We start from the raw sequence: 57,378 nt of genomic DNA, 5'->3' as shown, positions 1-57,378 counted from the left end.
TCAGGCCAGCCTCGAAGACGCCTTCGTCGCCCTGACCGGGCGGCGCATCGAAGAGAACCCCGTCGCAGCAGGGAGCAAGTGACATGTCTCAACTGACCAGGCTCTTCGTCCACGAGTGGAAGCTCTTCTTCCGCGACCCGACCGCAGCGATCCTCGGCTTCGCCTTCCCGCCCGCACTCTTGGTGATCTTCGGCATGATCCCGATGTTCCGGGACGTGATACCCGAGGCCGGGGGTGTGCGGCTGCTTGATCTGTACGTGCCGATCATGATCGCCATTGCGCTCGCCACCGTCGCCATCAACACGCTGCCCGCCGTGATGGCCACCTACCGGGAGAAGGGCATCCTGCGCAGGCTGTCCACGACACCGGTGTCCCCGCTGTCGATGCTGCTCGCCCAGCTGCTGGTGAACATGGCCGTCGCGCTCGCCTCGATCGCCGTGGTGATCGTGGTGGCACGGTTCGCCTTCGACTCGCCGCTGCCGGCGAACCCCCTCGGTCTAGTGCTGGTCGTCGTGCTGTTGGCGGTCTCGTTGTTCGGTATCGGGCTGCTCGTCTGTGCGCTGGCACCGAACTCCCGGATGGCCTCGGGAGTGGCGACGTTCATCTACTTCCCGGTCATGTTCTTCGCCGGAGTGTGGGCGCCCCGCGACACGATGTCCGACCTGTTGCGCACGATCAGCGACCTCACGCCCATCGGTGCCGGGGTGCAACTCCTGCAGGACACCTACCAGGGCGGCTGGCCCGTGCTCGGTGCCGTCGCCGTGGTCGTCGCCTACGGCGTCGTGCTCATCGGGATCGCGGCCAAGACCTTCCGGTGGGACTGACCCGGATGTGATCGGGAGCGTCGGTGCGTTCCGGTCGCTGACGGTCTGATCGACATCGTCCGTGAGCCGCGTGACGGCCGGACGTCGGCACCGATCACGCAGCCCGATGACGATCGCAGCAGAGCCGAGCCGCCCCTTGCGGGCGAGCCGGTGAAAGAGGGAGCTGCTGCGGCGTCGGCTCAGAGCTGCCGACCACACTTCGGCCAGAGCCGCCGACCCGCCTGCCGGGTCGGCGGCTCCGGTGTCTCCTACGTCCTGCCGAAGCAGGCCGAGCGATCTCCGACCGGCCGCCGGCCGGTCCCGACACGCCGTCGGGCAGGATGACCGTGTTTGTCCAGCGTCGCAGGGGGAGACCATGAGGAGGTCAGTCGTCTGATGCTGCGTCGGTTCCGGAGCGGGCGAGACCAGTACACGCCCCGCCCGCCTGACCCGCACCCGTCCGGGGCACGTCCCCCCGCCATTCCGCCAGCGTTGGTGCCCAACCACGTTGCGCTGGTGATGGACGGCAACGGGCGATGGGCGAAAGCCAGAGGGCTGCCCCGCACCGACGGTCACAGACGGGGCGAGGAGGTGCTCAGCGACGTCGTCAGCGGAGCCATCGAACTCGGCGTCAAGTGGTTGTCGGTCTACGTCTTCTCCACGGAGAACTGGAAGCGAAGCCCGGATGAGGTGCGCTTCCTGATGGGCTACAACCGCGACGTGCTGCGCAAGCGCACCGACTTCATGGTCGAGCACGGGGTGCGGGTGCGCTGGGCGGGCCGCCGTCCCAAGCTGTGGCGCAGCGTCATCGACCAGCTGGAGGACGCCGAGGAGCGCACCAAGGACAACGATGTCCTCACCCTCACGCTGTGCGTCAACTATGGCGGCCGGGCCGAGATCGCCGACGCCGCCAAGGAGATCGCGCAGCGGGTGGCCGCAGGCGAGATCAACCCGGACAAGGTCGACGAGAAGCTCATCGCGAAGTACCTGTACAACCCGGAGATGCCGGACGTCGATCTCTTCCTCCGGCCCTCCGGCGAGCTGCGTACCTCGAACTTCCTGGTCTGGCAGTCGGCCTACGCCGAGCTGGTCTTCATGGAGACGCTGTTCCCCGACTTCGACCGGATGGCGTTGTGGCGGGCCTGCGAGGCCTACGCCCAGCGGGACCGGCGCTTCGGCGGCGTGAAGAACCAGCAGGCCGGACCCACCCCGCCCGCCGAGGGCGACGACGTCGTCATCGAAGAACCGAACGGAGGCGCCAGCTAAGTGACGGACTCGGAGATTCCCTCGGACCAGAGAGCGGGCGAGGCGGCCAAGACCGCGGAACTCCTCGTCGCCGCCCGTGAAGCGCTGGAGCGCTATCACGAGGTGCACACCGACGACGACGGCGCGTTGACCTTCCGCCACGGTGAGGTGCCGTGTGCCGTGCAGGCCATGCAGCTGGCCGAGGGGCTCACCGTGCTCAGCCTCACCTGCGTCGTCGCCTGGGACCTGCCGGACGACGGCACGCTGGCGAGATCGGCCGCCGAACGGGCCGGGCAGGGCCTGTTCGGCACCCTCGGCGTCGTGCGCACGGAGCGGGGCATGGACGTCACCCTTCGGTATGCCTTCCCGGCCGAAGGCATGGGCGCCACCCCGCTGAGCACCATGCTGATGCTGGTGGTGTCCACCGCGTCGCAGCTGCGGACCGAGCTGTTGGACACGGTGGGCGGTCAGGACAGGCCGTGATCCGTGGTGCGCCGTCGGAGTCCGCGGCGGTTCGCGGGCGAGCGGCCTCGGGCGCGGATGGGAGACCGGTACGACGATGAGCGGTGGTCAGGAGGCGACGCGCTCGCCGGAGCCTGCATCGAACGGGCCAGACGTCCGGGAATCGCCGACCTCGGCAACCGGGCTCGAGCCGCCCGTCGCGGGCGAGCCGAGAACTCGGCGGGTCACCTCGCTCGAACTGCTCTGCGTCCTGCTGCTCGCCGCGATGCTCTTCCAGGACCGGCTGGTCGGCCTGCTCGACGCGCCTGCCCTGCGCACCGGGGCGACCGTCTTCGTCGCCATCTGCGTGCAGGCGTTGCCGTTCCTGGTCCTCGGCGTTCTCATCAGCGGGCTGATCGCGGCGTTCCTGCCGCCGAAGGTGCTCCGGCGGCTGCTGCCGGGCAACGAGGCGGCGGGCGTCCCGGTCGCCGGGCTGGCCGGGCTGGCCCTGCCGGGCTGTGAATGTGCGTCCGTGCCGGTGGCACGGCGCATGATGCAGCAGGGCATCGCCCCGTCCGCCGCCCTGGTGTTCCTGCTCGCCGCGCCTGCGATCAACCCGATCGTGCTGGTCTCCACGGCCGTCGCGTTCCCCGGTGAGCCGCTGATGGTGCTCGCGAGGTTCCTCGCCTCCCTGCTCACCGCGATGGTGATGGGGTGGCTCTGGATCAAGTGGGGGCGGACGGAGTGGATCGCCGAGCGGGCCCTGCGCAGGCTGCCCGACCAGCAGGCGGGTTCCCGCTGGGTGAGCTTCGTCGAGACGGTGCGCCACGACCTGGTCGAGGCGGGCGGCTACCTGGTGCTGGGCGGGCTGGCCGCCGCCGTGCTCAATGTCGCGGTCCCGGCCTCCTGGCTGGACAGCCTCGGCGGACAGGTCCTGCTCGCGGTGATCGTGATGGCGCTCGCCGCCGTCCTGCTGGCCCTGTGCAGCGAGGCCGATGCCTTCGTGGTGGCCTCCCTGCCGGGGCTGCCGCTGCCTGCGCGGCTGGCCTTCCTGGTGGTCGGCCCCGCCGTGGACATCAAGCTGATCGCCATGCAGGCAGGCACCTTCGGCCGGTCCTTCGCCGCTCGGTTCGCTCCCGCGACCTTCCTGGTCGCGGTGCTCAGCGCGGTGCTGGTCAGCGCGCTGCTGCTCGAGTGGTGAAATCCGGGCGCGACCCGGTCGGCTCGGCCTGCCGGGGCGCGATCGGGGACACTCGACGTCTATCGAGGTGCCCGCCGCCGGTCCGGCGTCGTCGTGGGCGTGGCAGCTGCGGTGGGCTGCGTCGGGTGGCGGCCGCCGTCGAACGACGGGGTCGACTCCGGTGCGGTGTCGTCGAGTAGGCCGGGCTCGTCGAGACCGCCGGGCCTGACACACGAGAGAGGGCGGTGACATGCGACGCGAGACGCAGAACGTGCTGCTGGTGCTGTTGGGCGGCGCGTTGGTGAAGATCTCGTTGGACGGCACCTATCTGCGTTATGTCCGTCCTTCGCTGCTTCCGCTGCTGCTCGGTGCGGGTGTGGTCATCGTCGCCGTCGGCGTGGCGGCCATCGTCTTCGACATCTGGGGACATCGGGGCGCTGCCGCGCAGGCGGCTGGAGCAGGCGGCGAGGGTCGCGACCGGGAGCCGGGCCACTCGCCCGGCCGAGCCGATCCGACCCCGGACGGGCTGCCCGGAATCGGGTCCGTCACCACGGTCGACGCCGCGTCCACGTCCCGGTCACGGGCGGTCGACCTCGTGGGTGCGGCCGGGCGGGCGACGGCCGCTGCCGACGAGGCTCCCGGCCCTGCCTCGGGCCCGGCCGGTGCGGCGCAGGCCTCGGGGGAGGCCCGCCGGGCTGCTCCGGAGAGAGCCGATGCCGCCCTGGTCCACAGCGGGGCGGACGGCCATGGCCACGGTCACGGCCGGTCCTCGTGGATGCTCATCCTGCCGGTCCTCGCCATCCTCATGGTCGCGCCGCCCGCGTTGGGCTCCGACTCGGTGCAGCGGGCCGGAGATCGCTCGGTGATCACCGAGCGACCGCCGTCGGGCGGCGGTCTGTTCGGCCCGCTTCCCGAGGGCGACGTGCCCGAGATGCCGATCACCGACGTGGTGATGCGATCGGTCTGGGACGCGAGCGGCGCGCTGACGGGCAGGCAGATCTCGGTCACCGGGTTCCTGGTTCGCGACGAGGTCGACACCCAGGACGCCACAGCCTCCGCGGGCACACAGGCGGAACCCGGTGCGGTCCACGTCGCGCGCATCCGCATCATGTGCTGCGCCGCCGATGCCCTGCCCGTCAAGCTTCGGCTGGACGCCGACGGCGCCGAGGCAGCCACACTCGCCGCCCTGCCGGTGGACGGCTGGCTGGAGGTCACCGGCGAGGTGCGCACCGGCTCGGCGACCGAGGCCAACGGGAATGTCCCGGAGTTCGTCGTCTCGGGCGTCACGCCCGTCGAGGCACCGGCCGATCCGTACGAGTACTAGACCCGTCGACGCCGCGCCTCGGGTGCCGCCCTCCGGAGCGTGATCGCAGTCCGGACCGGTCGGGAGCGGGCCGGGCACCCTGCGGATGGCGAGCCCTGCGGCGGGCCGCTGTCCGGTGTCGACGCTCTCGAATCACGGGAGCCGTGCTTCGGCCTGGTGAGCGGGCCGCTGCCCGGGCCGGACGTCGTCGAAGGGCCGCTTCCGCCGTCGGCGGCGGTCAGACGCAGTCGGCGCAGTCGCCGAAGATCTCCAGGGTGTGACTGACGCGGTGGAAGCCGTGCTCCTCGGCGATGCGGGTCGTCCAGCGCTCCACCGCGGGCCCCTCCACCTCCACGGTCCGACCGCAATGCCTGCACACGAGGTGGTGATGGTGGTGGCTCGAACACCGCCGGTAGACGGCCTCGCCGGTGTCGGTGCGCAGCATGTCCACCTCGCCTGCCTCAGCGAGGGTCTGGAGGGTGCGATAGACCGTGGTCAGGCCGATGCCCTCCCCGTTCCTGCGCAGCTCCTCATGGATCTCCTGAGCGGAGCGGAACTCGGGCTGATTGTCCAGCAGTCGAGACACCGCCGTGCGCTGTCTGGTCGTGCGTACTCCGGGAACCGTCGTCGACGGTCTCTCACTGGTGGTCACGCGTCCTCCGCTCCGCTGCTCGGCTGGGGTTCCTCGACGTGCGTCACCGCGTCGACCACGATGTGGGCCAGATGCTCGTCCACCAGCCGGTACACCACTTCGCGGCCCTGCCTGGTGCCCTGCACCACGCCTGCGGACTTCAGCACCCGCAGATGCTGGCTGATCAGGGGCTGTGTGACGCCGAGCGACTCGACCAGCTCGTGCACGCAGCGTTCCGCCTGCCGGAGCTGGAGGACGATGGAGATGCGGACGGGAGCCGCGAGGGCCCGGAGCAGGTCGCCCGCCGCGATCAGCGTCTTGGGATCGGGCGTGGGCAGGTCTCCGGCGGCCGCCCGCTCGTCGCAGGGGGAGCCGGGCGCCTCGTCATGGGGGGCCAACGCCACGCCTCGGGCGGTGTGCTCGAGGCCGGGCACGTGCCTCATGGCGTCTGCGGTGGGCATCTCGGTCTCCAGGACTCGGGTGTCGTGACGCGGGGTCGGGCGTCGCCCGCCTGCTGCCGTCCATACTAGTTGCGGGCCGTCGCCTGCCTGGGGCGTCCGATCGGCCGCCCGCCCCTCGGCGCCGTCTCTCGGCTCAGCTCGCCAGACTGTTGTAGCCGACAGTAGCGGTAATCACAATCAGCATCAGCAGGGTGATCACCCGGAGGGCGCGCTCCCCCGGCGTGAGCGTCCGCCAGGTGACGAGCAGCAGGCCCAGGACGAGCAGGATGAGGGCGCTCAACAGCGTGACGCCGATCCAGCCGCCCAGCCACGCTCCGAGCAGGAACAACGCGATGACGACCAGGAAGGCCAGCGGGGGAGGCACCCGCGACAGCGGCCCCTCGCCCGGTGTCAGCCGTGTGCGCCGATCTCCTCTGCCTGGCACCGACAGGTCTCCTTCCGCGTGCTCCCCGTCCGATCCGAGAGCGGTTATCCTCGCACCCCGCGTCCTGGAGAGCCCGTCCTTGATCCCTGCCTTCTGAAGTCGCGCGGGGGCGGCGCGGCAATCTGCGGCGTCGTCGTCGGTCACCATGACTCCGCCATGGCTCCCTCCTGTCGCCTGGCAGCTCAGCCACGCACGGCGGAGAGGGACCGAAGACAGACTCTAAGGAGCCTGCCCGATGCTGCTCATCTGTCGCTATGCCGTGCCTGAGACGGGCATCGAGGACTTCCTGGCCCAGGCCAGGACGGCGATGCGGCTGCTCGGCGCGCAGCCCGGCTGTCGGGGCGTACAGCTCGCGCGGACCGTCGAGCACGATGCCGAGGGCGTCGACTGGACGCTGATCGCCCGCTTCGACTCGGTGGTGGCCTACCGCCGGGCGCTGTCGCCCTTCGACGTGCGAGAACACGTCGTCCCGTTCCTCTCCAGAGCCGAGGTCGGCGGCTCGGCCGTGCACGAGGTCCTGGTGGAGTCGGTTTCCGGGGAGGAGTCGCTCCGAGAGCAGGACAGCCTGTTGGCCGAGGACCGCGACAGCGTCCGACTCGGCGAGGTCGCGGGCCCGGACGTTCCCCGGCGCTGACGTCCGTCGCCGGATCGTCCCGCCGTGTCGGCACGCTCCGCCGGTCGAGTGCCTGCCGGTCGCCAGGGTGCTCGCAGGCCGGGTGCCTGGCCCGGCGGGCCCACACCGGGCGGCGGCAGGCCGTGACGACGAATCTGCCGCCTGCCTCGTGGCCGGGGCCGATCGGCGGCGGCTGGGCTGATCGAGTGAGCTTCGATGTCATCTTCGTCGACTTCCTGCCTGCCTGCTCCGTCGCTCTGCCATCATCCGGAACCGGCATGGTCGGCAGCGTGACTACACGGAGTGAGAGGCTGATGACCGGTGGGACGACCCCTTTCGGAGGATGGACCGCACGGTTCGGCTGCGGCTGAGCAGACTCGTCAGCGGTTCTGGACTCGGGGGCGGACGACGTCGCTGATCGCCGTCCTCGCCGCCGTGACGATCGGCATCACCGTCGGTGGACTGGTGGGCAACCCGAGCGTCGTGCCCGGCTCCGCGAGTGCGGCGGGTGACACACCCTCCGCCGAGGCCGAGCCGACGGCGGAGGAGACGCCCGAGGCTCAGCCTGCCCCGCCGCCTGCCGAGCACGCCAGGCAGCCGGGGACGATCTACCTGGCCGACGGCGGCTCCGCGCGCCTGGTACGCGAAGAGGTCGACGCCACCGGCACGCTGCCGGTGCCGGACAGCCTCGGCGAGGCCACCTGGTGGGGAGCCGGGCTTGGCGCCGCAGCCGGCGCGTCGGTGATGGCGGGCCATGTGAACTGGCAGGGTGCCCTCGGCCCCTTCGATCAGCTCCACCGCGCCGAGGTCGGCGAGCGCATCGAGATCGTCGACGTCGACGGCGGCGAGTGGACCTATCAGACCAGCGAGGTGCTGACCCTGCACAAGGACGAACTGCCCGGCCGGGCCGCCGACCTGTTCGGTCAGGACGGCGATCACCGACTGGTCCTGGTGACCTGTGGCGGGCGTTATGTCGGCGGCCCGTCGGGCTACGAGGACAACCGCATCGTGGTCGCCACCCTGGTGGGCACACCCGACGTCGCCTGAGCAGCGCAGACGATCTTCGATCGCGGTCGGTCACCTGCCCCGACCTGCACTTCACGCTCATGGTCGTCATCGCCGCCCCGGCCGCTACGCTCGACTCCGACCGCCTGCCACGCAGTTCACCAGGCCTTGGGGAGCGTCCGTGCCTGCCGATGCCGATCGGATCGACACCATCGTCAGACTCTGCCGGGCCCGAGGCCTGGTCTACCCGAGCGGGGAGATCTACGGCGGGGTCCGGGCGGCCTGGGACTACGGGCCGCTGGGCGTCGAGCTGAAGGAGAACGTCAAGCGGCAGTGGTGGAAGGCCGTCGTCCACGGCAGGGACGACGTCGTCGGCCTGGACACCTCGGTGATCCTGCCGCGCGAGGTGTGGGCCGCCTCCGGTCACGTCGAGGAGTTCGTGGCCCTTCTCGTCCAGTGCACCGCATGCCATCACCGGTTCCCGGCGGCGGAGCTCGTCGAGGAGTACCGGGCCCGCACGGGCGAGGAACTGGACGAACGCGCGCTGCTGGCGCTCACCTGCCCGGACTGCGGAAGTCGCGGACGGTTCACCCAGCCGAGCCTGTCCAGCGGGATGCTGGCCACCCGGCTGGGGCCGGACGAGGCGGATGACAGCCCGTATCACCTTCGGCCGGAGACGGCCCAGGGTGCCTTCGTGAACTTCCACTCCGTGCAGGCCACCGGGCGTCGCCGTCCGCCCTTCGGCGTCGGCCAGATCGGCAAGGTCTTCCGCAACGAGGTCACCCCCGGCGACTTCCTGTTCCGCTCCCGCGAGTTCGAGCTGATGGAGCTGGCCTACTTCGTGCCGCCGGATCAGGACGAGCACTGGCACCGGTACTGGATCGACGCGCGCACCGACTGGTACACCGGCCTGGGCGTCGACCGGCAGAACCTCCGGCACTACCCGCATCCGGCGGACCACCTGGCGCACTACTCGCGTCGCACGGTCGACGTCGAGTACCGGTTCGGGTTCCCCGGCCGGGAGTGGGACGAGCTGGAGGGGATCGCCAATCGGGGCGACTTCGACCTCGACGCCCACGCGGAGCGCACCGGCGTCGATCTGTCCTACTACGACCGCGCGGCGGGCAGCCGGTATCGGCCCTTCGTCATCGGGCCCTCGGTCGGGGTCGGTCGGGCGGTGCTGGCCTTTCTGTTGGACGCCTACACCGAGGAGGAGACGCCCAACCCGATCGGCGGCGTCGACCGGCGGGTGGTGCTGCGGCTGGACCGCAGGCTCGCCCCGGTGAAGGTCGGAGTGCTGCCGGTGTCGCGCAGCCCCGACCTCGCGCCGCAGGCGGCGGCCGTGACGGCGGAGCTGCGACGCAGCTGGAACGTCGAGTTCGACGACTCCGGGGCCATCGGGCGGCGCTACCGGCGGCAGGACGAGATCGGCACCCCGTTCTGCGTCACGGTGGACTTCGACGGCCTTCTCGACCACGCGGTCACCGTCCGGGACCGGGACAGCCTCGTCCAGGAGCGGGTGTCGCTGGACAAGCTCAACGACTACCTGGCCTTCCGGCTGCGCGGCTGCTGAGCGGGCTCCCGGCCTCGGACGTCGCAGGGGCGGCGGAGGGTGCGGGCGGAGGCCGCCTGCCCGGCAGGGCTCGGCTGCGGTCGTTCGACGCGGCGCCGCGCGGGCCGCTGCGCCGGGCGATTCAGGGCAGGCGACGGACGTCCAGCCGCTGTTCGACCGCGCCCGTCTCGGCGGAGGCGTCCCGCTCCACCAGATAGGCACCCGCCTGCCCGTTCTCCGCCACGGCCTCGACCAGCGTCGTGCCGTGGTAGAGCAGGCCCGCGCCGTCGTCCGTGCAGTGGGCGGGCGGCAGCGCCCCCGAGGCGACGGCGGCATGGACGGCGGGCCTGCGGGCGGCCTCCGAGTCGTAATGCACGCCGTTGCCATAGGGCAGCAGCGCCAGCCCGTCGGTGACCAGCCGCAGGTCCGGGCCGAAGGAGTCGGTCGGGCCGCCGACGAACCAGCACAGCGAGCCTGCGGACACACCGCCGAGCACCACACCGGCCTCCCAGGCCTGTCGCAGCACCTCGGGCAGGCCGTGCACCCGCCACACGGCGAGCAGGTTCGCCACCGAACCGCCGTTGACCCACACGACGTCGTGCGCCAGCACCAGTCCCGTGAGATCCGTGGTGGGCGGCATCGGGAACAGGTTCAGTGCGGTGACCTCGATGTCTGCCTGGCGACCCGCCTCGGTGACCGCGGCGCTCTGCCAGCGTTGATCGCCGCTTGCCGTGCCCACGTGACAGAGTCGTGGCCTGCGTCCCGTCACGCCGGAGAGCTCGACGGCGAAGTGGATCAGCGGCGCGAACTCGATCTCGGTGCTGGCGCCCCGGCGCATTCCACCGGACGTGGCGAGGATCGTGGGCTGGTCGGCTGGCATCGGCCCATCCTGGCGGTCGGTCGTCGATCCGCTGAGCCGGGGCCTGCACGGCGCCGCCAGCGCGGGTCCGGGCGCCCCGCGACCTCGGGCCGTCGCGCGGTTCGGGGGCGACCGACGCCCGAGCCGGCCGCACCGACGGCGGCGGGCCCGGTCCGGCGGTCGTCGACCCGCACCGTCCCGGCCGGGCCGGACGACGCGCGGGAGACGGTCGAAAAATCCAGACCACCGTCGCCAGGACACCCGCCGCTCTGCGACGATCTCCGACATGACCGCCCCTGAGGACCGGCTGCGGGGTCTCCACCTCGGCAGGCTGCTGACTCGCACCGTCGTCGGCACCATGTTGATCATGGCGCTCGTGGTCGGCGGCACGCTGTTCCGGGTGTGGTTCGTGGCCCGTCAGGACGACCGCAGTCGCGCCGACGTCGTTGTGGTGCTCGGTGCGGCCCAGTACGACGGGAGACCGTCCGCCGTGCTGGAGGCGCGACTGGAGCACGCCGTGACGCTCTACGAGTCGGGCGTCGCCGACCACATCCTGACGGTGGGCGGCAGACAGGCAGGGGACAACTACACCGAGGCGGAGGCAGGCGAGTTCTGGCTGGTCGAACACGGCATCCCGCAGGACCGGGTGGTCGCCGTCGGCGAAGGCGTCGACACCCTGGGCAGCTTCCGGGTCGCCGCGCGCGCCATCTCCGAACGAGGGTGGGACTCGGCCGTGATCGTCAGCGACCCGTGGCACTCGCTGCGGGCCAGGACCATGGCTCGTGACGCAGGCATCGACGCCTGGGTGTCACCGACCCGACGTGGTCCGATCGTGCAGACCAGGGAGACCCAGGCCCGCTACATCCTGCGAGAGACGGCCGCCCTGCTCCATTACCGCTTCACCCACGCTCCCGCCGAGGGCGAGGACAACGGGCTCAAGTGATCCGGGACGATCACCGGTCCCGGCTGTGCTGCCGCAGGATCGCGATCACGTGGTTCTTCAGGAGTCGGGTGGTTCCGCCCGCTCGAACGGCGGCATCCCGGCAGGCACCCTGTCGAGACCCGCACCCTGCCCTTAGGCTGCCCCGGTGTCGTCCGACTACCGCGACCATGACGCGGCTCGTCTGCTGAGCGAACCGCCCAAGCACGCCGTCCTCGACGCAGGCCGGGCCGAACAGCGCAGTGCCTTCGCGCGCGACCGGGCCAGGGTGCTGCACTCCGCGGCCCTGCGCAGGCTTGCGGGCAAGACCCAGGTGGTCGGGCCCGACGAGGGCGATGTGCCGCGCACTCGGCTCACTCACTCGCTGGAGGTGGCCCAGATCGGCCGAGGCATCGGCGCCGAGCTGGGCTGTGATCCCGACATCGTCGACACCGCCGGGCTGGCACACGACATCGGCCATCCGCCGTTCGGCCACAACGGGGAGCGGGCGCTGGACGCCGCCGCCGGTCCGTGCGGCGGCTTCGAGGCCAACGCCCAGACGCTGCGCATCCTCACCCGCCTCGAACCCAAGGCGTTGGCCGAGGACGGCAGTCCGCACGGGCTCAACCTGACCAGGGCCTCGCTGGACGCGTCGACGAAGTATCCGTGGCCGCGCGTCGCAGGCACGCGGAAGTTCGGTGTCTACGAGGACGACCTCCCGGTCTTCGGCTGGATGCGTGCGGGCGCCCCCGACCGGCGTCGTTGCCTGGAGGCGCAGGTCATGGACTGGGCGGACGACGTCGCCTACTCCGTCCACGACGTGGAGGACGGGGTGTTGTCCGGCCGGATCTCCCTGCGACTGCTGGCCGATCCGGCGGAACGGGCCGCCGTGGCGCGGCTGGCGGCCGAGAGCTTCTCCGACGACTCCTCGGCCGCGCTGGAGGCCGCCGCCGAGGGGCTGCTGCGGCTGCCCGTGGTCGTCGACGTCCTGGATCACGCGGGCAGCCTGTCCGACCAGGTGGCATTGAAGCGTCTCACCAGCGAACTGGTCGGCCGGTTCGCCGCCGCCGCGGTGTCCGGGACCAGGGCGAAGTTCGGCGACGGTCCACTGTGTCGCTACCGGGCCGATCTGGTGGTCCCCGCCGAGGTCGCCGCCGAGGTCGCCCTGCTCAAGGCGGTCGCCCTGCGGTATGTGATGAGCGATCCGAAGCGGCTTCAGGTGCAGACCATCCAGCGCGAGCTGCTGGCCGAACTGGTCGAGGCACTGGCCGACCGAGCACCCGACGAGCTGGACCCGGCGTTGCGGCCCGCCTGGGAGGTCGCGGGCGACGACGCGGCGCGGCTGCGGGTGGTCCTGGACCAGGTGGCCGCGCTGACCGACGGCCAGGCGGTGCGGTGGCACGCCAGACTGACCGGCCGGGACGGCCCCGGCATCGAGTGAGCGATCTCCCCGGCCGACCCGCTTCGGCCGGCAGACTGGGCCCATGGCGCGCGGATCGCTCTCGCACCTGACGACCTCGTCAGGGGGCGCGGCGCCGGGCCGAGGCTCCGATGTTCGCTCGGCGGGCAGCGGGGCTGCCTGTTGATCACGAGCGGCGGCGCTGCCGAGCCGGGGTCGCCGGGGCCGAGTTGCGCTGATCGGAGGTCGCGGCCGGGAGGTCGCGGTGGGAAGGTCCCGCCAGGAGATTCGGTGGGATGTCCCGCCGAGAGAGCCGGCGGGAAGGTCCCGCAGGGGATCGCGACGGCGGAGGAAGGCCGTCGGACGGCGACTCCGACCAGCCGTCGGAACCCGATGGACGTCACCGCCGATGTCTGCCGCAGCGTGTTGGGCCTGCCGCTCGGTCACGCGTCCGTGCGCCTTTCGCCGATCGAGCCGACGACAGACAGGGGTTGTTGATCACCGTGGACGACCGTGCACACCTCTCCTTCGCACTGAACCTGCACCGGGCGCTCGCTCCGAGCGACGGCGGTGACTTCTGCTGGTCACCGCTGTCCGTCGCCAGCGCGCTCGGCCTGGCCGCGGCGGGCGCGCGGGGCAGCACCCGAGACGAACTGAGCCGCGTGCTCACCGACGGCTCGCCGGACGACCTGCATCGGGTCGCGGGGCCGCTGATCGCGTCGGCGGAGCTGAGCACCTCGGGCGGTGGCGAGGACCCGCCGATCCTCTCGGTGGCGAACACGTTGTGGACCAGGGACGATCTCGTCGTCCACCCCTCGTTCCGGCGCAACCTCGAACAGTGGCCGGGCGGCGCGGTCAAGGGTGCGCCGTTCGAGGCGGACCCGGAGGGCGCGCGCACGTTGATCAACGAGGACGTCGCCGACCTCACCAGGGGGCTCATTCCGGAGCTGCTGCCCGCAGGAACCGTCGAGAAGCGAACGATGGCGGCGCTGGTCAACGCCCTGTACCTCAAGACGGCGTGGGTCAATCGGTTCACCGAGGGCGCCACCAGCCCGCTGCCGTTCCACGCGAGGGCGGGCGTCCGCGAGGTGCCGACGATGACGCTGACGGAGCGGATGCCCTACGCCGTCCGCTCGGGCTGGCAGGTCGTCGGGCTGCCTGCGAAGGGCGGAGTCGAGGCGGTGATCCTGCTGCCAGACGGCGAACTGGCCGAGGCCGAGGCGGGCCTGGACGGCGCGACGCTGGGCGCCCTGCTCGACGCGATTCGGGCCACCCGGGTCGAGTTGTTCCTGCCTCGGCTGCGCGTCACGGGCCGTGCCGACCTGAAGGCCTCGCTCAGCGGGCTCGGGGTGCGCTCGATGTTCCGCGACGATGCGGACTTCAGCGGGCTGAGCGAGTCGCATCCGGTGCAGATCTCCTCGGTGCTGCACGAGTCGGTGCTGCAGATCGACGAGGAGGGGCTGGAGGGCGCCGCCGCGACGGCTGCGATGTTCGTGCTGGCGGGCGCGATGGTCCCGCAGCGGCCGATCACGGTGCGGGTCGACCGTCCGTTCCTGCTGTTGATCCGCCATCGTCGGAGCGGCTCGGTCTACTTCCTGGCCCGCGTCACCGACCCGAGCTGAGTCGCCGCGCGCGGCGTCGTCCGCGCGTGCCGGGCCCACTCGACCTCGGCGGCGCCGACCCGGACCCGTGCCGGGCGGGCGCCGCCGCGTGGTCTCGGGGTCGTGGTCCGAGGAAGCCGCCTGCTCCTCGGCTCGGGCACGGGCGACCGTCGCGGTGATCCTGGTCGAGGGGCTCGCATGCGACCCCCTCGTGAGCGCCGCCGGTCGGCTCATCGCCTGCGTCACGTCCGTCGCTGCGTCGTCGGGTCGGACGTGACGAACCGAGGCCGGTGCGACGGCGTCGGATCGAGTCCGCCGGGCGGCCGTGGATCAGGAGGGCGACACGAGCACCATTGCCGCCACAATTACTTCAGTATTAAACGAACTTGATGCCGTCGAGGCGATGAGGACGGTGGCCTGCGATGCCACGGCGGCACTCATCGCCGACCGACGTCGCGTAGGCCGCCGACATCGGCGGGCGGATTCCTCGGCGCCCTGGAGCGGGCGGGGTGCGACTGAGCGAGGCGTTCTGCATGGCCGTCGCCTCGCGGCCGCGCCCCGCGTCGCCGCAGGCCCAGCACGCGGGATGCCGCCGCTGCCGTCGGCGTTGCCGCTCTCGCGGGTCAGACGTCCACGCGAGTCAGCTTGTCCGGATTGACCAGATCGAAGACGGCCTCGATGCGGCCGTCCCGGATCGCGATCCAGGCGACGCGGCGTTCGATGGGCACACCGTCGGCCTCGACCGCGACATCCACTGCCGACCCGCCCGTACTCGACCCGGCTGCGCTCGGCCCTTCTGCGCTCGGCCTGTCGCCGCCGATCAACACCCCGAGATCCCCGTTCACCAGCACCGGTACGCCGCCTAGCGCGAGCCGAGTGCCGTACCGGTTGACCAGACCGAGCAGGAAGCGGATGACCTTCTCCGCGCCGATAACCGGCCGGACGGCGGTCTTGGCCCGGCCGCCGCCGTCGCCGTGGACGACCACGTCGGGATGCAGTACGCGCGTCAGCGCCTCGGTGTCCCTGGCGGCCAGCGCGGTCAGGAACTCCTCGAGCAGCCGTCGTTGCTCGGCGGGATCGGCGCGCGGCGGCGGATCGGCGGCGGCCACCAGCCGCCGGGCCCGCGAGGCGTGCTGGCGGGCAGCGACGACCGAACAGCCGAGGATGTCGGCGATCTCGGCGAAGGGCACCGCGAAGCCGTCATGCAGGACGAAGGCCAGTCGCTGGTCCGGGGTGAGCCGCTCCAACACCAGCAGCGCGACGATCCGCATCCCGTCGGCCTGCACGATCTGCTCCAGCGGATCGGGCGTCGACGCCCGACCGTCGTCCGGGCGAGCGACGAACGGCTCCGGCAGCCAGGGCCCGACGTACCGTTCGCGTCGCGCACTCGCCGAGCGCAGCCGGTCGACGCAGATCCGGCCGACCACGGTCGTCAGCCAGGCACGGAGGTCCCGGATGCCTGCTCGATCCGGCGCCCCCAGCGCGGCCAGCCGCAGCCACGCCTCCTGCACGGCGTCCTCGGCGTCGGCACGCGTGCCGTGCAGCCGGTAGGCGACTCCCGTCAGGTGCGGACGGTGCTCCTCGAAGCGTTCGGCCAGTTCCACGAGATCCGCGGTCCCCGCAGCTTCCGCGGTCTCCTTCTCGACACGGCTCACCCCGGCATTCTCCGCCCGCTCGCCGACTCGGCGACGCCAGGTCGGCCCCCTCCCATAGACTCGCCGACCGTGGCAGGACGCATCCGGGAAAGCGACATCGCCGAGGTACGCGACCGGAACCGGATCGACGAGGTGATCGGCGAGTACCTCGAACTGCGTCGTGCGGGCGCGGGCGCGTTGAAGGGGCTGTGTCCCTTCCACGATGAGAAGAGTCCGTCGTTCAACGTCCGGCCCACGCACGGCACCTTCCACTGCTTCGGCTGCGGCGAGGGCGGCGACGTCATCGCCTTCCTGATGAAGCGCGAGCACCTCAGCTTCGTCGAGTCCGTGGAGCGCCTCGCGGATCGGGTCGGCATCCGGCTCAACTACGTCGGCGGCAGCGCCGTCGTGCAGCGCGACCGGGGCACCCGGCTGCGGCTGGTCGAGGCGCACAAGGCCGCCGCCGAGTTCTATGCGGAGGCGCTGCGCAGCGCGGAGGCGGCCGAGGCCAGGGAGTTCCTCAAGACCCGAGGTTTCGACGAGGCCGCCGCGACTCGCTTCGGCTGCGGATTCGCGCCCTCGGGATGGGACCGGCTGACCAAGCACCTGCTGGGCCGAGGTTTCGAGGCGGCGGAGCTGTACAAGGCGGGCCTGGCCAAGGAGGGCAGGCTGGGGCCGATCGACCGGTTCCACCGCAGGCTGCTGTGGCCGATCAAGGACCTGAGCGGCGACGTCGTCGGCTTCGGCGCGCGGCGCATCTTCGACGAGGACCCGATCCAGGCCAAGTACGTCAACACCGCCGAGAGCCCGATCTACCGCAAGTCCCAGGTGCTGTTCGGTCTCGACATGGCCAAGCGGGAGATCGCCAGGCGGCATCAGGTCGTCGTCGTCGAGGGCTACACCGACGTGATGGCCATGCACCTGGCCGGGGTGCCGACAGCGGTCGCCTCCTGCGGAACGGCCTTCGGTGACGAGCACATCAAGGTGCTGTCGCGACTGCTCATGGACGCCTCCTTCAACCAGGCCTCCCTCGGCTCCGAGGTGATCTTCACCTTCGACGGCGACGCGGCGGGCCAGTCGGCGGCCCGAAAGGCCTTCGACAGCGACCAGAACTGGTCGGGGAACACCTTCATCGCCGTGGCGCCGGACGGCATGGACCCCTGCGAGCTGCGGCAGGAGAAGGGCGACCCCGCCGTGCGCGACCTGGTCGCCCGCCGCCGCCCGCTGTACGAGTTCGCCATCCGGGGCGTGGTCAAGAGCCATGATCTTGACACGGCAGAGGGCCAGCTCGCCGCGCTGCGCTCGTCGACGCCGCTGGTGGCGCAGATCCGCGACGTCGCCCTGCGCGACGAGTACGCCCGTCGACTGTCGGGCTGGGTGGGCTGGGACGACACGCCCTCGGTGGTGCGCGAGGTCCGTGAACTGGCAGGCGGCGGCCGTCGTGAACCGGCGCGGCCGACGCGGCAGGCCCGGCAGCCCGCGCCGGGGCGGGGAGCCGGGGACGACAGCGGCCCGCCGAGGCCCGCGCCGGACGACCCGCAGCTCTGGCTGCAACGGGAGGCGCTGAAGGTCGCGCTCCAGTGGCCCGCGCTGGCGGGGCCCGTCTACGACTCGATCTCCGAGCAGGCCTACACGCATCCCGCCTACCTGGCGGTGCATCGGGCGCTGATCGCGGCGGGCGGAGCCTCGGGCGGGCTCTCGGGCTCCGGACTGGTCGCGGCCATGGCGGAGCACTGCCCGCACGCCTCGGTCCGGTCGCTGCTCACCGAGCTGTCGGTGGAGTCGCTGCGGTCCCGATCGGAGGAGGACGCGCTGTACGTGGCGAGCCTGCTGGCCAGGCTCAAGGAGTCCGTGGTGGCCAGGGAGATCGCCGAGCTGAAGTCTCGGTTGCAGCGGATGTCGGCCACGGAGGAGCCTGAGGAGTATCACGCCCTGTTCGGAGACCTGGTCGGGCTGGAGCAGTATCGGAAGGCGCTTCAGGACCAGGCGGTGGGAGGACTGTCGTGAGGGATCTCATCCGTCGACTGCGGCTGTGGGTGGTCGGTTCGCCGAAGCTGCCCGCGAGCTTCACCGGAACCCTGGAGACCGATGAGCGGGTGCTCGCGGTGGCCACCACGAAGGGCGGCGGCGCGGTCGTCGCGACCCGGCTCGGGCTGTGGCTGCCCGAGGTGTCGGGCTCTCGGCGAGTGGGCTGGCACCTGATCTCCAAGGCGACCTGGAAGGACGGCAGCCTGACGGTGGTCGAGGCGGAGTCGGCGGGTGCTGCGGGCGAGGCCGAGCTGCTCACGGACCTGCCGCCTCGTCGGTATGCCATCGCCGAGGCGGGTCGCGTCCCCGAGGCCGTCCTGAAACGGGTGAACGCCTCGATCACCTCTCGGCATCATCGTGAGCTGCCCGGCGGCGGGGCGTGGTTCGTGCAGCGGCGGGTGCCCGGCCGCGACGGCGTGCTGCTTCAGGTACGGATCGACCCCGGCACGGACCGGGCCGTGGTGGCCGACATCGCGTCCGAGGTGGCCGCGAAGCTCGCCCAGGCCAGACCGCCCGTCGAGTAGCGACTCGGTTCTCCCGATTCATTCGTTCCGCCGTGCTCCTTCTGCCGCCTCGCGGGTCCGCAGGGTCCGGTCGAGGCGGCGTCACGGCGCGGTCGACAGGCGGTGACGATGTGGGACTTCTCCCGTCGATCCCGGCTGTTCCGGCCCCATCGACACCACGAAGGGAATAAAGTACGTACGTACGTTTTTCAAGAGGAGGCGCGATGGCCACGACGAAGTGGAATCCGGAGACCTACCTGACCTTCGCCGACCAGCGGGGCAGGCCCTTTCACGAGCTGGTCGCTCGAATCGGTGCCGAAGATCCCCGGCGGGTGGTCGACCTCGGCTGTGGGCCGGGCAACCTCACCGCCACGCTGTCCCAACGCTGGCCGGACGCCGACATCGAGGCGGTCGACTCCTCGCAGGAGATGGTGGACGCGGCGAAGGCGGCAGGTGTGCATGCGCGCCTGTGCGACGTCACGGCCTGGCAGCCCGACGAGGACGTCGACGTCGTGCTCAGCAACGCGGTGCTCCAGTGGGTTCCCGGCCATCGCGAGCTGCTGCGGAGCTGGCTGACCCGGCTGCGGCCCGGCGCGTGGCTGGCCTTTCAGGTGCCCGGCAACTTCGATGCGCCCTCGCATCACGAGATCCGCACGTTGGCGGGGTCGCCCGCCTGGCGAGACCGCCTCGACGGGCTGGCCATGCGCGCACCGGGTGCCGTCCTCGACGCGGTGGGCTACGCGACTCCGCTGGCGGCGCTGGGTGCCGAGGTCGACGCCTGGGAGACCACCTACCTCCAGCGGCTGACCGGGGAGGACCCGGTCCTCGACTGGGTGAGCGGAACGGCGTTGCGCCCGATCAGGAGCGTGTTGACCCAGGCGGGCTGGGCCGAGTTCCGGGCCGAACTCGGGCCGAGGCTTCGGTCGGCGTATCCGAGACAGGCCGACGGCGTGACCTGGTTCCCGTTCCGGCGGATCTTCGTCGTCGCCCGGCGGCTCGGCTGAGGTCGGCGGTGCTCGGGCCGTCCTGACCGGTCCCGTCGCGCAACCCGTCCTGCGCTGTCGAGGCGGGGGCGGGCTCGGTCCGGCCGCGGAACTGGTGAACCGGGACGACGGCCTGGCCGCGGACGCTGCCGGCGCGGCCCGGCGGCCGCGGGTCCAGGGGTCCGGGGGTGGCACTCGACGAAGCGGACGGCCGAGGTTCGACCCCCGGCCGTCCGTGTTCTCTCGTGCGAACCGGTGTCAGACCAGCAGGTCGTCCGGCTGCGGGTGCTTCGGGCGGGTCTGCTGCTCCACTCTGCCCCGCACCTTCGCGGTGACGTCTCGCACGATCGGGTGATCAAGGGCTCGGCGATAGGCCTGCACGATCTGCTCGTACCGAGCCCGGCCAGCCTTGGCCCCCAATACGTAACCAATGGCCGCGCCCAGCAACAGCTTGGTCATGGTGCCCTCCTCGGTCGATGCTCGTGTGGACCATGTTCCCGCATCGCGAGGTGTTCAACCGAGGGGTGGTGAAAACCGGTTCCGATGGTGCGCTAGAGTATGTCTCGTCGGACTTGAAGTCCGGCGAGAGAACTGAATAACCTTCCTCCGTAGCTCAATTGGCAGAGCATTCGGCTGTTAACCGAAGGGTTGTTGGTTCGAGTCCAACCGGAGGAGCCTCACTCACCCCAGGCCGCCGGCCTGGGGTTTTTCGTCGTTGCGGCCGGGGCCGAGACGATCACGGCGCGTCGACGGCCCGGAGACAGCGCAGACCCTGTGCCCGCAGCGCGTCGGGCAGCTCGGCGGGGCCGGTGACGAGGGTGAAGTCGACCCGTACCGAGGTGATCATCCACACGAGGTCCGCCACCGTCTCGCCGCCGACGTGGAAGAGGCAGCTGCGTTCGTCGACCGCCTCCACGACGCCCATTCCCGGCCAGATCCGGTCCGCGACGGCCTCGGCCGCGTGGTGCAGCGTGAACGTCGCCTGACAGGGCCAGGTCCGCGCGGACAGCCGGTGCGTCAGATATGTCGCGGCGTCGCCGTGCGGCGGGGTCCGGCGGGGGAACGAGGGCCCGGTCGGCGTGCGCGGCGTCAGCCGGTCGACGCGGAAGGCACGCCAGTCGTCCCGATCGACGTCGAAGGCCACCAGGTACCAGCGCCGGCTGAAGCTGACGAGGTTGTGCGGCTCGACCGTCCGGATCGTCACCCCGCCACGCGGGCCTGCGTAATCGAAGCGCAGCCGCTCGCGTCGGTGGCAGGCGTCGGCCACGGCCATCAGAGTCTGCGAGGAGACCTGCGGGCCGGAAGTATCGCCCACCCGCATGGTCGTCGAGTGCAGCACCGCGACGCGGTGGCGCAGCCGGGACGGCAGGACCTGTTCCAGTTTCGCCAGTGCCCCCAGGGCACTCTCCTCGATGCCGGCCACCGAGTTCTCCGCCGAGGTGCGCAGTCCGACGGTCACCGCGACCGCCTCGTCGTCGTCCAGCAGCAGCGGCGGCAGCGCGGCGCCTGCACCCAGCCGATAGCCCGAGATGCCCTGGCTGGCGTGCACGGGATAGCCGAGGTCCCGCAGCCGCTCGACGTCGCGGCGAACCGTGCGGCGGCTGACCCCCAGCCGCTCGGCCAGCTCGGCACCGGAGAAGTCGCGGCGTGCCTGCAGCAGGGACAGCAGCTTGAGCAGGCGGGCGGAGGTCTCCAACATGCCGTCGATCCTCGCAGGAACATAGGAGCGATCCGGTCCTCAGAGCCTGTCTTTGATCCCCACTTTCCTGTTGCGCGGGGCCAGCGCGGCGATCTGCGGCGTTGTCGTCAGTCAACATAACTCCGTTATGTCTCCTTCCTCCGCCTTGCAGCTCATCCACGCTGATCCCCGCTCACGACGGAGGGGGATCAAAGACAGGCTCTAACGCCGTTCTACCGTCGCCGCCATGACGACTCCTACCCCCGAGATCCGCCCGTTTCGCATCGACGTTCCGCAGGATCGACTCGACGACCTGTCCGCCCGCCTGGCCGCCACCCGCTGGCCGGACGAACTGCCGGGCATGGGGTGGGACCACGGGATGCCGGTCTCCTATCTGCGAGGGCTCGTGGAGTACTGGCGGACGGGGTACGACTGGCGGGCGCAGGAGACGGCGCTGAACGAGATCCCGCAGTACATCACCGAGATCGACGGGCAGCAGGTCCACTTCCTGCACATTCGTTCTCCCGAGCCTGCCGCGCTGCCGTTGGTGATGATGCACGGCTGGCCGGCGTCCTTCGTCGAGTTCCTCGACGTGATCGGCCCGCTGACCGACCCCCGGTCGCACGGCGGCGATCCCGCCGACGCCTTCCATCTGGTCATCCCCTCGCCGCCGGGCTTCGCCTTCTCGGGGCCCACCCGTGAGGCGGGGCAGAGCGGCAGTGAACGCCACGCGGAGGTCGTCGCCGCGCTGATGGCTCGGCTGGGCTACACCTCCTACGGCACGCAGGGCGGCGACTTCGGTTCGCTCGTCGGCCCGCAGATCGGCCGAATCGCCACCGAGCACGTCGTCGGCGTCCACGTCAACGGCCTGCTCACCATCGGCGGCTGGGACCAGGACACCAGCGGATGGGACGAGGCCGATCAGCGAAGGCTGGCGGAGCAGGGCGGCTTCGAGGAGGTCGGGGGCTACGCGGCGATCCAGTCCACGCGTCCGCAGACGCTGGCCTTCGGCCTGCACGACTCGCCGGTCGGGCTGCTGGGCTGGATCGTCGACCTGTTCAAGACCTTCTCGAACCCGGCGAAGGAACTGCCGGAGGACGCGGTGGACCGGGACGCGCTGCTCACCAACGTGATGATCTACTGGTTCACCGAGACCTTCGCGTCCTCGACTCGGATCTACAAGGAGTCCACGCACTGGGGTGCCGAGCTGGCCGACTCCGGCGTCCCGACCGCCTGTGCGCTCTTCCCCGGCGACGTCACCATCCGGGCCGTCGCCGAGCAGCAGCACACCGTCGTGCGCTGGACCGAGTACGACCGGGGCGGCCACTTCGCGGCGATGGAGGCTCCTGATCTGCTCGTCGAGGACGTCCGGGCGTTCTTCCGCACCCTGCGTGCTGCCTGAGGCGGGGCCGACCGGCAGACCCCGGCATCGCGATGCCTGCGCCTGCCGGACCCTCGAATCCCGCAGGCCTTCGACGCCGGTGCCTGCGGTCGCGCGTCGGACTCGATTCCCCACCTGATGCTGTTGAGCTTCGTCCCGATCCGGGCCGGTCCGCGCGCGACGTGGGCGGCCTCGATCGGTGTCCGAAGGTCACGGCGAGCGGTGCGGCAAGCGGACTGCCATGGCAGCCGGCCGGTCGCGAACGGGTGCGGCCGTCGGCGTCTCGACGGCCGCGTGCGCACCGAGGCGCGCACCCGTCAGCGTGGTCGCAGGTCAGCGCGGTCCCATGCCGTCGTGACCGCTGCCGGGCCGTGCGTGCCGCCGCAACGCGTCGATGGTGTTCTCCGGCGAGGTGTTGAAGCAGAACACGATGCCGGGAACGAGTTCGTTGAGCAGATTCACGACCCGTTCGAACAGCAGCGTGTGCTCCGGTGCAACGCGCAGGCCCGCACCGATCATCACGACGTGGACTGCTCGTCGGGCGACGCACTGCCGGATCGTGCGCTCGGCCTCGGCCTCGTCGGCCGCTACCAGGCACTGCACGAGGTCGAACCCCGCTGCTCGGATCGCCGCCTCGCCTGCGGCGAGCCGGGCCGTCAGCGTCTCCTCGGTGATCTCCGGGTGGAGACTGAAATCGACCGCACTCGGATGCAGCCCGAGCGACAGGACGACATCACCGGTGTGCTCTTCCTGCGTCGTCACCACGGAACGACTCCCTCGCGGTTGAAGAAGCCGCCGGTCGGCTCATTCGAGCCGAGGCCGGCCAGCCGGACGATCGCGTCGGTCCCCTCGGACACGGTCTGGGTGCCCGTGTGGCCGTTGAGGTCGGTCGCGGTGTAGCCGGGGTCCACGGCGTTGATCCGGACTCCGTCCAGCGCACGGGCATACTGGCTGGTGATCATGTTCAACGCCGCTTTCGACGCCGGATAGCCGAGTGTCGGCGGCACCAGCCCGAACCAACGCGGGTCGTTCGAGACCGCGAAGGACCCCATCCCGCTGGACACCATGACGATCCGGGGTTTCTCGGCGGCCCGCAGCAGCGGCAGGAAGGCGTTCGTGACTCGGACCGGGCCGAACACGTTGACCTCGAACAGCTGCCGCAGATCGTCGGCTCGCACCTCGGCGGGCGGGTTCGGCGGCCCGCCGACGCCCGCGTTGTTCACCAGCACGTCCAGCCGCCCGGCATGGGCCTGCACCGTGTCCACGGCCGCGGCGACGGACTCGTCGGAGGTCACGTCGAGCGGGACGAACCGCACCGTCACGCCGTCGTCGGCCAGTTCCGCCGCCGCCTTCCTGCCGCGTGCCTCGTCACGCGCACCGAGGAACACGTCCCAGCCCGCGGCCGCGAGTCTGCGCACGGTCTCGCGTCCCAGTCCCTTGTTCGCCCCGGTCACCAGGGCGGTCGTCATCTTGTTCGTCGACACGCTGCCAGCGTCGCCGATGATGAGGCGCCGACGCCAGGACCGAGGTGGCCTGGGACCGCCGGTACCACCCCGAACGGGCCGCTCCGCCGGCACGATGGGTGCGTGGACAGAGCCGAACTGGCCGCGGTGCTGCGCACTGCGCGATCACGAGTCAGACCCGCCGACGTCGGCCTGCCCACCGGCCTGCGCAGGCAGGTCCCCGGGCTCCGTCGGGAGGAGGTCGCCCAGCTGGCGGGTCTGGGCGTCGACTATGTGATCCGGCTCGAGCAGGGCCGGGGGCCGAGACCGTCGACGCAGGTACTCGGCGCGCTGGCGAGGGCGCTGCGGCTCGGCGACGATGACCGCGACATGATGTTCCGGCTCGCGGGCGCGGAACCGCCGCAGGCAGGCCGGATTCCGATGCTGGTCCGGCCGAGCGTGCTGCGCCTGCTCGACCGGATGTCCGACCTGCCCGCCCTCGTGCTGTCGGCCAAGTCCGATGTGCTCGCCTGGAACCCGCTCGGCGCCGCCCTGCTCGGCGACTTCTCCGAGTTGCCCACCGCGCGACGCAATCTCATCTGGCAGCGGTTTCTCGGCCCGAATCCCGATACGGAGACCTCGGCGGCCGCCGACTGCGTCGGCTGCCTGCGGACGGCGCAGGCCCGCTACCCCGATGATCCCGACCTCGCGAGACTCGTGGCCGACCTGCGTGGCGGGAGCGCCCGCTTCGACAGTCTGTGGCGAGCGGGCCGCTCCGGGCGGCTGCGCGCCGCCTGCGTGACCCGCGTGCATCCAGAAGTCGGCATGCTGACCCTGGACGTCGACGTGCTCCGGGAGCCCGAGGGTGATCAGACCGTCCTCATCTACTCGGCTGCACCCGGCACGGCGACGGCATCGGCGCTGGAACTTCTCCGCGTCACCGGGCTTCAACGATTCGCCTTGTGATTCGTGATTTGTGGTTCGCGGGCGGACTCGCCGCCGAGCCTGCACCTGACGGCGGTGCTGACCTCTCCGCGTCGATGCCGGTGATCCCGGCGGGGTGCGGTTCGTGAACTCGGTGCCGACCCGCGACGACCAGCCTGCGGTGCGGGGCGGACTCGGAAGCAGGTCCGGCACCGAACCGCGCCACGACCGGCGAGGCATCCGACGGCGACGCCTGCGCAGTATCGCGGGGCAGCCGAGCGGCTCGGGCAGTTCGGGCTGTCGGGCGGTTCGGGCAGGCTGCTGACGTCCGGTCCGGTGAGACCTGACGCGCCCGGTGACGTCCGGCGGCGCGGAAGAAGCGCCCGCCGGCAGGCGGCTGACGCGGCGTGATCCCCGAGGTGATCGGCGCCGAGCCTGCCGCGCGGCTGACGAGCCGGCTGCGCTCGGCGAGCATCGCCGCGGGGCGGATCTCGCGGGTGGCGACCTAGCTGCGAAAGGTGCGGCGGTAGGCGTCCGGCGGCACGCCCACCGTGCGGTGGAAATGCCTGCGCAAGGTGGCCGCCGTGCCCATGCCCACCGCCGCTGCGACGGCGTCGATGCCGTCGTCGGTGGTTTCCAGCAGTTCCTGGGCGCGGCGGATTCGTTGCGTCGACAGCCAGTGCAGCGGGGTGGTGCCGGTCGCGGATCGGAAATGGCGACCGAGGTTGCGTGAGCTCATGTTCGCCTGGCGGGCGAGATCCGCGACGGTCAGCGGATGCTCCAGCCGTTGTGCCGCCCAGGGGAGGAGCCGGGCGAGCGGGTGCGTGTCTCGGGCCGGCACCGGGGCGGTGACGAACTGGGCCTGGCCGCCGGTCCGGTGCGGCGGCACGACCAGGCTGCGGGCGATCGTGTTGGCGACCGCCGAGCCGTGGTCGGAGCGGACCAGATGCAGGCACAGGTCCACCGCTGCGGCCTTGCCCGCCGAGGTGAGGACGCTGCCGTCGTCGACGTAGAGCACGTCCGGGTCGACTGTCACGCGGGGATGGCGGGCGGCGAGCGCCCCGGCGTGGGCCCAGTGCGTGGTGGCGCGCCTGCCGTCCAGCAGGCCTGCGGCGGCCAGCACGAACGCCCCCGTGCACAGCGAGACCGTTCGCGCGCCCGCCTCGTGGGCCGTGCGCACCGCGTCGACGAGGTCGGCGGGCGGCGGCTCGTCGGCGTCGGCCAGTGCGGGAACGATCACCGTGTCCGCGCAGGCCAACCGGTCGAGCCCGCCGTCCGGCTCCAGCCGGAACCGGCCGAGCCGCACTGGGCCCGAGCCGCAGATCACGAGGTCGTACCAGGCGTCGGCCTGCCCTGTCCGGTCGGCGCCGAAGATCTCGTACGCCACCGACAGCTCGAAGTGCCGCATCCCGTCGGCAACGGCCACCGCGATCGTGCTCATGTCCGAAACTGTACGCATGACGGCGTTCAAGACACTCGTGGCGCCTGCTCCCCTCGGCCACGATTCTCACCGTGGATCACATGAGCATGACCGCGGAACAGCGGGAATCGGGTCACACGGTCGCGGTGTTCGGCGCCTACGGGCACACCGGACGGTTCGTGGTGGCCGAGCTGCGCGAGCGAGGGTTCGTCCCGCTCCTGGCGGGACGTGACGCGGAGCGGCTGCATGCGCTGGCAGCGGAACACCCCGGACTCGACGCTCGGCAGGCGTCCGTCGACGACTCGGCCGCGCTCGATCGCGCGCTCGCCGGAGCGGCAGCGGTGATCAACGCTGCCGGGCCCTTCGCCGCCACCGCTGCCCAGGTGATCGAGGCCGCCCTGCGCGCGGGCATCCCGTATGTGGACGTGTCGGCCGAGATCGAGGCCAACATCGACGCGTTCGCGCACTTCGGAGACCGGGCCCGCGAGGCGGGCACCGTCGTGCTCCCCGCGATGGCCTTCTACGGCGGTCTCGGCGATCTGTTGGCCACCACGGCGATGGGCGACTGGACGGCCGCCGACGAGGTGCACGTCGCCTACGGCCTGAGCAGCTGGCATCCCACTGCCGGGACCCTCGCGGCAGGCAGGGTCTCGCGGGAGCGGCGCAACGGCAGGGGCGTCCGCTACACCGCAGGCGAACTGGCCTACCACGACGACGCGTCGCCGGTCCTGGACTGGGACTTCCCCGCTCCGCTCGGGGTGCGGCCCGTTCTCGGCGGGTTCACGATGACCGACGTCGTCACCATCCCCAGCCATCTGTCGGTCCCCGAGGTGCGCACGTACATGGCCGTCGACGCGGCGAAGGACCTGTCGGTGCCAGACCCGGCCGGCCCGGTCCCCGTCGACGAGCGGGGTCGATCCGCCCAGACCTTCCTCGTCGACGTGATCGTCCGCTCCGGCGACACCCGGCGACGGGCGGCCGCGCGGGGGCAGGACATCTACGCCGTCACTGCCCCGCTGGCGGTGGAGGCGGTCGACCGCATCCTCTCCGGGCGGACTCGCACGACGGGCGTCGCCTCGGCGGGCAGGCTCTTCGACGCACCCGACTTCCTGCGCGCGCTGGCCGCGCACGTCACGGTCGACCTGCCCCGAGGCTGAGCACGGCGAGTGACGCGGCATGGCGCGCGGTGCGTGCAGGCGGCGCTCGCCTGCACGCGCATCGACATCGGTCGGGGCAGGCCGCGACGTCTCGAGCAGGCAGACGGCCCCCGGCGCGACCTCGACCCCTGCCCGCCTTGCCGACCCCGGCACCAACCGATCGGTGGATGGCGGCATCCACCGAACCCGGCATCGGCCTGACCGCGCAGTCGATGTGACGCATCGCGGGCAGGCGGCACGCTTCGACGTATGGCAATCATCGAGGTGACCGACCTCGTCAAGCGCTACGGCGATCACACCACGGTCAAGGGCGTCAGCTTCACCGTCGAGCAGAGCGAGATATTCGGGATTCTGGGGCCCAACGGGGCGGGCAAGACCACCACGGTCGAGTGCATCGAGGGCCTGCGCACCCCCGACGGCGGGGGCGTCCGGGTCTGCGGCATCGACCCGAGACGGGACACCGGTGAGCTGCGGCAGCTGCTCGGCGTGCAGCTCCAGGAGAGCGAGCTGCCCGCCAAGCTCAAGGTGGGCGAGGCGATGGAGCTGTACAGCTCCTTCTACCGCGCCCCCGTCGACTGGCGCGAACTGATCGAGGCGCTGCGGCTCACCGACCGACTGGACACGCAGTTCCGTCGGCTCTCCGGCGGGCAGAAGCAGCGGCTGTCGATCGCGCTCGCGATGATCGGCGGTCCGAAGGTGACGGTGCTCGACGAGCTCACCACCGGTCTCGACCCGCAGGCCCGCCGCGACACGTGGGACCTCATCGAGGGCATCCGCGACCGGGGCGTGACGGTCCTGCTGGTCACACACTTCATGGAGGAGGCGGAGCGGCTCTGCGACCGGCTGGCCGTGATCGACGCGGGCCGTCTCGTCGCGCTCGACACCCCGGCCGGACTGGTCTCCAGGGTCAACGACCGGCAGCGGATTCGCTTCCGACCGTCCGTGCCGCTGGATCACGCCGTGCTGACCGCGTTGCCGGAGGTCGCGTCGGTCGAGCGGGCGGGCGGGCAGCTCGTCGTGACCGGCAGCGGGAACCTGCTGCACGCCGTGACCACCGTGCTCGCCCGGCACCAGGTCATCGCCGCCGACCTCCGCGTCGAGCAGGCCTCGCTGGACGACGCGTTCGTCGCGCTCACCGGCCACCCCGTCGATGTCTGAGGAGACCGCAATGCCGCCCCTGCTCCGACTCACCGCCACCGAGACCAGACTGTTCTTCCGGGAGCCGATCAGCATGATCTTCGTGCTCGGCTTCCCCCCGATCCTGCTCGTCATCCTCGGCTCGATCCCGTCGCTTCGCGAGGCCTCCGCCGATCTCGGCGGGGCGCGGCCGATCGACGTGTACACGCCCATCCTCGTCGCGTTGGCGATCGCCACCCTGGCACTCGTCAGCCTGCCCCAGCAGCTCGCCGCGTACCGGGAGAAGGGCGTCCTGCGGCGCATGCGGACCACCCCGGTCAAGCCCGCGCTGATGCTCGGCGCGCACCTGCTGATGTGCACGATCATGTCCGTGGTGACGATGCTGGTCGTGGTCGCCGTCGGCAGGGTGGCTTTCGAGGTGAACCTGCCGAGGCAACTGCTCGCCTACCCGGTGGTCTATCTGCTGGCGGCGCTGGCGATGCTCGCGGTGGGGCTGCTCGTGGCCGCGCTGGCGCCGAGCAGCACGAGCGCCAGCGCGATCGGGCTGGTGCTGTTCTTCCCGATCGCCTTCTTCGCAGGCCTGTGGGTGCCACGCGACTCGATGAACGACCTCCTGCGGACGATCAGCGACTTCAGCCCGTTGGGGGCGGGCGTGCAGTCATTGCAGGACGCCGCGGCAGGGCACTGGCCGCAACTGTTGCACGTGGTCGTCATGCTGGGGTGGACGATCGTGGCAGGCGGACTGGCCGCGCGGTATTTCCGTTGGGAGTAGGTCGTTGAGCATCGAGGCCGAGCTGCGTGCGGAGTTCGACCGGGAGGAACGCCGGGAGATCGTGGTCATCAGCGTCCTTCCGTACCTCCTCTTGGCGGCCAGCACCGTCGTCACGTTGCTGCAACCGGTCTGGGGTGAGCCGGTACCCGGGCCGCTCGTGCTCGGCCTCGCGCTGCTCACCGCGCTCTGGCTGGTCTGGTTCGACGTGGTGCAGGCGAGGGGGCGGCGGAACGGCCCGTCGACGGTCCTGTACTACGCCGGGTTGACGGTCCTCGCGGGCAGCCTGACGGCGATCGCGCCGTGGTACGGCATCTTCGCCTTCGTCGGCTACGTTCATGCGTTCCTCTTCCTGCACGGCCGCTGGCGGTACCTCGGCGTCACCGTCACGGCGATGATCGCGGCCGTGTCGTACGTGGGCGGCATCGCCGAGATCGACGGCAACGGCTGGTGGGAGTGGGCGGCGCTCTTCGGCATCACGCTGGTGCTGGCCTCGTCGTTCTTCCACTTCGCCGAGCTGGGGTATCGCCGTAACGACCAGCAGCAGCGCGCGCTCGCCGAGCTGCACGAGGCCAACGTCAAGCTGGCGGCGGCGCTGGAGGAGAACGCGGGCCTGCAGGCTCAGCTGCTGGTCCAGGCCCGGGAGGCAGGCGTGCTCGACGAACGGCAGCGGATGGCACGGGAGATCCACGACACGCTGGCGCAGAGTCTCGCGGGCATCCTCACTCAGCTCCAGGCCGCCGAGCAGACGACGGACGAGCCGTCGACGCTGAACCGTCACATGACGAACGCGATGAATCTCGCTCGCGAGAGTCTCACCGAGGCCCGCCGGACCGTCCACGCGGTGGGGCCGGAGCTGCTCGCCGACGCCCGGCTCGCGGACGCGATCAGCGACGTGACCCGCCGCTGGTCGGAGGCCAACGACATCGACGCGATGCTGACCACCACCGGCGACCCTCGGCCGATGCATGCCGACGTCGAGGTGACGCTGCTGCGTGCCGCGCAGGAGGCGCTCGCCAACGTGGCCAAGCATGCGAACGCGGGCCGCGTCGGCCTGACCCTGTCTTACATGGAGGACCTGGTGACCCTGGACGTGCGCGACGACGGGAGGGGATTCGATCCCGACGCCAGGCCTGCGGGCGGTTCGGCGAGCGGTGGGTTCGGGCTCGCGGGCATGCGGCAGCGGGTGCAACGCCTCGCGGGCAGGCTCGACATCGAGTCGGAACCCGGCGGCGGCACCGCAATCTCGGCGTCGGTGCCTGCGATCCCGGCCGGGTGCGGCTCGTGATCTCTTTGTTGATCGTCGACGACCACCCGGTGGTGCGGGACGGCCTGCGCGGCATGTTCGGCGCCGATCCGCGTTTCGGCGTCCTCGGCGAGGCCTGCGACGGCGCGGAGGCCGTCACCGCAGGCGAACGACTCCAGCCCGACGTGATCCTGATGGACCTGCGGATGCCGAGGGTCGACGGCGTCGCCGCCATCAAGGAGCTGGCCCGGCGCGGTGTGCCCGCCCGCGTGCTCGTGCTCACCACCTACGACACCGACAGCGACGTCCTGCCCGCCATCGAGGCGGGCGCCACCGGCTACCTGCTGAAGGACGCGCCGAGGGAGGAGCTGTTCCGTGCGGTGGAGGCGGCCGCGCGGGGACAGGCGGCGCTGGCCCCCGCAGTCGCGACCCGGCTGATGGGTCAGATGCGCAGGCCCGCCACCGAGCTGCTGTCGCAGCGCGAACTGGCGGTGTTGGAGCTGATTGCCAAGGGCTCGACGAACCGCGAGGCGGCACGGCAGCTCTTCATCAGCGAGGCGACCGTGAAGACACACCTGCTGCACGTGTACGCGAAACTCGGTGTCAAGGACCGGGCTGCTGCGGTGGCGACCGCGTTCTCCCGCGGCTACCTGACCGTGCGGGGCGACGGGTGATCGGGACGCCCGATCACCCGAGCCGTGCGCCGTGATCGCCCGGTCCGCCGCAGCTCACCGGCGAGGCATTGCTGCGCAGCCAGCGGCTACTCGTCCGAGACGGCTGCGGCGACGACCGGCTGGCGGAGGATGGTGCGCAGCTTCTCGGGTGCGACCCTGCGGGCGTCGCTGAGGTAGATCTCGTGATGCTTGGCGACCATGCGCAGCCCGTTGGCCGGGATGAACTCGTCATGCATCCTGGTGAGCAGCTCGGTCTCGTCGTCGAACGAACCCACGTGCAGCGTCTGCACGCACCGGCCCTCGGACAGGGTCTCCAGTCGGATCTCGCCGAGCCGGGCCGGTCGTTTCTTCTTGTCGACCTGCGCCACGGCGGCGGCGAACATGTCCTGGTCGATCCAGTCCGGCGTCATGATCATCAAGGTCCAGTCCCAGCGGGACTTGTCCCGCGTCGTCGTGAACGAGTCCATGTCCGTCGCCCACCACAGGCCTTCCAGCGGGGTGACGACGTAGTCCCGTCCATGGTCGCGCTTACTGGCGAACTTCAGCTTGTAGGCCACCGGGTAGAGCGCCTCGACCGCTTCGGCGAACGCCGGTGCGGTGTTCGGGTCGCCGTGCCCGTCGATCATGAGGTACTGCAGGTCTGGTACCGCCACGATCCGGAACTCGCCGCGTTTCGCCTGGTAGGAGTCGAGACTCTTCGTGAAGTCAGTCTTGTTCGTCATCGGGTTCCTCCGACTCGGCTGGCGAGCCACGACCTCTCTGCCTCGAGAAGGCTCAGTGCGTAGGAGAAGACCTCGCGTGCCGGGGACGCGAGGGGGACCGGCGCCTGCTCGGCCTGCCGAACGGCGGTGATGCGGGCGTCGACCTGGGCGAGACGCGCCCGCAACGCCTGGGCGTACTCCGGCGCGGAGAGCAGCGGCAGGTTGGCGACGCCGACCAGGAACGGGCTCGGGACGGGATGCAGCTCGGTGACGAGGGCGAGCGCGGTGCGTGCCGCCGCCTCTCGACCTGCGCCGGTGGCGTGGAAGACGCGGCGAGACCTCGCCGCGACGGGAGCCGCCGGTACGTGGACCAGCCCTCGGCCCTCCAGCTTGGTGAGCAGGTAGTAGATCGACGAGAACCCGATGTCCGTCCACTGCCGGACACCGCGCCGCTCGATGACCCGTTCCAGGTCGTAGCCGTGCTGCGGGCGTTCGATGATCAGGCCGAGCACGGTCAGCTCGGACGGGGTCAGCTCCACACCCGTTATTCTAGCGCTAGAATAGATGTCGGCGGGTCGGGGTGCCCTCGTGATCGTTCCCGGGGTGTTCTGGCAGCTCAGGACGCCGACGGCCTCCGGAGGCGGCCGTGGGTGCGACTGGAGACGCGAGACGAGGGCTCGACCCGAGCGGGGCCACCGGGTCCGCGCCGTGGCGGCGAGAGCCGCAGGTCGGATATGCGGAATCCTGCCCACGACGACGGTCGGTGCCGTGCGCCGGGCCGCAGAGATCACTTCCGTCGACCACGACGACCGCAGAATCAGTACTCTTGACCGTCGACGGGCTTCTCGTCGGACGAGCGGGCCTGCCTGCTGTGCGCTGTGCTGTGGAGATCGACGATCAGGTGAAGGCGGTCACGAATTCTCGCCTGCGGCCGATGGCGGATGGTCGCGGGGGACGGGCCGCCGAAGCGGACGAGCGTCAGCGCCAGCCCGACCTCGCCACGTGGGTTCCGGCAGATCAGCGAGTGCGGCAAGCCCGATCGCGGCCGCGGAGTTCACCGCCGATGCGCTCGTCCCTCGACTCGCCCGCGATCCCCGAACGCCGCGCACCGGCCTCCCGTCGGCGACGGCCGATCATCCGGGCCGCCCGCGACGAACTCGCCCGGCCGGGATACCCCGGACCCCATACGCCGCAGGTAGAACAGCTTCGTTCAGACGAGAAGGACCACGATGACGACGACGCACGACCATCCGACTCCGCCACTGAGCCGGGCCATCGCACCGGACCTCGCCCGCGGACTCATGCTCCTGTTCATCGCGCTGGCCAATGTTCCCTGGTTCCTCTACGGGGAGCCCACCGCGCTCGGCAGCGTCCACCGGCCTGATGCGACCGGCCTCGACGTGGTGTGGCAGACCATCGCGATCGTCGCGATCGACGGGCGAAGCTATCCGCTCTTCGCCTTTCTCTTCGGATACGGCATCTGGCAGCTCTACCTGAGGCAGGCGGCGGCAGGCGTCGAGGAGAAGTCCGCGCGGCGGCTGCTCCAGCTCCGTCACTTCTGGATGATCGTCTTCGGCGCGGTGCACGCGGCGCTGCTCTGGCAGGGCGACGTCGTCGGCGCCTACGGTCTCATCGGCCTCATCGTGGTCTGGCTGTTCCTGCGGCGCACCGACCGGACTCTGCGCAGGTGGATCATCGCGCTCGGCAGCCTCCTCGCGATCGTCACGGCACTGGTGTCGCTGGCCGGGATGACCGCCCCGGATGATCTCGACATGGCCGAGGCCGCGCTGCCGCAGTTAGCCGCGATGACCTCGTACGTCGACTCGATCACGTCTCGATTCCTGTTCTGGCTCACCCTGGCGGTCGCGCAGGGCGTGCTGAGCCTCGTGGTGCCGATCGCCGTGCTCCTGGCGATCGTCTGCGCGCGTCGTCGGGTGCTCGAATCACCGGAGACCCACCGACCGCTGCTCCGACGCACCGCGATCGTCGGCATCTCCGTCGGCTGGCTCGGCGCGGTGCCCTCCGTGCTCGTGCACCACGGAGTCTGGGACCTGCCAGAGTGGTCCCCAATCCTGCTCCATGCGCTGACCGGGCTGTTCGCCGCACTCGGCTATGCGGCGCTGTTCGCTCTCATCGCCGCACGCTTCGCGACGACACGCACGCCCGGCCTGCTGGTCCGTGGCCTGACGGCCGTCGGCAAGCGGTCCCTCTCCTGCTACCTCCTACAGTCGGTGATCTTCGCGCCGCTGTTGTCCGCCTGGGGCCTCGGGCTGGGCGGCGTCCTCGACGAGTGGCAGGCCGCGCTGGTGGCGGTGGCGGCGTGGCTCGTCTCGATGGCCTTCGCCGTCCTGCTCGAACGCGCAGGCAGGCGCGGACCCGCCGAGTGGCTGCTGCGCGCCCTCGCCTATCGCGGACGTCGGTCCATCGCGACGCCCGTCTCGTCCTGACCAGGCCGGACACCTGGCATGCACCGTCGCCGTCGGGCTCCGACGGCGGCGCCGCATCGATGACCTTCCGGCGTGATCTGTGAACCGAATCACCACGGCGACGTTTGACTGTGCCGTTACGGCCGGGTGTCTGCTGACCTCCGAAGCGGTTTCCGCCGACCATCACGCCGCTATGGAGGAACTTGTGAACAGATCCCGACATCCGGTGGCTGTCTCGGCCGCGGCCGCTGTCGTACTCGCCGCGACCGGTGCGATGGCAGGCTCCGCCGTCGCCGAGCCTGCGACCGGTGCGGTCGCCACGGCCGACAAGTCGGTCACCCACGAGGAGAACGACCGCGTCCCCGAGGGTGCGGCCTGGACGCAGCACTACTTTCCGTCCTCGGACGGCTCGGAGGTGGAACTGCACGCCGACGTCCTGCTGCCCGCAGACCTGGCCGAGGGCGAGCAGGTGCCGGTCATCCTGTCGGCAGGCGCGTACTTCGGACACTCCGGGCAGACCGACGTCGAAGACTGGACGCACACCGGCCCCTCGGACCGCTTCAACGACTTCATCGAAGGCACCGACCTGTTCGACCGGGGCTACGCCTTCGTCATGGTGGACACGCGCGGCTTCGGCGGCTCCACCGGCTGCCTCGACTTCGCGGGCCCCGGCGACGAGGCCGACGTCAAGGCGGCGATCGACTGGGCCGCGGACCAGTCCTGGTCCACCGGCGCCGTGGGAATGTACGGCAAGTCCTGGGACGCCATCACCGGCCTGATGGGCAACAACCTGGATCAGGACGCCCTCAAGGCCGTCGTCGCCCAGGAACCCATCTGGGACCTGCAACGCAACATCCGCTCGAACGGGGTGCCCCGCACCACCATCGTCAACACGGCCAACGCGTACAACAAGATCGCCGAGCTGCCCCAGATGCCGGACGACGATCCCCGCTATCTGGCGAACGCCGCGTACGAGGACGACAACCCGATGTGCATCGTGGAGAACCTGCTCGGATACCAGAACGCCGACCCGGAGTCGGAGTACTGGCGGGCCCGCGACTTCGCGGAACACGCCAAGGGCACCGACACACCGCTGTTCGTGACCCAGGGCTTCCTCGAGTGGAACACCGAGCCGGAGGCGATGCAGGAGTTCCTGGAGAATCACGAGGGACCCCAGCGCGGCTGGCTCGGCCAGTGGGACCACGTGCGCGGCAACGACCGTGTCGAGGACGGCAGACTGGCCATGGGCCGCGAGGGCTGGTTCGAGGAGACGATCTCCTTCTACGACCAGTACCTCAAGGACGTCGAACCGTCCGTCGAGTACCCGAACTTCGCCGTTCAGGACAGCAACGGCACCTGGCGCGCCCAGGACTCCTGGCCCGTCACGGACAGCGCCGCCACCCTCCCGATCGGCGGCGGCTCCTACCTGGACGACGGCGCCGAGGCCGGCCCCACGGACGAGAACACGTTCGTCCAGTGGTCCGAGCCGCTTGAGCAGGACACCCGGATCACCGGCACGCCGCGCATCTCCCTGGCCGCCGGGGGATACGGCGACCTCATGGTCAAGCTGTACGACGTCGCCCCGGACGGCAACGCGGTCATGTTCGACGAGCAGGTCTCCCGGGTGAAGCCGGGCGCGATGGGCTTCGATCTCAAGTCGACCGACTGGACCATGGCCGCAGGCCACTCCCTGGCCGTCGAGATCGGCACCATCCAGCCCGGCGGCGACTGGCTCAAGACCCCGGCCCACGAGACGATCCAGGTCGACGACGTCGAACTCGAGCTGGCCCTGGACGACCCGGCCGATGACAACGGCGTCCCCGGCGAGCGGGCACCGTACCTGGACACCTATCTGGCGGCGTGGAGCAAGGAGCTGCCCATCGGCACCCCGTCCTTCACGGTGCCGCCCGCCAGGGGCTGATCCGACCCTCCGCACGGGGGTGCGCAAGCCAGGCCCCGCCGCTTCGACCCCAGCGGCGGGGCCTGCATCCGTGGCGTGGACGCACTCCGAGGTCGGCCGGTCATGCCCGCCAGATGCCCAGCGCCCGCGCCATGAGGCTGAAGGGGACGGCCTGCCCCTTGACCTGGTTGACGGTGCCGGTCAGATGCAGCTGGAGTTCCGGGCAGTGAAAGAGCCACGTTCCGGTGGCTCCCGAGTGGCCGATGAGGGTGACAGGGCGGCGCCCCCCGGACACGAGACGACCGACCTTGTAGAACATGGTGCCCAGTCCGTAACGCAGGATGGGAATGTTGCGCAGGCGGTTGCGTCGCTCGGTGAGCAGCCCTCGGGAGTGCGGGTCGCGGAAGAGGTCGCCGCGAAGCAGTGCCCGTTGGAAGGCGAGCAGGTCGCCGGTGGTGCTGAACAGGTCGTTGCTGGACTCCAGCAACGAGGTCAGTTCCACGGGGGTTCGGCCCGAATAGAGCGGGAGCAGTGCAGTGGTCGTCGCGCCTGCCGGGCGGTGACCGGGTAACCAGGTGCTGGTCAGGCCGAGCGGCTCGGTGATCCGTTCGGCGAGCAGATCGGCGAACGGCCGACCGGTCACCGTCTCCAGGATTCGAATGAGCAGCTGGAAGCCGGTGTCGGAGTAGCGCGCCTTCTGTCGCGGGGCAGCGAGATCCTGCGGTGCGAAGTGCGGACGTTGCCGGTCGCGGGTGGTCCTGATCACGTCCTCGAAGGTCCAGGCCGTATCCCGACCGGCGAGCAGGTGCTCGTTCAGACTGGGGCCGTCGCGACGCCTCTCGAAATGGTCCGGCAGCCCGGAGGTGTGGCTCGCGAGGTGCCGCACGGTGATCGAGGACGTGCGGTCGACTCCGCCGAAGACGTGCAGACCCGTGATCGTGTTCGCGGGCAGATAGTCGGTGATCGGCGCAGCGAGGTCGATCTCCCCGCGCTCCTGAGCCTGGAGCACCAGCGTGATGACGAACCGCTTGGTGATGCTCGCGATGAAGAACGGAGTATCGGGACGCAGCGGATGCGCGATGGTGTCGGCCGGACCGGCGGCGGCCGACCAGCGCTGCGTGCCGTCGTCGCTTGCGACGGCGACGGCAGCCTGGCGAATCCCGCCGCGAGAAGCGAGCTCCGCGAGCAGGTCGGTCAGTCGCGTGTCCACGTCGGCGGGCACGTGGTTGTCGGGTGCCTGCGTCATGGCGAGCGGCGCTGTCACGGGGTGGTCCTCCTCGGCGGATAGACATCTCTCATAGACATGTCTATGAGAGACTATAGGCTAGATTCGACGCATGGCACACGTGATCCTCGGCCTGCTCCTGATCGCGCCGCAGAGCCTCTACGACCTCATCAAGGCATTCGAGGCAGGCGTCGCGCTCCTCTACAGCGCCAGCTCGGGCAGCATCAAGCGCGCCCTGGACTCCCTGCTCGAGCGTGGTCTCATCGAGGTCGCCAGCGTCGAACCCGTCGGCCGAGGCAGGAAGGTGTACCGCGTGACCGAGGCCGGTCGGCGGGAGTTCCACACGTGGATGACGAGCGAGCTGTCCGGATCGGATCTGGAGGGCGCAGCGCTCTCCCGGCTCTACTTCCTCGGCCTGCTGGACCAGCCAGAACGCGCGCCGGTACTGCACCGCATCGAGACGCGCATCGTGGCCGACCTGGCGAAGCTCTCGGAGCTCGACGAACGCGTCAACGCCGCCGACGTCCCCGAGGAGCTTCGCGAGGTCGCCACCTACCAGCGTGCGACCCTCGACTACGGCCTCGCCTCGCTGCGGTTCATGCTCGGCCGGTTCCGCGACCACATCGATCGCGACGAAGCGCAGCGTCGTTCGTGACGGTGATCACGACAGCCGGGCAGGGTCGATCGCCGTCCGCCGTAGTGGCCGGGAGGTCGGTGTGGCCGGGAGGTCGGTGCGGCGGGGACCGAACAGGGGACAGGCGTCGGGGATCGGCGGCGAACCGCGGTCGGATACCGTGGTTCCAGCGTCGCGTGTCGGTGGCAGGCAGTGCCAGGCATGGAGGCGTCGAAGCACGAAGGAGCGCGACGATGACCACGTCGTTCCCTTCGCCCTCGTATGGCTGAGGGCGAGAAGGCCAGGCTGACCGCCTGGAGTCATGAACTGCGCGCCGTTCATCAGCGACTGCGCGAAACTCTGCGAATCACCCGGGACGCGGTGCGCGACGGCGAGACCGCCGGGTCCGCCACCCGCGATCTGCTGCTGTTCTGCCACGGCTTCTGCGCTGCGCTGACCGATCACCACGAAGGCGAAGATCGCAGCCTGTTCCCCGCCATCGAGGCGGCGCATCCAGAGCTGCGCGAGACCCTGCGACTGCTGGAGCAGGATCACTCGATGATCGCCTATCTCCTCGCCGAGCTGCAGACGGCCGTCGAGCGAGCCGCCTCCCCGGCCGAACTCGACCAACACCTCGAGGGGATCGCCGCGATCATGGAGAACCACTTCCGCTACGAGGAACGCAGCCTCCTGTCCGTGCTCGACACACTCGGACTCGACGCGAACCCCCGTGACGTGCTGAGGCCGCTGTGAGCCGTTGGTGACTGGTTGGCCGTCGCCGTGACCGTCTTCGGCTGCGGGCGCGGCGGCGGTCGCAGGATCGAGGCCGTCGAAGATTGATGCTCGGCGAGGTCTTTGCTCACTGGTGATGACCAGTGACGCCCGCCATGCCTGATTGGCTGGGGTGTTGGGCGAAACGCAAGCCGAGCGGCCCATGCAAGCGGCCGTGGGCCGCTCTGCTCCGCGTGGCGTGATCTTGTGGGGCGGGTGGGGCTCGAACCCACGGCCAAGGGATTATGAGTCCCCTGCTCTAACCGACTGAGCTACCGCCCCCGGCGCCGTCGACCTGCGCGTTCGGAGGGGGAACCTCGTCGCGCGGATCGGGCGATCGTGATCCTAGCGAGTCTCGGGAGGCGCGGGTTCGGTGACCGGTCGGAGTCGGTCAACGGCTCGGCGGGCCGGGTTGCGGTGGTTGAATTCTGAACGATTCCGCAGCTGTGGTTGATCGGATGCGGGCGACCGCGCCGACCCGGCCGACCGCACCACACATCGACAGGAGAAGAACCGACACCTGCGAAGCAACCCAGAATCCACCCTCGTGGGGCGACCGACCGTCGCATGGCGAGGACGGCTGCCGCGGTCGGAAGCCGGCGAGGCCGCCGGTAGTGCCGCGTGTTCCTCGACCGGCCCCCGCTGATGTGCCTGGTAACCGGGGTCTCTGACGGGCTCTCTCACGCAGTCCCGGAGAATCCGCGACCTCGCCCGACCGAAAATCACCGACAGCGGGCCTGAGCCGAAGTATTGCGGCCGCGCACGGAATGTCGCGAGACTTGCACGATGCGTCTTCGCCGCGCTCATCGGGTCCTGGCCGTCGCCGCCGCTACGGTACTGCTCGGTCCCGCTATCCCGCTGACTCTGCCGCACGCGGTCGGAGATACGCCGCCGACCGCGAAACAGCCGGTGGCCGTTGGCGACTTCGGTGCGGTGTCCAGCGTGGACGCGGACGCCACGGCGATCGGGATCGACGTGCTGCGGCGCGGGGGCAACGCGGTGGACGCCGCCGTGGCCACCGCCGCCGCGCTGGGCGTCACCGATCCGTTCTCCGCGGGCATCGGGGGCGGCGGCTTCATCATGTATTTCGACGCAGCCTCCGGGCGGGTGCACACCCTGGACGGCCGGGAGACGGCGCCCGCCGCCGTCGACGAGAACCTGTTCCTTGAGGACGGTGCTCCGTTGCCGTTCTCCGAGGCTGTCACCAGCGGGTTGTCGGTCGGGGTCCCGGGCACTCCTGCGACCTGGCGGGACGCCGTCGAGCGGTGGGGCACGCGTTCGCTCGCCGCCCTGCTGCGGCCCGCGACGCGGCTCGCCGAGCACGGGTTCGTCGTGGACTCGACGTTCCACGGGCAGATCGCCAACAACGCGGACCGGTTCTCCGTCTTCCCGGCCACTCGCGACCTGTTCCTGCCCGACGGCCACGCTCCCGCAGTCGGCTCGGTCTTCCGCAACCCCGATCTCGCCGACACCTATCGGCTGCTCGCCCGCTCCGGAGTGGACGCGTTGTATCGCGGGGAGATCGGCGCGGACGTCGCCGCGACGGTGCAAGAACCGCGGGTCGACCCGGCTTCGGACCGCAACGTCCGCCCTGGCGCGATGACGGTGGACGACCTTGCCGGGTATCGCGTCGTGCCGCGTGATCCCACGCATGTCGACTACCGGGGGCTGGACGTCTACGGCATGCCTGCCCCCTCCTCCGGCGGGCTCACCGTGGGGCTGGCGCTGAACATGCTGGAGCGCTTCGACCTTGCGAACGCCTCGGAGACCGACTACCTGCACGGCTATCTGGAGGCCAGTCGGATCTCCTTCGCCGATCGGAACCGGTGGATCGGCGACCCGGACTTCGCCGACGTGCCCGCCGTCGAGTTCGCCGGACAGGAGTTCGCCGACAGCCGGAGCTGCCTGATCGACCTCGAGGCCGGGCAGGCGTTGACCAGTCCCGTCGCCCCCGGCGATCCGCGCAGTCCGGAGGCCTGTGGCAGCCACGGCCCGCCTGCGCCGACGCCTTACGAGGGGGAGAGCACCACCCACCTGACCGTGGCCGATCGCTGGGGCAACGTGGTGGCCTACACACTGACTATCGAGCAGGAGGGCGGCAGCGGCATGGTGGTGCCCGGTCGCGGCTTCCTGTTGAACAACGAGCTGACCGATTTCTCGTTCACGCCGGTCACGCCCGGCGTTCCGGACCCGAACCTTCCCGATGCGGGCAAGCGGCCGCGCTCCTCGATGACACCGACCATCGTGCTCCGCGACGGCGAGCCGCTGCTGGCCGTCGGGTCTCCGGGTGGCACCACGATCATCACCACGATCCTCGGGGTGCTGCTCCAGCGGTTGGACCGAGGCCTCTCGCTGCCTGCGGCCGTCGCCGCGCCACGCGTCTCGCAGCGCAATGCCGCCACGGCCGGGGTCGAGCAGGCGTTCCTCGACCTGCCCGCCGTCGCCGAGCTGCGGGACCGAGGCCAGGGGTTCGCCACGCAACCCTCGTCGATCGGTGCGGTCACCGGGGTGGAGCGGCTGCCGGACGGACGGTGGCTGGCCGCCGCCGAACCGGTGCGCCGGGGCGGTGGCGCGGCTGCGGTCGTGCGGCCAACGCCTGCGGATCAGACCGGTTGAGGACCGGTGCGGACGGGCTGTGCCTGCGGGCAGGCGGAGCCGGCGGGTAGGCGACGGCGGCGGGCAGGCGACGGCCGGGATGCCGTCGGAAGCAGGGCACTGCGGACCGATGTGCTTCGGCACCGCCGGGCAGACCGGCCTGCGGCGGCCCTGCGGTGGTAACGGTGTCCCGATCGGGACATGCCACGCAGGCTCGACGAGGCCGGCTGTCTTCGCGGTTCAGGCGCAGGAGACCCGTCGGCCTCGGCCGCCGGCTGCGCAGATGGCCGGATCCGGCCTGACTGCGGGGGCCGGACGGCCTGCGGAGGTCACCGATCGCCTGGGCGGGCACCCCGGTGCGCCTCGGGTGCCTGGGTGGTCAGGCCGCCGCGCTGCACGGGGTCGAACGGCCTCTGCTGCCGCGATCGGGGACGGCGGGCATCCGGGCACTGGCGCCTGTCCAGGCAGCGCACGCGCTCGGCGTCAGGCGTGCGGTTCGACTCAGAGCCCCCTTCATCGATTGAGGCCGCCGCGCGCTCTCTTGACGACCTTCACCCAGCGGTGACAGCATTTCGCGCACCTCGATGGTTACGTAAACATCGGCCCCCGAAGGCGATGGAGCCTCCGGTGGTGGGAGCTAGGGAGCCACATGACAGCGCTGTCATCGCCGCCGGTAGGGCGGTCGAGACGCTCGGCCTCCGGAGCCGGTCAGGCCGATCGTCGATCCTGGGTCGGCTGGGGCTTCATGGGACCGTTCATGGTCGTCTTCGCCCTGGTGTTCCTCGCGCCGATCGCGTATTCGATCTATCTGAGCTTCTTCCGGGACAAGCTGGTCGGCGGCAACTCCTTCGTCGGCCTGGAGAACTACCAGCGGGCCATGGCCGACCCACAGTTCTGGCAGGCTTTAGGCCGGGTGGGACTGTTCCTGGCCGTGCAGGTGCCGATCATGCTGGGCATCGCGCTGCTGGTCGCGCTGGCGATCGACAGCGGCAGGCTCTACGGCCGGAGCTTCTTCCGGATCTCGATCTTCCTGCCCTACGCGGTGCCCGCCGTGGTCGCCACGCTGATGTGGGGCTTCATGTACGGCACGCGCTTCGGGCTCGTCGGCAACATCAACGACGCCTTCGGCATCACCCTGCCCAACCCGCTGTCGCCGGATCTCGTACTCGCCTCGATCGGCAACATCGTGACCTGGGAGTTCATCGGGTACAACATGCTGATCTTCTACTCGGCGCTGCGCGTCATCCCGCACTCGCTCTACGAGGCGGCGGAGATCGACGGAGCCGGGCAACTGCGGGTCATCACCTCGGTGAAGCTGCCCGCGATCCGAGGCGCGATGGTGATCGCCACGATCTTCTCGATCATCGGGAGCTTCCAGCTCTTCAACGAGCCCAGCATCCTGCAGAATCTCGCGCCGAACGCGATCAGCACCTACTTCACGCCGAACCTGTACACCTTCTCGCTCTCGTTCGCCGCGCAGCAGCACAACTACGCGGCGACGGTCGCGATCCTCATGGGGCTCGTCACGATGGTCATCGCCTACGCGGTGCAGCTTCGCGGCATGCGAAAGGACGTGTGAGTCGATGAGCACCCCGGTCACCACCGCCCCTCGGAGCAAGGGGCCCGGATACGCCCGGCTGCGGACGCCGCGACGGCCGAGCACGGTCACCCGCCCGCGTCGCAGCGTGCTGCTCACCGTGCTCACCGGCCTCATCCTCGTCTACAGCCTCCTGCCGCTCGGCTGGCTGCTCATCAACGCGACCAAGACGCCGGGCGGGCTGTTCGACTCCTTCGGCCTGTGGTTCGCCGAGGACTTCGCGCTCTGGGACAACATCGTCGCCACCTTCACCTACGACGGCGGCGTCTTCGCCCGCTGGCTGGCCAACACGCTGCTCTACGTCGTCGTGGGCGCGGGCGGCGCGACCTTCCTCGCGGTGCTCGGCGGCTACGCGCTCGCGATCTTCGACTTCCCCGGCAAGCGCGCCGTCTTCGCCGTCGTCATCGGCGCGGTCGCCGTGCCGGGCACCGCGCTGGCCGTCCCGACGTTCCTGATGTTCAGCCGGATGGGGCTGACGAACACGCCGTGGGCGGTGATCATCCCCTCGCTGATCACCCCGTTCGGCCTCTACCTGATGTGGGTCTTCGCGGCGCAGGCGATCCCTCGGGAGCTGCTGGAGTCGGCGCGGATCGACGGTGCGGGGGAGATCAGGAGCTTCTTCCGCATCAGCCTCCCGCTGCTGGTGCCCGGCACGGTCACCGTCCTGCTGTTCAGCATGGTCGCCACCTGGAACAACTACTTCCTGCCGCTGATCATGATCAGGGATCCCGACTGGTTCCCGCTGACCCTGGGGCTCAACGCCTGGAACGCCCAGGCGGCGACGGCGGGCGGCGAGGTGGTGTTCCACCTGGTGATCACCGGTTCGCTGATCACCATCCTGCCGTTGATCGCCGCATTCCTGCTGCTTCAGCGCTACTGGCAGTCGGGTCTGGCCGCCGGGAGCGTCAAGGAGTGAGCGCCGACGCCCCTCGGCAGCCGCCGGTCCTCGCCGCCCAGGCGGGCCTGCTGCCCATCGTCCACGTTCGACACCGACAGCGAAGCGAGCTGAGTCGATCATGAACACGAGTCCCCGCCGCCTCGCGCGTGGCATCGGAACCGCTCTCGTCGTCGTCCTCGGCCTGACCGCCTGCGGCTCCGGTGGCGACGACGGTCCCACCTCGGCCTCGGCGGCCGAGATCCAGGCCGCGCTCGACGAGGGCGGCTCGATCACCGTGTGGGCCTGGGAGCCGACGCTGGCCCAGACCGCCGTCGACTTCCAGGAGCTGCATCCGGGCGTGGAGGTCGAGATCGTCAACGTCGGCACCGGCGACGACCAGTACGCCGCCCTGCAGAACGCCCATTCCGCGGGCAACGGCGGTCCCGACGTGGCACAGATCGAGTACTTCGCGCTGGGACAGTTCTCCGTCTCCGGAGCGGTGTCGGACCTGGCGGGCTTCGGGGCGGGCGATCTCGAAGACCTCTTCTCGCCGGGGCCGTGGAACTCGGTGACCGGCGGCGGGGGAGTGCACGCCCTGCCGATGGACTCCGGGCCGATGGCACTGTTCTACAACCAGGACCTCTTCGAGGAACACGGCGTCGAGGTGCCGACCACCTGGGAGGAGTATCTCGACGCGGCGCGTGCGCTGCAGGCTGCGGACCCGGACGTCTACATCACCAGCGACAACGGCGAGGCGGGCCTGACCACCAGCCTCATCTGGCAGGCGGGCGGGCGCCCCTTCACCGTGGACGGCACCAGCGTGGAGATCGACTTCTCCGATGAGGGCACCGCCCGCTACACCGAGATCTGGCAGCAGCTCATCGACGAGGACCTGGTCTCGCCGATCAACTCCTGGACCGACGAGTGGTACCAGGGGATGGCGGACGGCAGCATCGCCAGTCTCGCGACCGGGGCCTGGATGCCCGCCAACCTCTCCTCCGGTGTCCCCTCCGGCGCGGGATCGTGGCGGGTGGCGCCGCTGCCGCAGTGGGCGGCGGGCGAGTCCGCCGAGGCGGAGAACGGCGGCAGCGGGCTGGCCGTGCCGACGGCGAGCGGGAACAAGCTGCTCGCCTACGCCTTCATCGACTACGTGACGACCGGAGAGGGCGTGGTCACCCGCCTGGACGCCGGGGCCTTCCCGGCGACCGTCGCCGAGCTGGAGTCCGAGGAGTTCCTCTCGGCCGAGCTGCCGTACTTCGGCGGCCAGCAGGCGAACCAGATCTTCGCCGACGCGGCGGCCGGTGTCGCCGACGACTGGTCCTACCTGCCCTATCAGGCGTATGCGAACTCGATCTTCAACGACACCGTCGGTCAGGCCTACGTCTCGGACTTACCGCTGGCCGACGCGTTGGGCCGTTGGGAGGACAGCGTGTCGGCCTACGGCGTCGACCAGGGCTTCGACGTCGGCTGAGCACGGCGGGCGGTCCGGCACGGCCGAGTCCGTCCGCAGGTCGCGCGTCCGAGCTCGCCGCGCGGACGCCGTGACCACCCCGACGACGGGAGGGCCTGCCACGTCGCGAACTCGACAGACCCGACGAAGCCCGTCGGCGAACCACCGCAGCGCTCGGCTGTCCGAGACCGCCGCACACGAACGACACGACCCCCGCCCACGCATCGAGAGGATCGACATGTCTTCCCCCACCTCCCCGCGCTGGCTGCGAATGCCGACCGGCTCCCCGAGGGGGCTGGCCTTCGGGGCCGACTACAACCCGGAACAGTGGCCGCGATCGGTGTGGGACGACGACGTCGCCCTGATGCGCCAGGCGGGCGTCACGATCGTGTCGCTCGGCATCTTCTCCTGGGCCCGCATCCAGCCTCGGCGCGAGGAGTGGGACTTCGCCTGGCTCGACGAGGCGATGGACCTGCTGCACGCCAACGGGATCGCCGTCGACCTGGCCACGGCCACCGCGTCGCCGCCGCCGTGGCTGGCTGCCGAACACCCCGAGATCCTGCCCGTCACGCGAACCGGCGAGGTCCTCTCGCCGGGCGCCCGCCAGCACTGGCGACCGACCTCGCCGGTGTTCCGGGAACACGCCCTGCGACTGGTCACCGCGCTGGCCGAGCGGTATCGGGACCATCCGGCGCTGGTCGCCTGGCACGTGTCCAACGAGCTGGGCTGCCACAACGTCTACGACTACTCCGACGACGCCGCGCGCGCCTTCCGCCAGTGGCTGCGGGCCCGCTACACCACGCTCGACGGCCTCAACCACGCCTGGGGAACGGCCTTCTGGGCCCAGCGTTACTCCGAGTGGGACCAGATCCTGCCGCCCCGACTCGCGGCCTCGCATCCCAATCCGACCCAGCAGCTCGACTTCGCCCGCTTCTCCTCCGACGCGCTCAAGGACTACCTGGTGGCCGAGCGCGAGATCCTGCGCCGGATCACGCCGGAGGTGCCGGTCACCACGAACTTCATGGTCATGGGCGGCACGAAGCGGATGGACTACGCGGACTGGGCGAGCGAGGTCGACTTCGTCTCCAACGACCACTACGTCATTCCCGGTCCACAGGCCCGCGACGAGCTGTCCTTCTCGGCGAACCTCACCAGCGGCATCGCGGGAGGCAGCCCGTGGTTCCTCATGGAGCACTCGACGAGTGCGGTGAACTGGCAGCCGGTGAACCTGGCCAAGAGGGCAGGCGAACTCGCGCGGGACTCGCTGGTGCACGTCGCCCACGGGGCCGACGCGGTCTGCTACTTCCAGTGGCGGCAGTCCGCAGCCGGGGCCGAGAAGTACCACTCGGCGATGGTGCCGCACGCCGGGGCCGACAGCGAGGTGTTCCGCTCGGTCACTCGGCTCGGCGGACTGCTGCGCGACCTCGCGCCGATCGCCGGTTCCGCCCGCGAGCCCGCCCGGGCCGCCATCGTCTTCGACTGGCAGTCGTGGTGGGCCAGCGAGCAGGACTCGCACCCGACCTCGCTGCTGCGGTACCACCGTGAGGCGCTGGACTGGTACTCGGCCTTCCTCGCCGAGGGCGTCCGGGTCGACGTCGTCCCGGTGGCGGCTGAGCTGGCAGGCTACGACGTCGTCATCGCGCCCGTGCTGCACGTGGTCACCGCAGAGCTGCGCGACCGGCTCGCCGACTACGTCCAGGGCGGCGGACACCTGGTCACCACCTACTTCTCCGGGATCGTCGACGAGAACGACCACGCCTGGCTCGGCGGATATCCGGGGGCGCTGCGTGAGCTGCTCGGCATCCGGATCGAGGAGTTCGAGCCGCTGCTGGACGGTCGGCAGGCCGTGCTCGACGACGGCGGGATCGGGACGCTGTGGACCGACCGGATCAGCCGCGTCGAGTCCGACGTGGAGGTGCTGACCCGCTACGCCGACGGCGACCTGGCCGGTCTGCCCGCCGTGACGCGGCGCGTGGTCGGCGCGGGCTCGGCCTCCTACGTGTCGACCCGGCTGGGGCCCGACGGTCTGCGCGGCGTGCTGGCCCGACTCCTCGGCGCGGCGGGCGTGGCCAGCGAGCTGCCCGAGTCCGCGCGCGGCAGCGTCGAGCTGACGGTGCGCCGCTCGGCGGACGCCGTCTACTGGTTCCTGGTCAATCGCACGGACGAACCCGTCGAACTGCCCGGCGTGCTCGGCGAGGTCCTCGCCGGGACCGGGACGCAGCGCGGGGCCGAGGACTCGGGGCCGTCGCCGCTGGTGCTGGGGCCGAGGGACGTCCTGGTGCTGAGCCGCTCCCCGGAGGAGACCGCCTGATCGAGACCCGCTGATCCGGATCGACCGCCGAGGCCCGGCGCTCACCGCCGAAGTCGTCTCGGCCACGAGTTCATCTCCGCACCGCTCGTCAAGGACTCGAGAGGACACCGGAATGAGACGACCACGTACGCAGCGCCTGGTTGCAGGCCTGGGCGTCATCGCGATGGCGACCGGCTCCGCCGCAGCGGGGGCCGGGCCCGCCGTCGCGGTGAAGCCCGCCTCGGCGGTCACCATCACCCCCGACCCCTCCTACCAGGGGCCGGATTTCGAGGGCTGGGGCACCAGCCTGGTCTGGTTCGCCAGCGCCACCGGGGGCTATCCCGACGAGATCCGCGAGGAACTCGCCGAGCTGGTCTTCGCCCGCCGAGGGGCTGGCCCTGAACCTCGCCCGCTACAACATCGGCGGCGGGAACGCCCCCGACGTGCCGGACTACCTGCGCGCCGGGGCTGCGGTGCCGGGCTGGTGGCAGGCGCCGGCGGGCACGACCCGTGAGGACGTCGACTGGTGGTCGGCGGACGATCCGGCGCACGGGAACCCGGACGCGGATCAGACTAAAGCGATGGTGGGTCGACCGGATCAAGGGGCAGATCGACCACTGGGAGGCCTTCAGCAACTCGCCGCCGTGGTTCATGACTGAGAGTCTGTCTTTGATTCCTCTCCGTCGTGAGCGGGGATCGGCGTGGATGAGCTGCCAGGCGACAGGAGGGAGCCATGGCGGAGTCATGGTGACCGACGACAACGCCGCAGATCGCCGCGCCGGCCCCGCGCAACTCCGAAGGCAGGGATCAACGACAGGCTCTGAGCGGGTATGTCTCCGGCGGGTTCGACGCGCAGCAGGATCAGCTCAAGGTGGACGACGTCGAGGACTTCGCCGCGGACCCTGGTGGGCGCGGTGGAACGTCTGGAGGCGGCGCACGGCATCCGGTTCGCCGACGTCGCTGCCGATGCCACGGTGACCCCGGTGGCGACCAGCGCAGACGGGGGCTCGTCCCGCAGGTGCCCGTGGACGCCGCCACGGGCACGGCCACGGTGGAGGTCCCCGCCCGGTCGGTCGCCACGCTGGCGGTGAGCGGCGTGTCCGGGGTGGCCGAGGACGCCGCGACGATTCGGGACGGCCGGGACTACCGGCTTACCGGGGTCGGCAGCGGCCGATCCCTGACGGTCGCCGCCGACGGCACGGGCACGGAGATCCGCACCCCGGTCGACGGGAACGCCGCGCAGGCGTGGCGGCTGACCAGGGTCGCCGATTCGGCCGAGGACCTCAGCAACCGGGCCCGTTACGTCGTCACCACCGCCGACACCGATCGGCGGCCGGCGCTGCGGGACGACGAGGTCGGCCTCGAGGACGCGCAGGGACAGGCGGACGCCGCCGCGCAGTGGATCGGCTCGACCACCGGCGACGGGACCTGGACGCTGATCAACGCCGAGGCGGGCCTGCTCCTGGAGGTGAGCGGGGAGGCGACGCACGACGGCGCCGAGGTCTCGGTCTGGACGCCCAACTCCGGCGCGCGCCAGCGCTGGCAGGTGATCGACGAGACCGATCCCGCCGGGTCGTGATCGGGTAGGCGGATCGCAGGCAGGCACCGAGACAGGCGGGCACCGAGCCCCGTGGGGGAGCGGTGCCCGCCTGTTCGTCGCCGAATCCTCGGCGAGCCGTCGGCTGTCCGCCTACCGGCGTCGGGCGGCTCCGTCTGAGCGGGCCTGGCTGGTGTGCCTGCCTGCTCGGCGGCATCGCGGGGGCCCCGTCCGTGGCGCAAGGCCGACCCACCCGTGCCCTGGACGGCCCCGTTCGGCGTCGCCGCCCTACTTCGTCGCCGCCGGACGGGGACGGGTCAGCCGCCTGCCTGCGGGGTCAGCTCGACTTCGGTCTCCACCTCGTCGGGCCAGCGGACGACGACCGTCGTGCCTGCGACCGTCACGGTCGGGTCGGGGCCGAGTTCCTCGGTGCCGTCGTCCAGGCGCACCACCACGGCCACCACGACGGCGTGATCGGGATCGGCCGTGGGGCCTGGCTCGGCGCGTCCGTCGGCGGCGGACGAGACGTCGAAGGCGAGCCACGGAATCGCCGTCCAGACTCCCAGCGGGCTCACGTCTCGGTCCAGTGCGACGTCCTCGGCCGTGACGGGGAGGGACCGTCCGCGCGCGACACCGGGCGCCGTCGTCATCACCTCCACCCGCGCCGCCCGCAGCGACGAGCGCAGTCCCGCGATGGACGCGTGGGCGCCGGGCCCGACGCGCGGCTCCGCCGCCGCCGACACCGGCCAGCCGCCCAGTCGCAGGGTGTGGGCCCGCGCCGTGTCGAGGTGCGGGCCGACCCGCGCGATGCGCACCTCGACGCCGTCGCGGACCACCGAGGCCACGGTGATCACCGGCCCCTCGGTGACCGTCCCGGTGCGCCCGGAGCCATGGTCGGCCGAGGCGTCCGAACCCGCGTCGACCCAGTTCACCCGGCCCGTCGAGGCTCCGACGAGCACCCCGTCCGGCTCGCGGCGGGTGACGAGGGTGGTGAAGCCGCTGCGGTGCGTCGCCCGCCCCTCGTGGTCGAGGAGCACCACGGCGTTGTCCAGCGGATCGGTCACGCTCGGCCCGACCAGCGGCGGCACGGTGGCGGTGGAGTAACCGAGACGGGCGTACAGCGGCGAGTCGGTGATCTGCGCACCGGGCCGGGCGTGATCCGTGCCGTGATTGAGCACCACGGCGATGCCGTCGCGGCGGCGAGCGGAGACCAGCCAGCCGGGCGCGGCGATCACCCGAGACACGTCCTCGGTCTCCACCGGCAGGCCGACCTCACGATTCGTCCACACCGGATGGTCGGCGGGCAGGGCCAGGCCGAGCATTCCCTTGGCCGCCCAGTACGGCGAGGCGGGGCCGGAGTAGTCCTGCCGCATCGCGGGCCACGGCCCGTGCCAGCCGAGCGTCAGCAGACCGTCGTCGTCGCGGGCGCCTCGGTCGAGGAAATGGGCGATGATGCCGCTCGCCGCCCGCCTCACCTGTCCGGGCGGTAGCCCGCCCACGCCGGTGATCGCGCCGGTCCACAGCGGCGCGGCGGCGGCGAAGCGATAGATCAGGCTGCGGCCCTGCATCAGCGGCGATCCGTCCGACCCGGTGAGCACCAGGGCGTCGGCCAGATAGCGGGACAGGTCCTCGGCCCACTGAGCGCGCAGCTCCGGCGGGCACAACGAGCCCGTCACGTCGAACCACTCGGTCCACAGCAGCGGGTAGACGTGCAGCGCCCAGCCCGTGTAGTGGTCGTAGGCCCGCTCGTCCGCGCCGTCGGACAACCAGCCGCCGGGTCTGCGCAGGGCGGCGTGCACCGCGAGGTCCCCTTCGACATCCTCGGCCGACCACGCGCCGCCCGCCTCGCGCAGGAACGACTCGACGATGATCCGGAACCACACCCAGTTGATCGGGGGATACGGCTGTCCGACCACCCCGGCCAGCCAGTCCAGCGTCCGCTCTCGCACGCCGTCGTCCAGTCGGTCCCACAACCAGGGCCGGGTGAGTTGAAGGATCAGCGCGAGGGAGGCGGCCTCGACCTTGGCCTGCCCGAGTTCGTCCGGGCGCGGCCAGTACTCCGGAGAGGCGGGATCAGTGCCCGCCCGCAGCCCCTCGGCATAGCGGTCCAGCAGGCCCGTCGGGTCGGCGCCGCGCTCGCCCGCGATGCGGAAGCCCGCCAGCAGGAAGGTCCTGGCGAAGCCTTCCAAGCCGTCGGAGACCCGGCCGTTGCGGCTGGCGGGACCCGGCAGGTCGTAGCGGGCGCCCAGGGGCGAGCGGTGCCGCTGCACCGCCGCCAGCATCGAGTCGGCGAGGTCGGCCCAGTGCGTCCTGGTCCAGCCGGTGTACGGGGAGAGCCGATGATCCGTCGGTGGTGTCATGCCTGCGCCGCCCTGGTCTCTCGGGTGACCTCGTCCAGGGCGGGCAGACCGGCGCCGAGGCGTTCCAGCTCGGTCAGGGCCGCCGCCGTGAGTCTGCGGGTCTCGGAGTCGAGCGAGCCCGCGATGTGCGGGGTGATCACCACGTTCGGCAGGTCGTACAGCGGGGAGTCGGCGGGCAGCGGCTCCGGCTCGGTGACGTCCAGGATCGCGTGCAGCCCGTCCCGCTGACAGGCCGAGGTGAGCGCGGCGGTGTCGACCAGCGCGCCCCGAGCCGTGTTGATCAGCACCGATCCCGGGGGCAGGGCGGCCAGCTCGGCGGCGCCGATGAGATGTCGGGTCTCGGGGAGTGACGGGGCGTGCAGGCTCAGCACGTCCGCCTGCGGCAGTGCCTCGGCCAGGCTCACGGGCTCGGCTCCGGCGGCGGTGATCACGGCGGGATCGACGACCGGGTCCACCACCAGGACCCGTGCCACCGCCAGCGACACGAGCAGGTCGACGACGCGGCGTCCCACGCGTGAGTAGCCGAGGACGACCACCGTGCGGTCGCGGCCGGAGAGCGGCCCGCGCCCGTCTCGGTAGCTCCAGTCGGCTCGGTGCACGCGGGCGTCGGCCGCCAGGAACGGCACCTTCTTGAACGCCCACAGCACCGAGGCCAGGGTGAACTGGGCGACCGGCTCGGCGTTGGCCGCCGCGGCCGTGGTCACCAGGATGTCCCGATCGAAGACCTCATCGCCGACGTGACCTCGGACGCTGCCCGCCGCGTGCAGGACGGCCCGCAGACCGGGCGCTGCCCGCAGCACCTCCGCGTCCAGCGGCGGGGCTCCCCAGGAGGTGATCAGCACCTCGACCTCGGCGAGCCTGCGCCGCGCCGCCGGGGAGGTCAGCTCCTCGGTGTGCACCGGATCGCCGAGGCTCGCCAGCGTCCGCAGGCGGTCGTGCTCGGCGGGGCCGAACTGGGCTGCGAACGCCTCGGCGCCCATCACCAGCATCGTCTCCGGCCGGTGCGGCGTCACTTCACGCTCCCGGCGGCCAGGCCGGACCGCCACTGTCGTTGCAGGACGACGAACGCGAGCACCAGCGGCACCACGGCCAGCAGGGACCCGGTGATGACCAGCGGGTTGTAGTACGGGAACTGCGACACGCGGGAACTCCATTGGAAGAGGCCGAGGGTGACGGGGAACAGCTTCGGATCGGTGAGCATGACCAGGGGCAGGAAGAAGTTGTTCCAGATGCCGACGAACTGGAACAGCAGGATGGTGACCACGCCGGGCCGCAGCAGCGGCAGCGCGACGGTGACGAAGGTCCGCAGTTCGCCCGCGCCGTCGATGCGTGCGGCCTCCAGCAGCTCGTTCGGCACGGCTGCCTCGGCATAGGCGCGCGCGAGATAGACGCCGAAGGGGTTGGTCAGCAGCGGGATGAACACCGCCCAGAACGTGTCGACGATGCGCAGTTCCGTGGCCAGCAGATAGAGCGGGAGGGCCAGTGCGGTGGTGGGGACCAGGACGCCCGCCAGCGTGACGGCGAACAGCAGCCTGCGGCCGGGGAAGTCCAGCCGGGCGATGGCGTATCCGCAGGCCGTGCAGATCAGCGCGCCCAGCAGCGCGCCTGCTCCCGCGTACAGCAGGGAGTTGCGAGCCCAGTCGAGGAAGATGCCGTTCTCCTCGGCGAACAGGTCGCGCATGTTGCCCATGAGATTCCACTCGCCCAGCTCGAACGCGCCGGTCGTGGAGAAGTCGCCGACGTTCTTCGTGGCCGAGGTCAGCAGCCAGATCAGCGGCAGCACGCTGTAGAGGGCGGCCAGCAGCAGCAGCGCGTGGACGGCGCCCCGCGAGGTCCAGCGGGAGGTCGGTCTGGTCGTGGTCATCGAGCCCTCCGGGTGGACAGTCGCATGACCAGCGCCGACAACACTGCCGAGGCGATGGCCAGCACGAGGGAGGCTGCGGCGGCCCGGCCGTAGTCGTTGGTGATGAACGCCGCCTCGTACACGTAGAGGCTCGGGGTCCAGGTGCTGGTCACGGAGTTGGTAAACGAGCTGAGGATGAGCGGCTCGGTGAACAGCTGGAGGGAGCCGATGACGGTGAAGACCAGCGCCACGAAGATCGTCGGCCGGATCATCGGCACTTTGATCGACAGTGCGGTGCGGATCGGCCCGGCGCCGTCGACCTTGGCCGCCTCCAGCACGTCGCGCGGCACGGTCCGCAACGCCGTGTAGAAGATGATCATGTTGTAGCCCATCCACTGCCAGGTGGCCATCACGACGATCGAGGGCAGCACGCCGTCGGCGCCGAGGGGATTCCACGGCAGCACGTCGTTGAGCGGTCCGATGCCGGGGCTGAACAGGTAGGACCAGATCAGGCCCGCGATCACGCCGGGCACGGCGTACGGCAGGAACACCATCAGCGACCACATCTGGCGAAGGCGCTTCACCGCGCCGTCCAGCAGCAGGGCCAGCACCAGTGCGCAGCCCAGCATCAGCGGGACGTGGACCAGGGCGTAGACCGCCACGTTGACCAGACTCGTCAGGAAGGCGGGATCGCCGAGCACCTCGGCGTAGTTGGCCAGCCAGACGAAGACCTCCTGCGGCCCGGCGAAGCCGAGGCCGGTGAGTCGTTCGGTGAACAGGCTCAGGTAGAGGGCATAGCCGATCGGGACGAGGACCGTGCCCGTCAGCAGCAGCGCGAACGGCGCCGCCAGCACCAGCGGTGCCAGGCGCAGCCTGCCTCGGCGTCGCGGTTGCGGTCCCGTCGACCTCTTCGACGCGGTGGGCTCGCCGGACGGCGCGACGACGGTCATGACTGCCTCCGCTCGCGCACCGACAGGCCCCGGTCGCGCATTCCCGCCACGGCGGCGGCCTGTACGCCCGCCAGCGCCTCCGGAATGGTGGTGCGCCCGCCGGTGACGCCGCCGAAGGCGTCGGCGACCGTCGAGAAGAGACCGAGGGCATTGGGGCCCCATGTCCAGTCCGGCACTCGGGAGTCGGCCTCGTCCAGCACGTCGTAGACCGGATCGCCGACGAAGTAGTCGCTCGGGGCCAGCCCGCGCGCCACCTCCCGGTTGGGCAGGTAGGCGGGGAACGGCGAGGTGAACTCGGAGCCGATGCGCGGCACCTCGGGATCGGTGCTCAGCCACCGCAGGAATGTCAGCGCCGCCTCCGGCACCTCGCTCTCCCGTGAGACGCCGAACGCCGTGCCGCCTTGAATCCCGTTGGCGGGCTCGCCGCCCCAGGTGGGCATGGTGGTCACGGCCCAGCGGCCTCGGTCGTCGGGAATCGACTTCTGCAGCGTCCCGACGCTCCACGAGGCGCCGAGCAGCCCCCACAGCCGCCCGTCGTGCATGGCGGCGATCCAGTCCTGGGTGCCGGTCGATCCGCTGCCCACCAGGTCGGCGCTGATCAGGTCCTGCCAGTACTCGCCGGTGCGCAGCGTGCCCTCGCCCGCGACGTCGACCACCCAGGTGTCTCCGTCGATCTCCCACCACGGGTCGCCCGCCTGCCAGGACATCCCCGCGAAGAAGGAGCCGTCGTTCAGCGGGAACGTCGTGATGCGCGCGTCGGAGTCCAGCGTGCGGATCGTCTCGGCGGCTCCGCGGAACTCCTCCCAGGTGCGCGGCACGGGAAGCCCGGCCTCGTCGAAGAGGTCTTTGCGGTAGTAGAAGGCCATCGGCGCCATGTCCATCGGCACCGCCCAGGTACGACCGTCCGGCCGCACGGCCTGCCAGGCGGCAGGCGAGTAGCCGTCGGCCAGATCGGCGGTCTCCTCGGTGATGTCGCGCAGGCCGCCCGTGGCGAGGATCTGGATCAGACCCTGGTACTCGACGTGCATGATGTCGGGCGCGTTGTGTGCGCGGATCGCGTTCGTCTGCTGCGCATAGCCGCCGGAGAGCCCGGCGGCCAGCACACTCAGCTCCACGTGGACCTCGCGCTGGGACGCGTTGAACGCCGCGACATAGCGATCCATCCCGGTCAACCAGGACCACAGCCGGACCGTGGTGGCTCCGGGCGGCGCGCTCGTCGAGGTGGCGCAGCCCGCGAGCAGTGACCCGCCCGAGACGGCGACGGCGGTGCAGGCCGAGGCGCGGAGGAAGGCGCGGCGCGACCAGCCGGTATCAAGCCCCATTGCTGATTCCCTTCTGGCAGTTACCTGCGTCACTCCATCGTGTGAAATCGTTCGTGGTCAATCATTGTGGCCAGAACCGATCACAATCGATCAGGAGCGAAAGTGGCAGACGGTCTTCTCGCAGGCCTGCTCGCCGGAGAGCAGGCGATTCTCGGTGACGGAGGCATGCGGGAGCCCGGTGACCCCGATCCTGTCGTGCTCGCTCTGCGTGATGCCAGGACTCGGCTGCCCGTTCCTCCGGTGACCGATCGCAGCGTCTGGGACGCGGTCGATCCGCGGACTCGGGACGGGCTGCTTCGGCTCGCGGCGGAGCAGCGAGCCCGCTCCGCGCCGCCGCTGCATGCCTCGGACTGGGCCCGTGCCTTCCGCGACGGCAACCGCACCGCGCACGAGGACGCCGCGCGTCTGCTCCGGACGCGCACCGCCGGGTTCGTCCTCGCCGCAGTGCTGTCCGGCGAACACGCCGAGGCCGATGCGCCGCCCGGCGTCGTGCCCGATCTCGACGCCGCAGCGGACGGAATCGTGGCCCTGTGCGAGATGAGCACGTGGTGCTGGGCGCCCCATGACTCGCACACCGCAGCGCGTCGCGAGGTGCTGCCCGATCCGGACGACCCCTATCTCGACCTCGGTGCCGCCGAGGTCGGCGGCCTGCTGGCCTGGGCGGATCACGTTCTCGGTCCGCACCTGGACCGCCGCGTGCCCGGCCTGCGCCGCCGGATTCGACGCGAGGTGCGGGCTCGGCTCCTCACGCCGTTCACCACCCGGCGGGACTGGCCCTGGCTGGGGCTGGACCGGCCCGCCGACAACTGGAACCCGTGGATTCACAGTGCCGTGCTGATCGCCGCACTGGCGCTGCTCGACGATCCCGCCGAGCAGGCCGCCGTGATCCGGCTGGTGCCTGCCGGACTCGATCGGTTCCTCGCCGCGCTGCCGGACGACGGCGGGATCGACGAGGGCGTGGCGTACTGGTGGCACGGCGCGGGGCGGCTGTGGGAGTCGCTCGACCTGCTCGCCACGGTGGGCGGTCCGGCGCTGGACGCCAGGGGACTGCCGATCTTCGCGAGCCTGGCCCGCTTTCCGCACCGCATGCATCTCGGCGGGCTCTGGTACGTCAACGCGGGCGACGGCCCGGCCCGGCTGTCCGGCGCCCAGCCCTGGCACGTCGCTCATCGCTGGGGACGGGCACTGTCCGAGCAGGCCGTCTGCGAGCATGCGGCCGCCCGAGGCGGGCGGGACCCGTTCGCGGTCCGGCCGGAGTCCGGGCTCGGCAGCGCGCTGACCGGGCTCGTCGATGCGGACTGGCGTGCTGCCCACACGGCCGCCCGTGCCGCCGCAGGACGGGCCGGGTCGGTTCGGTCCGGCGTGGACCGTGCCGACGTCGAGTCGGCCGGCCCCGACGTCGAGCGGTCCGCTGCCTGCCGCGCCGCGCCCGGCGGCCCGTCCGTCGGCGCCGAGCGGCCCACCGCTCCGGCCGCCGCCGCCGACGAGGAGCAGGGCTCCTGGCTGAGC

52 protein-coding genes and 2 tRNA genes (2 of these 54 running past the window's edge) are annotated in these 57,378 nt (G+C 71.0%); 35 read left to right on the top strand and 19 right to left on the bottom strand.

The window, feature by feature from the left end:
- From UA74_RS24545 to UA74_RS24520, 6 genes are all read left to right on the top strand, one after another.
- A protein-coding gene (locus UA74_RS24545; protein ID WP_075742362.1) for an ABC transporter ATP-binding protein crosses the window boundary here: on the top strand, nt 1–82 show its final stretch. It extends 851 nt beyond the left edge of the window; only the last 82 of its 933 coding nucleotides appear in the window; its start codon lies off the left edge, out of view; its stop codon occupies nt 80–82.
- A gap of 1 nt (nt 83) precedes the next feature.
- Nucleotides 84–824: an ABC transporter permease gene (locus tag UA74_RS24540; RefSeq protein WP_075742361.1), complete on the top strand. Its 741-nt coding sequence runs from the start codon at nt 84–86 to the stop codon at nt 822–824.
- Nucleotides 825–1,199: 375 nt separating this feature from the next.
- On the top strand, nt 1,200–2,069 hold the full coding sequence (locus UA74_RS24535) for an isoprenyl transferase (protein WP_083683589.1): 870 nt from the start codon (nt 1,200–1,202) through the stop codon (nt 2,067–2,069).
- Entirely contained in the window at nt 2,070–2,531 is a 462-nt protein-coding gene (locus tag UA74_RS24530; protein ID WP_232237426.1) for a YbjN domain-containing protein, read from the top strand.
- A gap of 76 nt (nt 2,532–2,607) precedes the next feature.
- Nucleotides 2,608–3,690, top strand: a complete 1,083-nt coding sequence (locus tag UA74_RS24525; protein WP_083683587.1) for a permease — start codon at nt 2,608–2,610, stop codon at nt 3,688–3,690.
- 229 nt (nt 3,691–3,919) lie between these two features.
- Nucleotides 3,920–4,993 (top strand): TIGR03943 family putative permease subunit, encoded by a 1,074-nt coding sequence (locus tag UA74_RS24520; RefSeq protein ID WP_075742360.1) that lies wholly within the window; start codon nt 3,920–3,922, stop codon nt 4,991–4,993.
- Nucleotides 4,994–5,210: 217 nt separating this feature from the next.
- On the opposite strand, the gene UA74_RS24515 is transcribed toward UA74_RS24520, so the two are convergent.
- From UA74_RS24515 to UA74_RS24505, 3 genes are all read right to left on the bottom strand, one after another.
- Nucleotides 5,211–5,624, bottom strand: coding sequence for a Fur family transcriptional regulator (locus UA74_RS24515; RefSeq protein ID WP_075742359.1), 414 nt, complete (start codon nt 5,622–5,624; stop codon nt 5,211–5,213).
- Nucleotides 5,621–6,064 (bottom strand): ArsR/SmtB family transcription factor, encoded by a 444-nt coding sequence (locus UA74_RS24510; RefSeq protein ID WP_232237425.1) that lies wholly within the window; start codon nt 6,062–6,064, stop codon nt 5,621–5,623. Before UA74_RS24510 ends, UA74_RS24515 begins: the two co-directional genes overlap by 4 nt.
- Before the next feature lie 133 nt (nt 6,065–6,197).
- A complete protein-coding gene (locus UA74_RS24505; protein ID WP_083684150.1) occupies nt 6,198–6,488 on the bottom strand; it encodes a hypothetical protein in 291 nt (96 codons plus the stop codon).
- 235 nt (nt 6,489–6,723) lie between these two features.
- Here UA74_RS24505 and UA74_RS24500 point away from each other — a divergent pair, with 235 nt between their 5' ends.
- The 3 genes from UA74_RS24500 (at nt 6,724) to UA74_RS24490 (ending at nt 9,679) form a co-directional block, all read left to right on the top strand.
- Nucleotides 6,724–7,122, top strand: a complete 399-nt coding sequence (locus tag UA74_RS24500) for an antibiotic biosynthesis monooxygenase family protein (RefSeq protein WP_075742358.1) — start codon at nt 6,724–6,726, stop codon at nt 7,120–7,122.
- A gap of 300 nt (nt 7,123–7,422) precedes the next feature.
- The gene (locus tag UA74_RS24495; protein WP_083683586.1) at nt 7,423–8,148 is read left to right on the top strand and encodes a class F sortase; all 726 of its coding nucleotides are present in this window, start codon (nt 7,423–7,425) and stop codon (nt 8,146–8,148) included.
- Nucleotides 8,149–8,287: 139 nt separating this feature from the next.
- A complete protein-coding gene (locus UA74_RS24490) occupies nt 8,288–9,679 on the top strand; it encodes a glycine--tRNA ligase (RefSeq protein WP_075742357.1) in 1,392 nt (463 codons plus the stop codon).
- Nucleotides 9,680–9,800: 121 nt separating this feature from the next.
- On the opposite strand, the gene UA74_RS24485 is transcribed toward UA74_RS24490, so the two are convergent.
- Complete coding sequence (locus UA74_RS24485) at nt 9,801–10,538, bottom strand: Type 1 glutamine amidotransferase-like domain-containing protein (protein ID WP_075765562.1); 738 nt, start codon at nt 10,536–10,538, stop codon at nt 9,801–9,803.
- 265 nt (nt 10,539–10,803) lie between these two features.
- Here UA74_RS24485 and UA74_RS24480 point away from each other — a divergent pair, with 265 nt between their 5' ends.
- The 3 genes from UA74_RS24480 (at nt 10,804) to UA74_RS24470 (ending at nt 14,457) form a co-directional block, all read left to right on the top strand.
- Entirely contained in the window at nt 10,804–11,460 is a 657-nt protein-coding gene (locus UA74_RS24480) for a YdcF family protein (protein ID WP_075742355.1), read from the top strand.
- A 145-nt stretch (nt 11,461–11,605) separates the two neighbouring features.
- Entirely contained in the window at nt 11,606–12,877 is a 1,272-nt protein-coding gene (locus tag UA74_RS24475; RefSeq protein WP_075742354.1) for a deoxyguanosinetriphosphate triphosphohydrolase, read from the top strand.
- A gap of 455 nt (nt 12,878–13,332) precedes the next feature.
- The gene (locus UA74_RS24470; protein ID WP_075744183.1) at nt 13,333–14,457 is read left to right on the top strand and encodes a serpin family protein; all 1,125 of its coding nucleotides are present in this window, start codon (nt 13,333–13,335) and stop codon (nt 14,455–14,457) included.
- Between the two features lie 602 nt (nt 14,458–15,059).
- Here UA74_RS24470 and sigJ read toward each other — a convergent pair.
- Nucleotides 15,060–16,091, bottom strand: coding sequence for an RNA polymerase sigma factor SigJ (sigJ, locus tag UA74_RS24465; protein ID WP_232237421.1), 1,032 nt, complete (start codon nt 16,089–16,091; stop codon nt 15,060–15,062).
- Nucleotides 16,092–16,160: 69 nt separating this feature from the next.
- On the opposite strand from sigJ, the gene dnaG reads away from it, so the two are divergent.
- From dnaG to UA74_RS24450, 3 genes are all read left to right on the top strand, one after another.
- Nucleotides 16,161–18,077, top strand: coding sequence for a DNA primase (dnaG, locus tag UA74_RS24460; RefSeq protein WP_075742353.1), 1,917 nt, complete (start codon nt 16,161–16,163; stop codon nt 18,075–18,077).
- On the top strand, nt 18,074–18,622 hold the full coding sequence (locus UA74_RS24455) for a hypothetical protein (RefSeq protein WP_232237419.1): 549 nt from the start codon (nt 18,074–18,076) through the stop codon (nt 18,620–18,622). Before dnaG ends, UA74_RS24455 begins: the two co-directional genes overlap by 4 nt.
- A 203-nt stretch (nt 18,623–18,825) precedes the next feature.
- A complete protein-coding gene (locus tag UA74_RS24450) occupies nt 18,826–19,605 on the top strand; it encodes a trans-aconitate 2-methyltransferase (protein ID WP_075742352.1) in 780 nt (259 codons plus the stop codon).
- Between the two features lie 237 nt (nt 19,606–19,842).
- Here UA74_RS24450 and UA74_RS24445 read toward each other — a convergent pair whose 3' ends face one another.
- Entirely contained in the window at nt 19,843–20,043 is a 201-nt protein-coding gene (locus UA74_RS24445) for a hypothetical protein (RefSeq protein ID WP_075742351.1), read from the bottom strand.
- 143 nt (nt 20,044–20,186) lie between these two features.
- Here UA74_RS24445 and UA74_RS24440 point away from each other — a divergent pair.
- Nucleotides 20,187–20,259, top strand: a tRNA-Asn gene (locus UA74_RS24440).
- Nucleotides 20,260–20,320: 61 nt separating this feature from the next.
- On the opposite strand, the gene UA74_RS33115 is transcribed toward UA74_RS24440, so the two are convergent.
- Nucleotides 20,321–21,283: a helix-turn-helix transcriptional regulator gene (locus tag UA74_RS33115; protein ID WP_075742350.1), complete on the bottom strand. Its 963-nt coding sequence runs from the start codon at nt 21,281–21,283 to the stop codon at nt 20,321–20,323.
- A gap of 226 nt (nt 21,284–21,509) precedes the next feature.
- Between UA74_RS33115 and UA74_RS24430 the strand changes: the two genes are divergently transcribed.
- A complete protein-coding gene (locus UA74_RS24430; RefSeq protein WP_075742349.1) occupies nt 21,510–22,664 on the top strand; it encodes an epoxide hydrolase family protein in 1,155 nt (384 codons plus the stop codon).
- Between the two features lie 312 nt (nt 22,665–22,976).
- On the opposite strand, the gene UA74_RS24425 is transcribed toward UA74_RS24430, so the two are convergent.
- On the bottom strand, nt 22,977–23,408 hold the full coding sequence (locus UA74_RS24425; protein ID WP_198042854.1) for a hypothetical protein: 432 nt from the start codon (nt 23,406–23,408) through the stop codon (nt 22,977–22,979).
- A complete protein-coding gene (locus UA74_RS24420) occupies nt 23,402–24,127 on the bottom strand; it encodes an SDR family oxidoreductase (protein WP_083683581.1) in 726 nt (241 codons plus the stop codon). Before UA74_RS24420 ends, UA74_RS24425 begins: the two co-directional genes overlap by 7 nt.
- Nucleotides 24,128–24,229: 102 nt before the next feature.
- Between UA74_RS24420 and UA74_RS24415 the strand changes: the two genes are divergently transcribed.
- Complete coding sequence (locus tag UA74_RS24415) at nt 24,230–25,051, top strand: helix-turn-helix transcriptional regulator (protein WP_075742347.1); 822 nt, start codon at nt 24,230–24,232, stop codon at nt 25,049–25,051.
- A gap of 463 nt (nt 25,052–25,514) precedes the next feature.
- Here UA74_RS24415 and UA74_RS24405 read toward each other — a convergent pair whose 3' ends face one another.
- Entirely contained in the window at nt 25,515–26,450 is a 936-nt protein-coding gene (locus UA74_RS24405) for a helix-turn-helix domain-containing protein (protein ID WP_075742345.1), read from the bottom strand.
- An 80-nt stretch (nt 26,451–26,530) separates the two neighbouring features.
- Between UA74_RS24405 and UA74_RS24400 the strand changes: the two genes are divergently transcribed.
- The 5 genes from UA74_RS24400 (at nt 26,531) to UA74_RS24380 (ending at nt 31,412) form a co-directional block, all read left to right on the top strand.
- Nucleotides 26,531–27,586 (top strand): saccharopine dehydrogenase NADP-binding domain-containing protein, encoded by a 1,056-nt coding sequence (locus UA74_RS24400; RefSeq protein WP_232237418.1) that lies wholly within the window; start codon nt 26,531–26,533, stop codon nt 27,584–27,586.
- Between the two features lie 249 nt (nt 27,587–27,835).
- Nucleotides 27,836–28,744, top strand: coding sequence for an ABC transporter ATP-binding protein (locus UA74_RS24395; protein WP_075742344.1), 909 nt, complete (start codon nt 27,836–27,838; stop codon nt 28,742–28,744).
- A gap of 10 nt (nt 28,745–28,754) precedes the next feature.
- On the top strand, nt 28,755–29,495 hold the full coding sequence (locus UA74_RS24390; RefSeq protein ID WP_075742343.1) for an ABC transporter permease: 741 nt from the start codon (nt 28,755–28,757) through the stop codon (nt 29,493–29,495).
- Nucleotides 29,496–29,499: 4 nt separating this feature from the next.
- Entirely contained in the window at nt 29,500–30,780 is a 1,281-nt protein-coding gene (locus tag UA74_RS24385) for a sensor histidine kinase (protein ID WP_075742342.1), read from the top strand.
- Nucleotides 30,777–31,412 (top strand): response regulator, encoded by a 636-nt coding sequence (locus UA74_RS24380; protein WP_075766331.1) that lies wholly within the window; start codon nt 30,777–30,779, stop codon nt 31,410–31,412. The genes UA74_RS24385 and UA74_RS24380 overlap by 4 nt, the downstream gene beginning before the upstream one ends.
- Before the next feature lie 86 nt (nt 31,413–31,498).
- Here the strand turns inward: UA74_RS24380 and UA74_RS24375 are convergent, their stop codons facing one another.
- Both UA74_RS24375 and UA74_RS24370 read right to left on the bottom strand, forming a co-directional pair.
- The gene (locus tag UA74_RS24375) at nt 31,499–32,134 is read right to left on the bottom strand and encodes a GyrI-like domain-containing protein (protein ID WP_075742341.1); all 636 of its coding nucleotides are present in this window, start codon (nt 32,132–32,134) and stop codon (nt 31,499–31,501) included.
- A complete protein-coding gene (locus tag UA74_RS24370; RefSeq protein ID WP_075742340.1) occupies nt 32,131–32,652 on the bottom strand; it encodes a PadR family transcriptional regulator in 522 nt (173 codons plus the stop codon). Before UA74_RS24370 ends, UA74_RS24375 begins: the two co-directional genes overlap by 4 nt.
- A gap of 690 nt (nt 32,653–33,342) precedes the next feature.
- Here UA74_RS24370 and UA74_RS24360 point away from each other — a divergent pair.
- Both UA74_RS24360 and UA74_RS24355 read left to right on the top strand, forming a co-directional pair.
- Nucleotides 33,343–34,560 (top strand): DUF418 domain-containing protein, encoded by a 1,218-nt coding sequence (locus UA74_RS24360; RefSeq protein WP_075765560.1) that lies wholly within the window; start codon nt 33,343–33,345, stop codon nt 34,558–34,560.
- A 184-nt stretch (nt 34,561–34,744) separates the two neighbouring features.
- Nucleotides 34,745–36,460, top strand: coding sequence for a CocE/NonD family hydrolase (locus UA74_RS24355; protein WP_232237417.1), 1,716 nt, complete (start codon nt 34,745–34,747; stop codon nt 36,458–36,460).
- Between the two features lie 100 nt (nt 36,461–36,560).
- On the opposite strand, the gene UA74_RS24350 is transcribed toward UA74_RS24355, so the two are convergent.
- Nucleotides 36,561–37,703: a serine hydrolase domain-containing protein gene (locus tag UA74_RS24350; RefSeq protein WP_198042853.1), complete on the bottom strand. Its 1,143-nt coding sequence runs from the start codon at nt 37,701–37,703 to the stop codon at nt 36,561–36,563.
- 73 nt (nt 37,704–37,776) lie between these two features.
- Between UA74_RS24350 and UA74_RS24345 the strand changes: the two genes are divergently transcribed.
- Together UA74_RS24345 and UA74_RS24340 are read left to right on the top strand one after the other, a co-directional pair.
- Nucleotides 37,777–38,319 carry a PadR family transcriptional regulator gene (locus UA74_RS24345; RefSeq protein WP_075742336.1) on the top strand — a complete coding sequence of 181 codons (543 nt, stop codon included), beginning with the start codon at nt 37,777–37,779 and terminating at the stop codon, nt 38,317–38,319.
- A gap of 240 nt (nt 38,320–38,559) precedes the next feature.
- Complete coding sequence (locus UA74_RS24340) at nt 38,560–39,030, top strand: hemerythrin domain-containing protein (protein WP_075765554.1); 471 nt, start codon at nt 38,560–38,562, stop codon at nt 39,028–39,030.
- Between the two features lie 226 nt (nt 39,031–39,256).
- Here UA74_RS24340 and UA74_RS24335 read toward each other — a convergent pair.
- A tRNA-Ile gene (locus UA74_RS24335) sits at nt 39,257–39,330 on the bottom strand.
- 504 nt (nt 39,331–39,834) lie between these two features.
- Between UA74_RS24335 and ggt the strand changes: the two genes are divergently transcribed.
- From ggt to UA74_RS24300, 7 genes are all read left to right on the top strand, one after another.
- On the top strand, nt 39,835–41,664 hold the full coding sequence (gene ggt / locus UA74_RS24330) for a gamma-glutamyltransferase (RefSeq protein ID WP_075742320.1): 1,830 nt from the start codon (nt 39,835–39,837) through the stop codon (nt 41,662–41,664).
- Nucleotides 41,665–42,292: 628 nt separating this feature from the next.
- Nucleotides 42,293–43,222, top strand: coding sequence for a carbohydrate ABC transporter permease (locus tag UA74_RS24325; protein ID WP_075742319.1), 930 nt, complete (start codon nt 42,293–42,295; stop codon nt 43,220–43,222).
- A gap of 4 nt (nt 43,223–43,226) precedes the next feature.
- Nucleotides 43,227–44,156, top strand: coding sequence for a carbohydrate ABC transporter permease (locus tag UA74_RS24320; protein ID WP_075742318.1), 930 nt, complete (start codon nt 43,227–43,229; stop codon nt 44,154–44,156).
- Nucleotides 44,157–44,256: 100 nt separating this feature from the next.
- Complete coding sequence (locus tag UA74_RS24315; protein WP_075742317.1) at nt 44,257–45,588, top strand: ABC transporter substrate-binding protein; 1,332 nt, start codon at nt 44,257–44,259, stop codon at nt 45,586–45,588.
- 217 nt (nt 45,589–45,805) lie between these two features.
- Nucleotides 45,806–47,878 carry a beta-galactosidase gene (locus UA74_RS24310; RefSeq protein WP_075742316.1) on the top strand — a complete coding sequence of 691 codons (2,073 nt, stop codon included), beginning with the start codon at nt 45,806–45,808 and terminating at the stop codon, nt 47,876–47,878.
- Nucleotides 47,879–47,990: 112 nt separating this feature from the next.
- On the top strand, nt 47,991–48,371 hold the full coding sequence (locus UA74_RS24305; protein ID WP_198042852.1) for a hypothetical protein: 381 nt from the start codon (nt 47,991–47,993) through the stop codon (nt 48,369–48,371).
- Nucleotides 48,372–48,881: 510 nt separating this feature from the next.
- The gene (locus UA74_RS24300) at nt 48,882–49,436 is read left to right on the top strand and encodes an RICIN domain-containing protein (RefSeq protein ID WP_075765552.1); all 555 of its coding nucleotides are present in this window, start codon (nt 48,882–48,884) and stop codon (nt 49,434–49,436) included.
- Nucleotides 49,437–49,711: 275 nt separating this feature from the next.
- On the opposite strand, the gene UA74_RS24295 is transcribed toward UA74_RS24300, so the two are convergent.
- From UA74_RS24295 to UA74_RS24275, 5 genes are read right to left on the bottom strand one after another with little or no spacing between them, the layout of a single operon-like run.
- Nucleotides 49,712–51,754, bottom strand: a complete 2,043-nt coding sequence (locus UA74_RS24295) for a DUF2264 domain-containing protein (RefSeq protein ID WP_075742314.1) — start codon at nt 51,752–51,754, stop codon at nt 49,712–49,714.
- Complete coding sequence (locus tag UA74_RS24290; RefSeq protein WP_232237415.1) at nt 51,751–52,767, bottom strand: hydroxyacid dehydrogenase; 1,017 nt, start codon at nt 52,765–52,767, stop codon at nt 51,751–51,753. Before UA74_RS24290 ends, UA74_RS24295 begins: the two co-directional genes overlap by 4 nt.
- Nucleotides 52,764–53,618: a carbohydrate ABC transporter permease gene (locus tag UA74_RS24285; protein ID WP_075742313.1), complete on the bottom strand. Its 855-nt coding sequence runs from the start codon at nt 53,616–53,618 to the stop codon at nt 52,764–52,766. Before UA74_RS24285 ends, UA74_RS24290 begins: the two co-directional genes overlap by 4 nt.
- Nucleotides 53,615–54,547, bottom strand: coding sequence for a carbohydrate ABC transporter permease (locus UA74_RS24280; protein WP_075742312.1), 933 nt, complete (start codon nt 54,545–54,547; stop codon nt 53,615–53,617). The genes UA74_RS24285 and UA74_RS24280 overlap by 4 nt, the downstream gene beginning before the upstream one ends.
- A complete protein-coding gene (locus UA74_RS24275; RefSeq protein WP_075742311.1) occupies nt 54,544–55,869 on the bottom strand; it encodes an ABC transporter substrate-binding protein in 1,326 nt (441 codons plus the stop codon). Before UA74_RS24275 ends, UA74_RS24280 begins: the two co-directional genes overlap by 4 nt.
- 102 nt (nt 55,870–55,971) lie before the next feature.
- On the opposite strand from UA74_RS24275, the gene UA74_RS33805 reads away from it, so the two are divergent.
- Nucleotides 55,972–57,378, top strand: the 5' portion of a protein-coding gene (locus tag UA74_RS33805) for a heparinase II/III domain-containing protein (protein ID WP_232237413.1). Its footprint extends 744 nt past the window's final position; the window shows 1,407 of its 2,151 coding nt (coding positions 1–1,407); its start codon is at nt 55,972–55,974; the stop codon falls past the right edge of the window.

The organism is Actinoalloteichus fjordicus (assembly GCF_001941625.1).
In the GTDB taxonomy this organism is placed as follows: Bacteria; Actinomycetota; Actinomycetes; order Mycobacteriales; family Pseudonocardiaceae; genus Actinoalloteichus_A; species Actinoalloteichus_A fjordicus.
The sequence above is the reverse complement of the archived record's forward strand: the minus strand, read 5'-3'. Positions and strand labels throughout refer to the sequence as shown.

What these genes read in the sequence shown, in the direction of transcription:
- UA74_RS24310 (WP_075742316.1), top strand. Translation starts at nt 45,806, where the DNA reads ATGTCTTCCCCCACCTCCCCGCGCTGGCTGCGAATGCCGACCGGCTCC.
- UA74_RS24320 (WP_075742318.1), top strand. Translation starts at nt 43,227, where the DNA reads ATGAGCACCCCGGTCACCACCGCCCCTCGGAGCAAGGGGCCCGGATAC.
- UA74_RS24525 (WP_083683587.1), top strand. Translation starts at nt 2,608, where the DNA reads ATGAGCGGTGGTCAGGAGGCGACGCGCTCGCCGGAGCCTGCATCGAAC.
- UA74_RS24360 (WP_075765560.1), top strand. Translation starts at nt 33,343, where the DNA reads ATGACGACGACGCACGACCATCCGACTCCGCCACTGAGCCGGGCCATC.
- UA74_RS24275 (WP_075742311.1), bottom strand. Translation starts at nt 55,869, where the DNA reads ATGGGGCTTGATACCGGCTGGTCGCGCCGCGCCTTCCTCCGCGCCTCG.
- UA74_RS24345 (WP_075742336.1), top strand. Translation starts at nt 37,777, where the DNA reads ATGGCACACGTGATCCTCGGCCTGCTCCTGATCGCGCCGCAGAGCCTC.
- UA74_RS24430 (WP_075742349.1), top strand. Translation starts at nt 21,510, where the DNA reads ATGACGACTCCTACCCCCGAGATCCGCCCGTTTCGCATCGACGTTCCG.
- UA74_RS24280 (WP_075742312.1), bottom strand. Translation starts at nt 54,547, where the DNA reads ATGACCGTCGTCGCGCCGTCCGGCGAGCCCACCGCGTCGAAGAGGTCG.
- UA74_RS24375 (WP_075742341.1), bottom strand. Translation starts at nt 32,134, where the DNA reads ATGACGAACAAGACTGACTTCACGAAGAGTCTCGACTCCTACCAGGCG.
- UA74_RS24510 (WP_232237425.1), bottom strand. Translation starts at nt 6,064, where the DNA reads ATGCCCACCGCAGACGCCATGAGGCACGTGCCCGGCCTCGAGCACACC.
- UA74_RS24405 (WP_075742345.1), bottom strand. Translation starts at nt 26,450, where the DNA reads ATGAGCACGATCGCGGTGGCCGTTGCCGACGGGATGCGGCACTTCGAG.
- UA74_RS24450 (WP_075742352.1), top strand. Translation starts at nt 18,826, where the DNA reads ATGGCCACGACGAAGTGGAATCCGGAGACCTACCTGACCTTCGCCGAC.
- UA74_RS24395 (WP_075742344.1), top strand. Translation starts at nt 27,836, where the DNA reads ATGGCAATCATCGAGGTGACCGACCTCGTCAAGCGCTACGGCGATCAC.
- UA74_RS24400 (WP_232237418.1), top strand. Translation starts at nt 26,531, where the DNA reads ATGAGCATGACCGCGGAACAGCGGGAATCGGGTCACACGGTCGCGGTG.
- UA74_RS24540 (WP_075742361.1), top strand. Translation starts at nt 84, where the DNA reads ATGTCTCAACTGACCAGGCTCTTCGTCCACGAGTGGAAGCTCTTCTTC.
- UA74_RS24315 (WP_075742317.1), top strand. Translation starts at nt 44,257, where the DNA reads ATGAACACGAGTCCCCGCCGCCTCGCGCGTGGCATCGGAACCGCTCTC.
- UA74_RS24390 (WP_075742343.1), top strand. Translation starts at nt 28,755, where the DNA reads ATGCCGCCCCTGCTCCGACTCACCGCCACCGAGACCAGACTGTTCTTC.
- UA74_RS24500 (WP_075742358.1), top strand. Translation starts at nt 6,724, where the DNA reads ATGCTGCTCATCTGTCGCTATGCCGTGCCTGAGACGGGCATCGAGGAC.
- UA74_RS24340 (WP_075765554.1), top strand. Translation starts at nt 38,560, where the DNA reads ATGGCTGAGGGCGAGAAGGCCAGGCTGACCGCCTGGAGTCATGAACTG.
- UA74_RS24535 (WP_083683589.1), top strand. Translation starts at nt 1,200, where the DNA reads ATGCTGCGTCGGTTCCGGAGCGGGCGAGACCAGTACACGCCCCGCCCG.
- UA74_RS33115 (WP_075742350.1), bottom strand. Translation starts at nt 21,283, where the DNA reads ATGTTGGAGACCTCCGCCCGCCTGCTCAAGCTGCTGTCCCTGCTGCAG.
- UA74_RS24445 (WP_075742351.1), bottom strand. Translation starts at nt 20,043, where the DNA reads ATGACCAAGCTGTTGCTGGGCGCGGCCATTGGTTACGTATTGGGGGCC.
- UA74_RS24485 (WP_075765562.1), bottom strand. Translation starts at nt 10,538, where the DNA reads ATGCCAGCCGACCAGCCCACGATCCTCGCCACGTCCGGTGGAATGCGC.
- ggt (WP_075742320.1), top strand. Translation starts at nt 39,835, where the DNA reads ATGCGTCTTCGCCGCGCTCATCGGGTCCTGGCCGTCGCCGCCGCTACG.
- UA74_RS24305 (WP_198042852.1), top strand. Translation starts at nt 47,991, where the DNA reads ATGAGACGACCACGTACGCAGCGCCTGGTTGCAGGCCTGGGCGTCATC.
- UA74_RS24325 (WP_075742319.1), top strand. Translation starts at nt 42,293, where the DNA reads ATGACAGCGCTGTCATCGCCGCCGGTAGGGCGGTCGAGACGCTCGGCC.
- UA74_RS24295 (WP_075742314.1), bottom strand. Translation starts at nt 51,754, where the DNA reads ATGACACCACCGACGGATCATCGGCTCTCCCCGTACACCGGCTGGACC.
- UA74_RS24285 (WP_075742313.1), bottom strand. Translation starts at nt 53,618, where the DNA reads ATGACCACGACCAGACCGACCTCCCGCTGGACCTCGCGGGGCGCCGTC.
- UA74_RS24520 (WP_075742360.1), top strand. Translation starts at nt 3,920, where the DNA reads ATGCGACGCGAGACGCAGAACGTGCTGCTGGTGCTGTTGGGCGGCGCG.
- UA74_RS24480 (WP_075742355.1), top strand. Translation starts at nt 10,804, where the DNA reads ATGACCGCCCCTGAGGACCGGCTGCGGGGTCTCCACCTCGGCAGGCTG.